Consider the following 51,904-nt stretch of genomic DNA (forward strand, 5'->3'; position numbering starts at 1 on the left):
CGAGATCCCCAATGTGCTCGCGTACCCAATCAGGGTTGTAATAGGTGTCTAGGTAGCGCTCGCCGCTGTCACATAGCAAGGTGACAATAGAGCCTTTTTCGCCGTTGGCGCGCATTTCATTTGCTAACATCAAGACGCCGTACAGATTGGTACCGGTGGACGCGCCGGCTTTGCGGCCAAGTTGGCTTTCTAGCCAGTGAATGGTGGCGATACTGTGAGTGTCCGGCACTGTGGTCATTCTATCAATCACGCCGGGAATAAAGCTGGGCTCGACACGTGGCCGTCCAATCCCTTCAATGCGACTGCTTTTATCGGTGGTCAGTGAGCTGTCGCCGGTGAGGTAGTAATCGTGAAACACCGAATGTTCAGCATCGGCCACCATCAGCTGAGTCGGTTGGCAGCGATAGCGAATGTAGCGGCCAATGGTCGCTGAGGTGCCACCGGTGCCCGGGCTCATCACAATCCAGCGAGGGATCGGAAAGCGCTCGTACTGCATTTGATCAAATATGCGGTTGGCGATGTTGTTATTGCTACGCCAGTCGGTCGCTCGCTCGGCATAGGTAAACTGGTCCATGTAATGGCCATTGAGCTCCTTAGCAAGGCGACGAGACTCGGCATAGATCTGATCTGACCGCTCGACAAAGTGCGCTTCACCGCCATAAAAACGGATTTGCTCAATCTTCTTACATGCAGTGTTTTTAGGCACTACGGCAATAAAACGTAAGCCAAGCAGACGGGCAAAATACGCTTCGGAAATGGCAGTACTGCCAGATGAGCTTTCAATGATGGTGGTGTGCTCATCAATCCAACCATTACACAAGCCGTACAAAAACAAAGAACGCGCCAAGCGGTGCTTCAAGCTACCGGTTGGATGGGTGCTTTCGTCTTTCAGATAGATATCAATGTCTGTAAAGCTGGGGAGATCGAGCTTAATTAAATGGGTATCTGCAGAGCGTTTAAAGTCGGCTTCAATGAGGCGAATCGCGTTACCGACCCAAGTATGGCAAGGATGTGGGGTTGTCATCATGCGTCTCCGAATACGTAATTAGCACCAGTTTACGTAAAGAGCGGGATAAAAACCTTGCTATTTTTGCTCTATAATGCCACCTAAATAGAAAAATAAACTCCCATATAATACTTAATGGAAAAAAATTTTATGACTATCACTTTAGATGAGATAGATCGCACTTTACTCGCGGCGCTGCAGGAAGATGCTAACTGGTCTGTGGCTGCGTTGGCCGAACGGGTGAATTTAACTACGACTCCCTGTTGGAAGCGGCTGAAACGGCTGGAATCACAAGGGGTGATCCGTGGGCGGGTGGCATTGCTTGACCCCGAAACCGTTGGCCTCGCATTTACCGCTTTCGTTTACATCAAAACCAATGACCACAGTGAGCAGTGGTACAAGACCTTTACCGAAGTGGTGACCGAGTTCCCTGAGGTGATGGAATTCTACCGCATGGCGGGGGAATATGATTATATGATGAAGGTACAGGTAGCTGATATGACTCGATTTGATCATTTTTATAAAAAACTGGTCAATTCTGTGCCAAGTCTGAATAATGTGACATCAACATTCGCCATGGAAGCGCTTAAGTATACCACCGCCTTACCGATCCGATAGGTCGTGCTGATGATAAAAGGCGGGGATAAAAAGGAGACCTCATGAAGGTGTTTTGGCAGTTAGGCTGGTTTTTTAAACGTGAATGGCGTCGTTATGTCGGCGCTATGATTATTTTGGTATTTGTCTCTGTCTTTGAGCTCATTCCACCGATGGCCGTGGGCCATGTGGTCGATGGCGTGGTTGCTGGAGAGATTTCTACTGAGCTACTGATGTGGCTACTTGCGGGTATGCTGGCCATTTGGGTGGTGGTATATGTGCTGCGCATTGTGTGGCGAGTCTGGCTGTTTGGTGCTGCGGCTGAGCTTGGCACTGTGCTGCGCAACCGGCTTTATGATCATTTTACTCGCCAATCACCGCATTTTTTCCGTCGCTATCCGAGTGGCGATATCATGGCGCGTTCTACCAATGATGTGAAAGCGGTGGTGATGACGGCCGGTGAAGGGGTTCTGACCGCTGGGGATTCTATTATCACAGGCGTCGCCGTGCTCATTGTGATGGTGAGCCAAATTAGCTGGCAGCTCACACTCTTAGCCCTGTTACCGATGCCGGTAATGGCAGTACTGGTTAATCGCTTTGGTCGCCGTTTGCACCATACCTTTACTGAATCGCAAGCGGCGTTTTCTGAGCTGTCAGAGGTGAGTCAGTCCTCACTGTCGGCGGTGCGTATGGTACGTGCATTCGGCTTAGAGCAGCACCAGATGAATCAGTTTAATCAAGTTGCCGATCGTACCGGGGAGAAAAACCTCGCGGTGGCACGGGTTGATGCGCTGTTTTCGCCGGTGATCCAAGGCACCATTGGCGCTTCGTTTTTCCTAACCGTGTCTGGCGGCGGCTACTTGGTCGCTAACGGTGAGATTTCGCTTGGGGATCTTACCGCATTTACCTTGTATCAAGGTTTGATGATTTGGCCGATGCTCGCAGTGGCGTGGCTATTTAATATTATTGAGCGTGGGCGCGCCGCTTGGACGCGGATAGATGCGTTGCTGCAAGAGCAGCCGGACATTGTTGGTGGTGACACGCCGCTGCCTGACACCATGCAGCCGTTAGCACTGGCCATTGAGCAGTTTAAGTGGCAACCGGATGACAGTTTTGCCCTCAAATATATCCATGTGGCGCTTCCGCCTGGGGCCATGCTGGGGATTGCCGGTCCAGTCGGCAGTGGTAAATCAACCTTATTGCAATTGCTACTTCATCTGACCCAGCTTGAAAAAGGCGATATTCGCTATGGTGATGTGTCGATAGCGGAGGCTGATTTGTCGTCATGGCGACAACGTTTTGCGGTAGTGACGCAAACGCCGTTTTTGTTTTCGCGCTCGATTGCGGAAAACATCGCTCTTGGTCGTCCGGATGCGACCCAAGTGGAAATCGAACAGGCGGCGAAACTTGCCTGTATTGATGAAGACATCCGTCAGCTGCCGCACGGGTATGAAACCGCAGTCGGTGAAAAAGGGATCACCTTATCTGGTGGTCAAAAGCAGCGGATTTCGATTGCCCGCGCTTTGTTGGTGGAAGCGGAGTGCTTGATTTTGGATGATGCCTTGTCAGCCGTTGACGGTGACACCGAGCACCGTATTTTGCAGAACCTGCAACAGCATCAGCACACCCGTACCACGATTGTGATAGCCCACCGCTTATCGGCACTCGAAAACGCCGATGAAATTGTGGTACTCAGCCACGGGCAAATCCGAGAGCGTGGCCAGCATCGCCAATTGATTCAACAGCCAGGATGGTATCAAGAAATGCACCAATATCAGCAGCTGGAAGCGGCATTGGAAGCCGATGAGGAGCCGCGTCATGACTAAGCGAGAGATCTTATTTCGATTGCTAAGCTACATGCGCCGCGACAGGCGTCAATTTGTGATTGCCACGGTTTTCTTGCTGGTGGCGGCTGTGGCCGAAGTAACAGGTCCTTATTTGGTGCAAATCTTTCTCGATAATTATGTCGCCAAAGATCATTATCCGGCGGTGATCATGTGGGCACTGGCGGTGGGTTATATCGTATCGACCATTGTCTCCGCGGGCTTTCAGTATCAGTACGAGCTGCGTTTTAACACCATGGCGGTGGCCATCATTCAACGTATTCGTAAAGCGGTGTTCGCCAACGTGATTAAACAGCCTCTGTCAGCCTTTGATTATGTGCCAATGGGGCGGATTGTATCGCGCTTGACCAATGACACCGAGTCGTTAAAAGAGCTGTATGTGTCGGTGCTTTCTACCTTTTTACGTAACATCGCACTGATTGGTGTGATGCTGGTGGCGATGCTAATGCTCAGTGTGCAACTGACAATGGTGGTGTTGGTGCTACTGCCGTGTGTGGTGCTGGTGATGGCGCGCTATCAAAAACGTTCAGCGCCTGCGTATCGTCGGGCACGAGATCGGCTCGCAGACATCAACGGGGTGATGAACGAATCTGTGCTCGGCATGAATTTGATTCAGCTAATGCAGCAAGAGCGGGCGTTCTCCTCGCGATTCAGTGATATGACTGCGGATCACCTAGATGCCATGGTGACTATTCAACGCCTGAACGGGATCTATCTTCGCCCTTTGATTGATTTATTGGCAGGGGCCGCGTTGCTGTCTTTGGTGGCTATCTTCGGTTTTAGCGGCACAGCAGTAATTGGGGTCGGGGTGCTGTACGCCTTTTTAAGCTATTTGGGGCGGATCACCGAGCCATTGATTGAAATGATGCAGCAACTGTCACTACTTCAGCAGGCTATCTCGGCCGGTGAGCGGCTTTTCGAAATGATGGATACGCCGCCTGAGCAATATGGCCATGACACCACGCCGATCCCTGATGGAGCCATTGCACTGCAGAATGTATCGTTTTCCTACGACGGTGAAACACCGGTGTTGTCAGACGTGAATGTAGACGTCCCGGCCGGCGGCTTTCTGGCGTTGGTGGGACATACGGGCAGCGGTAAATCAACTTTGGCGTCGTTACTGATGGGATTTTATCGCGCAGGTGAGGGGACGCTGACGCTGGGTGGATTACCGATCGAAAGCTTGAGTCATCAAAGCTTGCGTGAGGGCGTTGCCATGGTGCAACAAGACCCGCACATGCTGACGGGGAGTTTGCGAGAAAACATCGCGTTGGGGCAGACGCTGGACGATGAAAAAATCTGGCATGCGCTCGAACAAGTGGCGCTGGCAGATTACGTGAAAGGGTTGCCAGCGGGGCTGGATACCTTACTTGGCGAGGGCGGGATGACCTTTTCTGCCGGTCAGCGCCAGCTGTTGGCTCTGGCGCGCGTGTTAGTGCGTCAGCCTAAAATTCTGATCCTTGATGAAGCCACCGCCAATATTGACTCCGGCACCGAAGAGCTTGTGCAACAGGCGCTGAATCGGTTACGCCAACAGATGACGGTGGTGGTGATTGCGCACCGCTTATCGACCATTGCCGAGGCCGATAACATCCTCGTCTTGCATCGTGGCCGTGTGATTGAGCAAGGGCGTCATCAAAGCCTGCTGCGTCAGCAAGGCCGCTACTGGCAGATGTATCAACTCCAGCAAGCCAGCGCGCATTTAGCCGCATTAGAGGAAGAAGCGCAGGTGTAGCGGCTCAGTCATGAGTGAAGCAATCAAAAAGGGGCGCAATGCCCCTTTTTTGTGCTGCTCAGACTCGCTCGGGTTAGAGACGTTGATGGTTAGGAGATCTTACGCATCAAACCCTCTTGGGTCGCTGAAGCAACAAGATCGCCTTGCTGATTAAAAAGTTCGCCGCGTACAAAGCCACGCGCGCCACTGGCGGAGGGGCTTTCAATCGCAAACAGTAGCCACTCATCCATTCTAAACGGGCGGTGGAACCACATGGAGTGATCAATGGTGGCCACTTTCATGCCCGGCGTAAGTAGCGTCACTGCATGAGGCTGCAACGCCGTGACCAAAAAGCCCCAATCGGCGGCATAGCCGAGTAAATACTGATGGACATGAAAATCGTCGCCGACTTCACCATTGGCGCGGATCCACAGATATTGCTTAGCCGGCGCGGAATGGGGTTTAAGTGGGTTGATCACTGTGGCAGGCCGCACTTCAATCGGCTTGTCACCCCCAAAGGCTTTGACCACATTAGGGGGAAGCTTGTGAGCGATATCATTGACAAGTGACTGCTCAGAGCGCAAGGTCTCGGGCGCTGGCACGTCTGTCGGCATGGTGTTTTGATGCTCAAAGCTTTCTTCCTCTTCTTGATAAGAGGCGGTGAGATAAAAAATCGGTTTGCCGTACTGCACGGCTTTTATTCGCCGTGTGCTGAAACTTTTTCCGTCTCTGAGTATCTCAACATCATAGATGATCGGCTGCTCAGGATCGCCTGGGCGCAGAAAATAGCTATGGAATGAATGCAAAAAGCGATCAGGGTCAACCGAGGTTTTGGAGGCCGATAAGGCCTGTCCAATCACTTGCCCACCATACACTTGGGGGAGTCCAAGGTTCTCACTTTGACCGCGGTACAGGCCAGTGTCTAGTCGCTCAAGCTCTAGCAGCTGTAAGAGTTCTTTCAGTGGTTGGCTCATAAGTCCTTGATTCATGCTATGCTTCCATTGTTATTGTTCAAGCTATCATAACCTTAGCGTTTTTGCCGCATTTGAACGTGCTTCAGTGAGGATTCTTTAATGAAGAAACTAACGTTTCTATTGTTCGCCTTATTCACTGCTTTGGTGTTTACTGCTTGTTCTGGAAATAGCCAACCTAATGATTTAGCAAATGTTTCTGGTAGCTTGGTGTATCGAGAACGCCTTGCGTTGCCCGAAAATGCCAGTGTGACAGTGCGCTTGGTAGAGATTAAAAACATCGATGCGCCAGGCAAAGTGATCAGTCGACAGTCTTTCGTGACGGAGGGGCAACAAGCGCCTCTGCATTTTTCCCTCAACTATGATCCGAGCCAAATTACGACGACGCACGATTATGTGATCACCGCCCAGATCGATGTGAGTGATCGGCCTCTGTTTATTACCAATACGGTCAATAAAGTGATCACGGATACGAATCATACCTATGATCCAACGCTAACACTGGTGCGTGCGGGGCATTGATCGCTACACTGGTGAGAGATATCCGCACAAGGAGTGTGCATGCGAATCTCACTGTTTCTCTGGCCCGTGTTGGTGCTGACGGTTATCGCTGTCGCGGGGATTAGCGCCACGTTTTCCCTGAATAGTCTAGCGATTGGCGCGTCTGCTTTATTCTTTTTCTATCCAGATAAATTCGCGAGTTGGTGCTTAGCGCTAGCGATGGCGATTTTTGCCTTTACCTTGCCACATCTCCCTGCGCTGTTAGCCGCGAGCACGCTATTGCTTTTGCCGGCTTTGTCTCTCTGGTTCAATCCCGACCGACATCCACACGTCAAGCTATTACTCGGTGCGGTGATGGTTGCCATGTTCGCGGGGATGATGGCTTTGCAATCTGAAGCTAAATTGGGTGGCTCACCGAGTACTCTCGCGCTGCAAACGCTAGCACTCGTGGGGTTATGGCTTGCGATCAGATATTGGCCAGGTTACCAGCCTCCCCATCGCGGGGCCTGGCTGTTACTGCCTGTATTAGTGGCGGTGAGTGGCTGGCCTGCTGCGTTATGGAGTGCGACAACGGTGATGATTATTTGGTTGTTACAGTGGGTGGGATTCACACCACAATTTGCTCGCTCACGTCACCTTGCCTTGCATCTTATCCCGAGTATTCCGTTTTTGGTGATTACGTGGATTACTCCTGGACAACTCACGCTGTCGCTATTGGTCGCGTGGGCCACCATGCTTGCGGCGATTTGGGTTGGTGAGTATTTGCTATTGGAAGAGCCGGACGATCAGTAGGAAAATTGCCTAGAAGATAAACAGTTAACGAATGAGGTCATGAATCCTCCTTGCATTGCATCCAGCCTTGCCACATAATGCCCCGCAGTTAAGCAAGCTTAACGACATATCGATGGAGGCCTCCTTGGTTCTCCCGCAACACTATCTTGTGTACTGGGTCAGGTCCGGAAGGAAGCAGCCCGCGCTTGGGACGTGTGTGCCGGGATGTAGCTGGGGAGGTCTCCGCCCTTTCTGCTCTTCTCTTTCTCACACCATAAGTTTGCACAGTTACAATTACTTGCAATAAAACGACATGCGATAAAATCCCATCTAGCGTTGAAATCTAAAGCTTAGAGAACAGTGCCGGTCTTACCGTTGAATTCTCAATGGAGCTCGATACCGGCTTTCACCTCAAATCTTGCAAGGAAGTTGTGGGTTTCGAGGTTTAGCCAGAAGGTTTTGCTACCAAATTGAAGGTAAAACTTTCCTTATACGCCAGGTGTTCGAGTTAGCTATAAAGACGGACGTGAGGCATTTCTGAAGATAAAGCCTGCCAGTAGAATTGACGGGATGAGTTTCGTCGGCAGTTTGTCGGCAAGATGGCTGTAGCGAAGTTTTAGGCATTTCCCCTTTAACTGGTAACCAATAACCAGATCAGAGTTAATTCAGTCCCATATAATCTAAAACTGTTGCACAGTTATACATGTACTGCTGGCATACATGCTACAAGCACAGTTGTTCAAATTGGTGCAGCTGGATTAGTCGCCATCAACGACCTATCACAGCGGATTCATGTGTCTAAAAGCCAACGTGCTGGCGTTAACTTCACGTAGGCAATTGGCAGAATTGAAGGGCAAGGACAGGCTTACCCTCAATAAGTTTTTAGTTTGAGCAAAGTGCTACGGCATCAAGGTTAATACTACAGGTATTTGGTCTTGGTGATTTCCAGTAGATCTTGTCAAATTCAGCGTTGCAGCCAGCGTCCTCCATAAGTGCCACGTCACCGTCACATATCAGCATGACTGCATTGCCTCCTTGAAACTCTTGTAGTAATCGATAGTTAGTCACTTTCGCTTCTTGGGCGAGCACCTCGAGCTCTGGCAGCTGATTGGGATTAGTCAAGGTGGCATTTGAGATAATCTCTTCTTGGCTGAGTCCTTCGGTATTTCCCCACTTAAGCTCACCGTCAATAGCTTGGGATACATCTTTAAGAATAGATGCCATGTCATACATCACTTCATCCGAGTATTTGGCTTGCGTAGAGCAAGACGCTATAGCCATAAGCATTGCAAGAGCAGTGATTAATCGCATTGATTCCCCCAAGCTGTCAGCTGGCCGTTTTCACAGCGACCTGTATCTAAATTCCAATTTTTGAAGAAGTCTGTTTCGGCGTTTTCAAACACAGCGGCTGCGGCTTGCTCCCAAAATAACTTGACTGTGTCGATGGCCTTATCAAAGACTTCGTCATAGTGTTTAGCTCCATCGGGCGTTTCGAGGCTTTCGATAAAAGTTGTATCGACTTCATCGGGAAGAGGGTAGGTTAAGCCCTGTTGTGAAGCAACATGCCGAGCCCAAGGAAACAAGCGATGGGACTCTTCGGCGTTATCTACAACTGTTTGGAATCCTTTATGCCAAGCGTTGATGTTTGGCTGACATTCATTGGCGTAGCCAGGGTAGGCAGCATTAAGCGCCATGAGCCAGATGTCGTTGATAATCGGATCAATGGAACTGTCGTCGTTGATATCTACGCAGCTTCCTATGTTTTCTTTTACACGGTCAGCCATGCCAATATTGCCCAGCTTCAATCGAGAATACCAGATAAAGGCATCCTGATTCATTTCACAAATACGGTGGGCTTTAGCGTTTTCAGCATAAGGACCAACTTTCATCTCAACGACGGGATGAATGGTTATATCAGCAGCGACGTGTGCTACAAAGCCACATAACCATGCAAAGGCTTTTTCGCGATGTTCGCTATTGACTAATTTCACTTGCTGAATGAGAGCATTTATCAACTTGCCGACATTGTTGTAATGCATTTCGTCAGCCCATTTTTTTTGGTCTGAATCCATGAGATCCAGGTAAGGGTAATCGGGGCTGACGCAACCGAGCTCCAAATACCTTTTGTTTTGAGCTAAAGCTTTTTTGGCTTCTAGAGGCATTTTTAGAGACATCAAAGCGTTGCTCGCAGAAGCCACGTTAACGGAGGTAATATGAGCAAAAGCGCCTGGCATAATCTTCTCCCTTCATATTGAGTGGTTGAGTTTACTATGTAATGCGCTTGTTGTTTTTGACTTAAATCTTATAAGAGACAAAGATTTAAAGACTACAAATTGTATTCACCTTTGTATTAATCAAGATGTTGTTTAGCTGGTGGCTCGTTGTTCTGTCTTTACTATGGAGGGTATGGCGTCATATATCTCCTAACCCATTGATCTCATGTTCAGCTTTGAACCGTTATCGTGTCGGCAACATCTTCTTTTCTTCTTCTTATGTTTCGCCGTGTGCCCCTTTTTAATCTATTCATGCGATACGTCGTTTCATTGGTGAACGGTGATGTTGACACTCGGATGACACAGCCCCTGACCGCTTAGCTATGATTTAATCATTGGCGCTGGTAGCGTAAGTGTGATGGTCCATAAGGGTGGCAAAGTGGTGTTTCGAGCGTTAGCAGCGTTATTGTTGGCTTTACTCAGCAGCCAAACGGTGGCCAGTGAGCTGCACACGCAACTGAAAGGATTTTATGATAAGGCCTGGCAAACGGGCACCTTGATGGTTGCACAGCCGGCACTAAATGCCTATCCGCAGTCTTTATTGGTTAGCCAGTCGCAGTATCCTGATTTCGAGGATGTTGATTGGCAGGACTTAAACGCGCTACACCAAGTGGTGCAAACGTGCCAGCCGACCCCCAGTATCGTGTCCCCCTTTTTGTTAGCCGCCCAGCGCTTTGAATTGGCTTTGTGCCGTGATGAGCCTTTATCCATTGAGTGGTTTGAGCAAAATCCGCTGCTCCATCCTGCCGGTGGAAGTTATGCAGAGCGCTATGTGTCAGCACGTGGTATCGCCACGCCGTCACCTGAACTGATACAACGTTTTACCTTAGCCAATGAAAAACATCCCCTACATGCCGCACTGAATGCTCTCAGTCAGGCTGGCCGCGACGCGTTACTTAGTGGTTACCGTGCGTATTTAGATGGCGGGCGCCTGTGGCTTAACGGCGAAGAAGGGTGGAAGGCGCTGTCTCATGAACAATGGGCACCAATTGCTGAACAATATCGTTTGAGTTTATCGACGGATACCACGGGATGTGATTACCGTTATGGCAATATTTGTAATCAACTCCACCCGGCCTATCGTGGCGTGATGATTGCGGTGTTGGTAGCGGTTTTTTGTGCGCTGATAGTTGGTTTAGCTCGTAGCCTATACGATCGATACCAGCAGCGCCGTGAGCGTCAGTTTATCCTGCAGTTACTGACCCATGAGCTTAGAACGCCGATTGCAAGTTTAGGCATGACGGTGGAAATGTTGCGCAGCCAGTTCGACTTGCTTGAGCCCAGCACGCAAGATGTGCTTTGGCGATTACTGGCGGATCATCAACGCCTAAGTCAGCTGACAGAGACCAGTAAGGGCTATTTAAGTACCGATAAACGAGAGCAATTTAAGTTACAAACTGCGTCCTTATCGGAGTGGCTAGATAATATTTGCGATTGCCTAGAGGTTGACTACACCCTTGAGCAAGATAAAACACTGACGTTGCCTTTCTACTGGTTATCCATATGCTTGAAAAACCTGATTCAAAATGCACATCATCATGGCGGTGATCAAATTTGGATTCGTGTATGCGTGGACAAGCGCGTGCGTGTTTGTGTGTATGATAACGGTGTTTTTCCATCCTGGTGGCAAAGGCTGTGGCGGCGATATAAGTCGTCACCGTCAGAAAGAAACATGGGGATTGGATTGTTTTTAGTGGCGCGTCTAATGCGTCAAATGGGAGGGAAGCTAGTGATCAAGCGCCACCCAACCTGCTGTATTCTGGAGTTGCCGCAATGAGCCACCTATTGTTGATTGAAGATGACACCTTATTAGGGGAAGGCTTACGCCAGTTTTTGGTACAGCAAGGGTTTGAATGCACCTGGCTGGCCGAGAGTAATAAGGTGGATAAGCATTGGTTTCATGCCGATTTGGTGATTTTAGATCGCCAGCTCGCCGATGGCGATAGTTTAGCGCATCTGCCTCATTGGCTGTCTTTAAAAGCAGTGCCAGTGATCGTATTGACAGCCAAAATTGAGGTTGAGCAACGGGTTGAGGGCTTAATGGCCGGCGCCAAAGATTATGTGGTTAAACCCTTTTCACATCAGGAGCTCTTGGCGCGCATCTATGCCCAGTTGCGGCCCTTAGGAGAAAGCCAACTCGTATACGGGCAGATCACGGTTGAACCTGGATCCCGCAATGTGTATTGGCAAGACCAAGACGTGACGCTCAAGCCTAAAGAGTTTGATTTATTGCTATTGCTGTTACAAAACCAAGGGCGGGTTTTTCATCGCGAAGAGCTGCTCAATAAAATATGGGGATATCAGGCATTTCCTACCACGCGCACGGTTGACAACCATGTGTTGCGGCTACGACAAAAGTTACCCGGTTTAGCGATAGAGACGCATCGCGGTGTCGGGTATCGGTTGGTGGTGCTATGAACGGGTTTGGCTACCACTTACTGGTGATAGCATGCATGGTCTGCAGCTTCAGCGTCCGTGCTGAGCAAGCTTGGTTCCCAAAAACACCGATGCAGGAAACCTATCAGGCCCTCCTCGCAGAGAGGCCTAAAGTGGCGTGGCAAGAGCTTATTTTTGCGCTATCTCAGCAGCAGATACCGACTGAGCATTGGGCGAAGATCAAGTACGCGATCATCAATCAAACGGATTGTGGCCAACAGTTAACTGAGCCCAACGGTAAAGGGATCCCTCAAGGGTTGACCATTGCCTTTGTACGACGGGCAGGCGCGTCAAGTCTTGGCTATGAAATCAAACTTTCTGCCGAGCAGGTCGAGCGTGATACCTTGCTAACCCTCACTGATCCTACCGGGCAAACGGTGCTCAATGAGATCTTGAACGCGAAAAGTGGGTATCAAGAAATTGAATCAGGGCAACTATTTACCCAAATTATTCCTGGTATTTATGAGTTAAAAATGGGTGGTCAGCATTATAGTTTGGTGGTGTATGGGCTGCCACGCCGCCCTTGGGTAAAACTGATAGGTCATCCTGATCAACAGCTCGCAATCGATTTGCCCTATACGCCTTTGAGTTGTTCGCCAGCCGCTGCACACTGGTTGTGGCTTGATGACGCCTATCGCTGGGTCGAACAAACGCCGATTTATTTGTCCGGCCGCGCAGACAACTCCCACGCGCCAACCAAGATAAAATTGCCCTCTTCATCGCTTGTTAATGCGGAGCATTTAAGCGTCACTGTCAGTCACTTTGAGTATCAAGGCGCAATAAAAGTCAACTATGTTGAGCGATTGSCGTTGCCGCTGCCCAATGCTGCCATCCGCACAGAGGCTGTTAATAGCGAATAAAGAGACATCGAGGTGACAAATGAGGGAGGACGTTAGCATTTAATAGCGCGCTGACATCAACTGGAGACAGCGCGTGAATCTATCATCTTTTTATTTTTCTTGTGTTGCATGTGGCCTGACGCTATTCAGCCTAACTGCCTACGCAGCGCCTCTCACTTTGACCCATCAAGATACACACGTCACCATTAACCCTAGCGATCTGAGGATGCACTGGGACAGTCTGCCCATTAATGACGCTAATTTGGCAGTGGGTCAGAAGCCCCAGCAGGTGGTGAATATACGTCACCCAGCGCCAAATCAAGTTAACTGGCGCTGGATGCCTGCCAATATCGAGGTATCTGCCACCTTGGATAACGCGTTGACGTTGTCTATGTCGTTGGATGACAACGCTAAAGTGACACGCCAACGCCCCGTTTCAGTGAATTGGTTTAATTTACCGGTCGAGGACACCCAAGCCTTATTATTGCCGTTTAGCGAAGGAATGCGAATACCCACGGATCATCCGCAATGGGTTGACTATCTGCAGGCAAGCCGAGATGGTGCGAATACCACGCAAGATCTAAAAATGCCGTTTTGGACGGCTCAGATAGGTCGTCAATATGTCAGTTACCATCTAGTCACCGCCACCAATAACCGACTGAGTTTTGCTCGCAAACATGACAAACTCGCGACGGGCGCGGTTCATACCTTTACGCCGTTAAATCGCCATGACCCCTTTGTGGTAAGGATTAAACCGGGTCAGCATCCATTGGATGGGGCTAAATGGTATCGCCAGTGGCGGCAAGAGCAGCATCAAGCAACCTCGTTGGCGAAAAAAGTGCAACAAAACCCTGAAACGGCCAAGCTAATTGGCGCGACCCATGTGTATTTATTTGGTCAAGGACCGCTTGCGCGTGATGATGTGAAGGATTGGTGGGGACTGAAACATTGGGCGCTGAATACGTCACTATTGCCGCTTGATGATGAGACCAAAGCGGCGCTCCGAGAGCTTTCCGGTGACCAAGGCTGGTTTAGCAAATATCATAAAAACACTTTGGTGAATGGCATTAATCGTGCGTTGGCAGAGATCTTTTCGGCGACCGCTCCCACCGAAAAAGACAATACCATCAAACAGCAGTATCAGGCCGCGCAGCAACGTAAAAAGTGGTTAGCTTCGAGGGCAGGACAGTACCTTAAACCGGCAGACCAGTGGGGGCAGGGGCTTTCCACTGAGATGCTCGACAGTTTACACAAAGCGGGTATCCGTCAATTGTGGTTAGGCTTGGACAATTGGATGCCGGCATTTTATCAGCCGCATGTCGTCGAAAAAGCCAAGCAAGCGGGCTATTTAATTGGCCCCTATGACTCCTACAATACCGCGATCCCACGTGGCGTGAACGATAGCTGGCTGACTGCACAATTACCGGATGTGATGCGCACATCGTGTGCGATTGAACAGCGCAATGGCAAATTGAAAAAAGGGTTTCGCGGCAACGGCTTCTATCTCAATCCTGCCTGTGATGTTGATTATGTCGCTCAGCGTATCGCCGATATCATTAAATATGGACATTTCAATAGCTTGTTTATTGATGTGGATGCGACTGCGATGGCGCGAGAAGATTATCGCCGTGATACTCGCGAAGTCGATATGCTGGCGGCGTTCAATCAACGGATGAAATCGATCGTAGATCGTCAGGCTGTCGTGTTGGGCTCGGAAGATGGCAACAGTTTGACCACGCAGGGCATCGCTTTTGCTCATGGCCTAGAAACGATTGGTTTTGGATGGACAGATAAAGACATGAAGTCTAATCGTGCATCTCCCTATTATCTCGGTCCTTGGTATCCGGATAACAAGCCCGCTTTTTTCTTTCAGCCGGCGAAAGTGAAGCCGCTGTACCAAGCATTGTTATTTGCGCCCCAATTTCGTATCCCGCTTTATCAAGCGGTGTTCCATGATGAGGTGATCAATAGCCACCACTGGCATAGCGATAGCCTAAAGTTTACCAATGTTCGTGCTGAGAGAGATTTAATAGCCATGCTTTATAATGTGCCCGCCATGGTGCATTTAAGTCGTGATGAAGCAACGTCGCCATCGCAACCTCGGATTCGTGCGATTAAACATTACCAACAGGGCTTTATGCCAATTCATCAAGCCCTTTGGGACAAAGCCTTGGTGGACTTTCGTTGGTTGGATGAACGCGGACGCGTGCAGCAGACCCAATTTAGCGATGGGTCGACGCTAACCGCCAACTTTACCGACCAACCAGTCGGTATGTCGGGCATCACTGTGCCCGCAAAAGGCTTGGTGGCGCAATTGAGTGATGGAACGCAAGTGGTTTGGTCTGTGTCTGAGCAGGATTAAGGTTCGCTAATAGGATATAAGAAAGCGCGTTCACGTTCTGTACGATTAGGCAATAAACCGCAAGGAATGCGTATTAATCAATGAGCCTGATTCGAGCATCATTTGGGTCATAAAGCGAGGTCTAATCACTTCGCTTTAATGCTCCCGCTGGCAGGGAGCCCTCAACTAGTTAAATAGATGGAGCGATCGAAATGATACTCGAAGAGACTTATTCACTAACGAATGGTATTGCGATTCCGAAGCTGGCTCTTGGAACCTGGATGATTGAAGGTGAATCCGCAACAAATGCTGTAACTTCGGCCATTGAACTTGGCTATCGGCACATTGATACGGCTCAGGATTACGGTAACGAAGCGGAAGTAGCCGATGGTGTGCGCGCCAGTTCCGTTGAGCGTGAGCAGATTTTCGTCACCAGCAAGCTGGCCGCCCGTCACAAGACCTATGAAGATGCCGCTGCTGCGATTGACGAATCCCTCGAAAAAATGGGGTTAGACTATCTGGACCTGATGATCATCCACAGCCCGCAACCCTGGGATCACTTCGGAACTGAAGACCGATTTGCTAAAGGCAACCAGGAAGCCTGGCGCGCCCTGGAAGACGCCTACAATGCCGGAAAACTGAAAGCCATCGGGCTGTCCAACTTCCAGGAAGCAGACATTGATAACATCGTCCAGCATAGCCGTGTCGCGCCGATGGTTCATCAGGTCCTGGCGCACGTGACCAATGTGCCGACGGCGTTGATCGAGTATTCACGTAATAAAGGCATGCTGGTAGAAGCTTATTCTCCGGTAGGGCATGGTGAGCTTTTCAAAAACGAGGCGATTATCAAAATGGCGGAGAGATATCAGGTGTCTGTGCCACAGCTGTGCATTCGTTATGACCTGCAACTCGGCCTTCTGCCGCTGCCTAAAACGGCGAAGCCGGCTCACATGGCCAACAATGCCGATGTGGATTTCGTCATTTCAGAGGCGGACATGCAGTCGTTGAGCGCCTTGGAGCCCATTCGGGATTACGGCAACGCAAGTCAGTTTCCGGTATTCCAGCAAGTTGATGGGTAAATCCCGGGATCGAAAAAAGCCCCTCTATCGTTGGAGGGGCTTTTTCGTTGTTACTCGACCTTTGCCAGTGCTTTTTCGTAGTCTTCGTTGCTTACCTTTTCTTTCCAGATCACGTTTTCACCATCTTTACTGGCGGTCACAACGAAGTGCTTCATGGGCGCGTCCGGTGTTGTGCCATGCCAGTGATCGAGATCGGGTGGGCACCACACTGCTTCGCCCTCATGAAACTTGATGACATGACCATCCCGCGTGCCAGTCAGTGCGGTGCCTTGGGTCACCACCATGTGCTGACCGGCAGGGTGTTCATGCCACGCCGTACGAGCGCCTGGTGAGAAAGTGACGTAGGCACCGCTATAGTGGGCACTCTCGTTGCTTGGAAAAACAATGTCTACCTGAACCTCTCCGGTGAAAAGATCGCTCGGCCCGGCAAAGGATTTCTGCGTGTCCTCGGAGTAATGGGTCTGACTGTGGGATTCTTCGGCTGTTGCACTTGAGCCGACGGTCATACCCACCAGGGTTGCCGCTACGCTTTGAAACAGGGATTTTTTGAACATAGTTATGTCTCCATATCAGTATTTGATCGGTTTGGATGCCACATATTGATTAGAACACCTGATCCCTGGCCTTTTTTATCCACATCCTGTTCGTTTATTGCTCATTTCTCTTTGTTTCGCCTAAATGAGGTGATCAACTATTATTCGATAGTATTTAATGCGCGCCATTGTTTACGGACCACGGTTCAGAAAAAAGCTTCAGGTACGTTGTCAAGCTGATGAAAACGAAAGTAGTAAAGCTTTTTTGGGAATGAATGGCGTGTCGAAATTGTTGATTTGCTCGGGGGCGTTGCATCTTCAATACCCGAAGTTTGGCCAATAGGGGAAAGTCGTTCAGTCTGTTAACACCGAGGATTGGAACCCGTGTAAACCTGGACGGTGCGCAATCAGAGCGATTTAGCAACTGGTGGGAATAGGCAATATCGTGGTTGTGCGGTAACAAATTCTGTAAGCCATTAGCCGGCTAGGCGGAGATAACCCAATACTCTCGATTTATTGCCTGATTCTACGGGCAAGGCGGGGTAGACGTGAACTGCTGCGGTAAATGAGCTTAAATGGTTACAGACCACCCAAATGACGATCTGGTCACTCATCAAGTTGGAACAGAGATTACTTAAGGGGCATAGGATCATGTCTGATACCGACAAATCTGAGAGCTACCGGCCCGAATTAGCCTGGGATCGCGGGGCGAAAGGTCTGGCCTCCAGAATCGAGATGCTGACTGGGGACGCGAATCGTCTGGATACGGACATCCAGGGGCTCTGTCTTCATCGCTGGCCGCACCCCACTGACCCTACCAGCTACATGTTGGCGCCCAGTATTTGCCTGATTGGCCTGGGCCGTAAACAGGTGGTGGTCGGGGAAGACACATTCCTCTACGACGCCAGTCAGTTCTTGATTACCTCTATTGATCTGCCAGTAGTCTCCAAAATCATCGAAGCCTCCAAAGAGAAGCCGTATCTGGGGCTCACCATGGAGATGGATTTTCAGATGCTGTCGCAGCTGATCATGGATAACCCGGCCCACATCGCGCGCGAGCAAACTGATAAGTCCCTGGGCATTGCGGTCAATAATGTCGATGCGCCGTTGCTTGACGCCTTCAATCGGTTGCTGGACCTTGTGGACGAGCCGGAGGACAGTGCCGTACTGGCACCACTCATTCAACGCGAAATTCTCTACCGGCTGCTGAAAGGAGATCAGGGCGCACGCCTTCTAAATATGGCGGCCTCTGGCCAGAACGGTTATCGGATTTCCAAAACCATTGAGTGGCTGAAGAAACATTATCGGGAGTCCATAAAAGTGGAGGAGATGGCTGGCCGGGCGGGGTTGAGCGTCTCCGCCTTTCATCACCATTTCCGTGCAATGACCGCGATGACACCTCTTCAGTACCAGAAGCGCATGCGACTCAGCGAAGCGCGTCGATTGATGCTGACCGAGCATGTGGATGCCTCACGGGCCGCTTTTCAGGTGGGGTACGAGAGCCCATCACAATTCAGTCGTGAATACAGCCGGATGTTTGGAGCTCCGCCGATGCAGGACATTCGCAATTTAGTACAGCAGTCTGCCTGACCGGTTCGTGCTGAATCTTGAAGAACTTTGTATGAAACCTTTTCGGTTGAAGAAAACCCCACTTTCTCTGCTACTTATTTTGCTTACCCTGGCGGGGGAGGTTTTATCTGTGTCGGCCGAGCCGCAATCCCGTTTAACTGAGGAGAAATCCATGCGGAATCAAACAGACATCATTCTGAACATAGACGGTTCGATCGTCCAAGTGCGACTGGCAGACTCGGTTGCCACACGGGATTTTCTGGCGCAGCTGCCACTGACACTGGAGTTTGAGGATTATCACGGTATTGAAAAGGTCAGTGACTTGCCAAGCCGCCTTTCAACGGATGATGCGCCAGCTGGCTTTGACCCGCAGGTGGGAAGCTTCACCTACTATGCCCCCTGGGGAAACCTTGCAATCTTTTACCAGGATTTCGGCTACGCAAATTCGCTGGTCAACCTTGGAACGGTCGTCAGTGGGATGAAGCATTTAAAGAGATCCGAACGGTTCACAGCCACCATCTCTCTGGCTCCGTAGCCGTTTTCGCCTCTCGCTGGAGAAAAGTCACATTACCTACCAACCCATCATTGGAAGACTTTGCTATGAGAAAGCTTGCACATACCGTTGTACCATTGGCTCTTTGCTTTTCCGGGGTCGCGTTCGGGCAGGGCCCCGCCTCAGGTCCGGAGCTCAGTCTGCCGGGAAGCGCGCCATCCTTGGAGCAGATTCGATCGGTCTCGCCTGCCTTGGCGTCCTACACGGAGAACCTAGTTCTGGAAGAGGTCTGGAACCGTCCGGGGCTGTCTGCCCGTGACCGAAGTGTTGTTACGTTGGCTGCGCTGATCTCCCGCAATCAGCAGGTCGAGCTGCCTTACCACGTCAACCTGGCGCTGGATAACGGGGTTGAGCCCTCCGAAATTTCAGAGCTTATTACCCATCTGGCGTTTTATTCCGGGTGGGCGAACGCCATTTCTGCCGTTGCTGTTACTGCGAACGTCTTCGAAGCCAGAGGTGTAAAGGCCTCTGAGTTGCCTGCGGTATCGCCGGAGCTTTTGCCGCTGGATAAAGAAGCTGAGGTGAAACGCCAAACCTTCGTGCAGGACACCTTTGGCGAGGTGTCGCAGGGTGTGGTGGACTATACCGAAAGTGCGCTCTTCCTGGATCTCTGGCTCAGGCCAGGATTAAAGCCTAGGGATCGAAGCCTCGTGACCGTCAGTGCACTCATCTCTACCGGCAAAGTCGAACAGGTTCCGTTCCATCTGAACAAGGCAATGACCAATGGGCTGAGTGAGGAGCAAGCCTCAGAAGTACTTACGCATCTCGCGTTCTATGCTGGTTGGCCGAACGTTTTCTCGGCGATGCCGGTAGTGAAAAAGGTATTCGCGGATAGAGATTAACTCACGAACAAAACCCGATCAGGCGACCTCGAAGGATAGCCTTCGAGGTCGCAGGGAGATTAGTTGAGGTAAGCGTTGAGCATCCACATCAGTTTTTCTTGTTCACGGATGTAATCGCTCATCAGTGCAGATGTTCCTTCATCGCCGGCATCACCAGCAAGGTTCATGATATCGCGTTGTAGGCCAATCAGAACGCTAAAGCCTTCGACCAGCGCACGTACGCCAGCTTGACCATTCGCTTCGGGTGCGTGCTCTTTAATTTCACTGACCTTCAGGTACTCGCTGAAGCGATGCTCGGCGGTGCCACCGATGGTGAGAATGCGCTCAGCCACTTCATCAATCTTGGTTTGAAGATCGGTATAAATCTCTTCAAATTTGGTATGCAACTCGAAAAAGTCGTTGCCTTTGATGTTCCAGTGAAAACCACGCACATTGGTGTATAGCACTTGGTAGTTCGCCAATAGCGTATCCAAACGCGCGCCTAGGTCGGCGGCTTTGCTGCTGTCTAGTCCAATCAATGCTGCTTGCTTACTCATTTAATGCCTCCTTAGTGGCAAATCAATGTGTTCGACCCTTCGCTTATCGCGAGTGCCAAGCACTGGAAACGGTTCGTTCCAAACGATGTAAATAGAGTAACTACCCGATATAAAAAAAGAAAATGGAGTTAACCTATATACGCGATAGGTGATATCTATGATGTGATCTAGGTATCGTCATGAACAATAAAGTGGTCAGGCAGTCGCTCGAGGCCAGCAATTAGCGCCTGTAAACATTGCGTGTCAATGGCAGTCCCTGTCTCCTCTTTCATGATCGAGAGGGCTTTGTTCATCGGAATAGGGCCACGATAGGGGCGCTCTGCAGTGATCGCATCGAAAATATCCGCGGTGGTGATAATGCGAGTGAGCAAAGAAATGTCATCGCTTTTGATACCTTCAGGGTACCCAGTACCATCGAGCTTTTCGTGATGGGCGCTGGCGAACTTGGCGAGGTGATCGAATTGGTGGATTTTCGATAAGATGGTTTTGCTCAGTGCTGCATGGCGTTTAACGTGCTCCCATTCGTCGTCATCCAGTTTTCCCGGTTTATCGAGCACATCATTGCTCACGCCGAGCTTGCCAATATCGTGCAGTAACGCGCCACGCTTTAGCCATTTTTTATCCTGTTCACTGATGCCAAGTTCATCAGCAATTAAGCTGGCGTAAACGGCCACGCGCTCGCTGTGTCCGGAGGTGAAAGGGCTTTTGGCATCAACAATGCGTCCGAAAGCCGCCGCAATGTCATCCAGATAGTCATCATCGACCCAGATACATGTGTCTGCCGGCGTCATCGACAGTACGTCTTCTTTTAATGCGGGGCTGTCCAGCTGCTGCCAAAACTGCGGATCGCGCGCTATCTGTAAAAAGGTGTCGACGAGCGTCGGATCAAACCAAGTACCGCGGCGGTTTTTTAGCTCGCTGAGTGCGGCGTCGACACCGGACTCGGTTCGGAACACATCAATGACCTGTGTCATCAATGCGATGCGCGAAAACAAAGGGATCTGTTCGGCTTTTAACTGGTCAGGACGCCCTCCGCCATCATAGTGTTCATCCAGCGCATAGATGGCTTCAGCAACGGTTTCATTAAAACGCAAATCGCGTGCGACATCGGCTCCGCGGGTACATCGTGTTTCAATCAGCTCTTGCGCATACATGTCACCGTTGCGGATGATATCAAGTGTCGTCGAGAGCTTTTGCATGAAGCCGCGTTTGACGCCGGTATTTTTAAGTACAAAGTTGAGTACGCTGGACAAGCTACCATCGACAACTTTGTAGCTTTGTTTAAAGGCCAAGTCGTTGGTGAGGTAAAGCTCACAGATCCGTGCCGCATTGCTGCTGCAGCCCGCATCTTTTAGCAGCAACGTATAGAAAAGATCATGACGTTGTTGATCATCGAGCGCTAAGGCGTCAGCGAGTTTCATTCCTAACCACGTGCAGCGCATACAGTGCTCAGGAGGCTGCCCCTCCGTCATATCCAACGCGGTACTTAACGCCAAAATGAGCTCCGATAATTTCAACTGTGTGGCGCTGCTGGCTTGGGTGTGCATGTTATTCCTTATCCTTGATGCTCATCGCGACCGGATGGCAATGACCGACAGTTAGTGTGTCAGGCGACGAACGGTAGCAGAGACCTCTTCTGCACCAGCATGAATATCGGTCATCACAGTATCGGCGGCGGTTACCTTTTCCTGTCCGAGCGTAGATTGTTCAGTGACTTTTGCCATCGCATCGCTTACCCCTTTGATCAGTTGTAGGTTTTCATCGACGACATCGGCAATTTCGGTGGTAGATTGGCTGGTACGTTGTGATAAACCGCGCACTTCATCTGCGACGACGGCAAAACCACGTCCTTGTTCGCCGGCGCGTGCGGCCTCAATCGCTGCGTTCAATGCTAGGAGGTTGGTTTGTTCCGCGATCTGCTTAATGGTGGTCACGATGTTTTCGATACTTTGTGCGTGCTCACTCAATTGATTGACTTGATTCGCGGCTTCGCCCGCTTGGTCGGTCACGCTTTGTGATAAGGTCACGGCCTCTTGCAGCAGTGCACTGCCTTTTTCACTATCGCTAAGGGTTTGTTCTGACGAAGCTTGAGCGAGTTCAGCCGCTTGATTGACCGCTTGGTTTCGTTTCACCGTATCGGTGATGGCGGTAGCGAACTTGATCACCTGACGCACGTTTCCCTCCACATCAAAAACGGGATTATAGGTGGCTTCCAACCACACCTCATTGCCATGTTTGTCTCGGAGCAGGTATTGCCCGGAGGTGAATTGTCCTCGAGCTAAATTCTCCCAAAAGTCAGGGTTTTCATCATAAAAGTCCTGATCACAGAAGAGGCGGTGATGCTGGCCTTTGATCTCGTGATCTTGGTAGCCTACCGCGGTGAGGAAGTTATCGTTGGCACGAATAATCGTGCCATCCGGTTCAAATTCAATCACAGCCAATGAGCGATTAATCGCCGCCAATATGGCTTCTTGTCGACGCGCATCCTGGTGCGGCTTGGTGACATCCGCGGCTAGCTTGCGAATACTGACTACCTTACCGCTGGCATCTTTAATGGGGACATAGGTCGCTTCCAGCCAAATCTCCGCGCCGGTCTGATGGCGGCGACGAAACACCCCTTTTTGTGACTTTCCTTGTGCGAGCGATTGCCAAAACTGCCGATAGCTTGATGCTTGGCTGGTTTCCTCGAAACAGACCGTGCGATGATGCTGTCCGATCACTTCATCGTAGGTGTAGCCGATGATATTTAGCAATTTGTCATTAACATCGGTAATAATGCCATCGGGTGTGAAGGTGATGGTCGCAATATGTGCTTGGATAGCGTTGAGTTCTGCTTGGAGCGAGGCTTTTTCTGCTCGGCAGGTGTCCAGCTCTCGCTGCGTCTTTTTGAACATGACAGCAAACTTCCTTTTGTTCAGGTATTAATCATTGGTGCGCCATGTCGAATCGTTATAAGTTCGCGCACGCTGAGGAGTATAGCGCCTAGCGATGTCTCGCATGTGACATTGTCCCCAAATATATCGTGGTTTCCAGTATAAAAAACCATTTCTGTTGAGAGACTCGATGTTTATAAACCTCTCAATTGTGTATCTGTTTGTGTGTTTCCCCTTTCTTTTGCGTCTGTGAATACGTAATCTGTGTGACTTCGATCATGTTTAATCATAGCCGACTGTAACGTATCCATAACCTCTCCTTACGTTTGCTTACAACTTCGCTTTTCTATTTTCAATAATTTCTGAAATTTCCAAATTTTCATTGATCCCCCGCAAAGAAACTCCGTATTATTTCTCAAAGGCACTGCGAGGGAGATCAAGATGGAGCTGTCACAAGAACTACGTAATGTGGTGATGCACTTTGGTGAAATGGGAAGTCGTTGGGGCTTTAACCGTTCGGTGGGCGAAATGCTGGCACTGATTGTTTTGAGTGAGCATCCACTGAGCGCAGACGACATTGTGTCGGCACTCAACATTTCTCGTGGCAATGTCAGTATGGCAACCAAAGAGCTGCAAGGCTGGCACTTGATCCGTTCGCAGCGCACCCCTGGAGATAGAAAGGACTACTTTGTGCCGAATGGCACTATCTGGGAATTGGCGCAGCAAGTTCTCGCCGAAAGGAAGAAGCGAGAAGTCGACCCTACCTTATCTATGCTGCGCTCACACTTTATGCGGAGTGAAGACGACGCAGAGAGTCACTCGGTTAAACAGTTGCACGAAATCCACGATCTCCTAGAGCTGTTTAACCACTGGTTTGACGATGTGCAGCAAATGAAACCTGAACATCTAAAAAACTTGATGAAGCTGGGTAGCAGTGTCGGCAAGCTTCTTGAGCTGTCCGGCAAGCTGTTTCACAGCAAATCCAACGAAGAATCGGGTAGTTAACCTCCTGAGGGTAATGTCATGTTAGATACATTAATGTTGTCGCGGATCCAGTTTGCGGCCAACATCAGTTTCCACATCCTGTTTCCCACCATCACGATAGCACTTGGGTGGATGCTGGTGTTTTTCAAGTTCCGGCACAACCGTACCGGTGAGCAAATCTGGTTGGATACCTACTATTTCTGGGTAAAAGTGTTCGCGCTCACGTTTGCGCTAGGGGTGGTGTCTGGGATCACCATGAGTTTCCAGTTCGGCACCAATTGGCCTGGCTTTATGGAAAAGGTCGGTAATATTGCCGGTCCACTGTTGGGTTATGAGGTGATGACCGCCTTTTTCATGGAGGCGACCTTCCTTGGCATTATGCTGTTTGGTAAAAATCGTGTCCCGAACTGGGTGCACACATTAGCGACGCTGCTGGTGGCGATTGGTACCACTATTTCTGCGTTCTGGATTTTGGTACTGAACAGCTGGATGCATACGCCAACCGGTTTTGAAATTATCGATGGTGTGGTGCATCCAACCAGTTGGTTCGAGGTGATTTTTAATCCGTCCATGCCGTATCGTTTAAGCCATATGCTGCTGGCGTCTGGCCTGACGGCTTCTTTCTTGATCGCCGGTATTTCCGCCTACCAGAAGTTGAAGTCGCCTAAATCAGGTGTGGCAGATAAACCATTAAAAGTAGGGATCACGGCTGCTGCCATCCTTATTCCCTTGCAAATTTTTGTCGGTGATATGCACGGTCTCAATACCCTTGAACATCAGCCGCAGAAAATTGCGGCCATGGAAGGGGTTTGGGAAACCGAGCAGGGTGCACCTTTGTTGCTGTTTGCGGTACCCAATGAAGAAACACGTTCCAACGACTTTGAAGTTGGGATCCCGAATCTGGCGAGCTTGATTCTGACTCACCAACTCGACGGCGAGATTAAAGGGCTGGAAAGCTTTGACTATCATCCGCCGGTGAAGCCGTTGTTCTTTGGTTTCCGCATTATGGTCGGAGTGGGCGTATTGATGCTGCTGGTAAGCTGGTTCACAGCGTATCGCGTGTGGCGTAACCAGCCGATGCCCAAGTGGCACTTAATCGGCCTGGTCGCTATGACGTTTTCCGGTTGGGTGGCCACGCTTTCAGGTTGGTATGTGACGGAAATCGGTCGTCAGCCCTGGCTGGTGCAAGGGGTGCTTAAAACCGCCGATGCGGTCACTCCAGTCGCGAGCTCGCACGTGGGGATTACCTTAACCATTTACCTGACGCTCTACGCGGTGCTAATGGTGGCGTATATCCGCACCTTATTCTTTTTGGCGAAAAAACGCCTGCCTGAATATCAATCAGACAATCACGCTCAGCCTGAGAAAGAGGTGAACGTATGAGCATAACTCCTTATCTGCCTGAAATTTATCTGCTGCTGTTTGGCTTTTCGGTCTTCATGTATGCCGTGCTTGATGGCTACGACCTTGGCGTCGGTATGCTGTTACCAAGCTGCAATCAGGCGCAGCGTGACCGTATGATTGCGTCAATTGGTCCCTTTTGGGATGCCAACGAAACCTGGCTGGTGTTGGCGGTGGGATTGTTGCTGATTGCTTTCCCAGCGGCCCACAGCATGATTTTGACTGAACTGTACCTGCCAACGTCTGTGATGCTAGCAGGGCTGATCTTGCGTGGTGTCTCTTTTGATTTTCGTGCCAAGGTGAAGCCAGAGCGTAAAGATCTCTGGGACCGTTGTTTTAAAGCCGGGTCTTTTATCGCGTCAATGACGCAAGGCTACATGATTGGTCGCTATGTGTTGGCGTTTGATGACAGCACAGGCTCATATTTGTTTGCGCTATTAAGCGGCCTCTGTGTTACCGCAGCGTACATCTATATCGGCGGTACCTGGCTGGTGATGAAAACCGAGGGGGATTTGCAAAAACGTGCGGCTAAATGGTCACGTCGTGGCGGTTGGCTGGCAGCTCTGGGGGTGTTAGCGATCAGTATTGTCAATCCTCTGGTCAGTGAGACAGTCGCAGCGCGTTGGTTTGGCTTCCCTGAAATTTTATTACTCGCACCCGTCCCGTTGGTTTGTCTTGCCATCATGCTGCTTGTTGATCGCTACCTACGCCACGTACCGGTCGAAAACGATGTGGGATACCAGTTCCCTTTCATTGGTGCAATTTTCCTATTCGCATTGAGTTTCTTTGGTCTCGCGTATAGCTTTTTCCCCGATATTATTCCTGGGGTGATGACAGCAAAAGAAGCGGCCAGTGCGCCGGGTACCTTATTGATTGTGGGCTATGGTGCCATGTTTGTCTTGCCCATGATCTTCTTGTATACCCTGTTTGTTTATCGYGTCTTCTCGGGGAAAGCGACAGAGCTTAACTACGAGTAGGGCGACGTTAACATCATCGATGAGGCGCTCAGGCTTTTTGACAGGCCTGAGCGCTTTTTTATGCCCTCCTGTGGCTGGCCTTAAACGCGCTTCTATTAAGCGATGTCAAGGTTGCCTGTTATCGCTTCATGCATCACGCTGCGACGTCATAAAACTTGTCACCCTAAACATTTAGGGGATTAACCATTACATCTCATTTATTTGTCGTCTGTTTAGTACGACGCTTTCCTCTCTTTATCTTATTGTGACGATCCGTGCCTAACTGCCACTTGTGGCTAATTAGTAGCGATATTCCTCTAATGTGCCGCATTTTGCTGTTATCTTTTTATTGTTATGTGGGCGGCACGTCTCGGTCGTCGAGACAATGAAGCGTTTTTCTTCTTTATGCCCCTTATTAAAGCCAGCTTTCAGGGTTTGGTGAGGCGGTTTTTTGCACGAATTGCTCACAAATAGTGCTATCAGCACAAAATATTAGGTCTGGAATCAGTCAGGGTAAAATTGACCTAAATCATTGTTTTATCTTTATCTAGCTGTTTTTTGGTAGGGGTTGGTGTAGCAAATTGGTTAAAAATAATGTTTGAGATCTAAAGATTAGCGTGTAAGATTATCTTTAACTAATCGTTCAATTAAAAACGAATGGGAGACGAAATGCCTAAGGTAGGGATGCCGGAAGTACGAAAACCGCAACTTGTTAAAGCCACCATGACGGTGATTGGTCGAGTGGGGCTCCATGCGGCAAGTATTTCTCTGATTAGTAAGGAAGCCGGCGTATCGACAGGCATTATCAACCACTACTTCGGTGGTAAGCATGGCTTGCTGGAAGAAACGATGCGCGTGGTATTGCGCGAACTTTCAGCCACTGTGATCGGCGCATTGAAAGAAATCCCGCGTCATCACCACCAGGCGCGTATTAACGCGATTATTAATGCTAACTTTGAAGGTTTTCAGGCCAAATCTGATGTGGTTAAAACCTGGTTGGCGTTCTGGTCTTATGCCATGCATGACAACGAGTTACATCGTTTACAACGCGTGAACGAGAAGCGCTTGCTGTCACATTTGCGCATTGAACTTCGCGCACTATTGCCAGAAGAGCAGGCTGCGATGGTGGCTCAGGGGATTGCCGCATTGATTGATGGTATCTGGTTGCGTGGTGCATTGAACCCTAAAGGTATTGATGCCAACAACGCGCGCACCATCATCAATGACTACTTAGATAAGCAACTGACCTTTTATGGTCGTCCTCAGAGCTAAGCCTCAACAGAGCCTTACATGCACACTCGAACAGAAAAGAATTCAGGATTAATCATGGATGCGAAAACGCTTTTTATTAACGGTCAGCTAACCACTGCAACAAGCGGTGAGCAGTTTGCAACGGTTAACCCAGCAACGGGTGAGACGTTGGCGCAAATTGGCCAAGCCTCGGTAGACGATGTACAAGCTGCGGTGGATGCCGCTAAGCAAGGTTTTGCGGTGTGGTCACGTATGACTGCTATGGAGCGTAGCCGTATTTTATTAAAAGCGGTTGCGTTATTACGTGAGCGCAATGATGAGCTGGCCAAACTTGAAGTACTCGATACCGGTAAACCGATGCAAGAAGCGGTAGAGGTTGACGTGGTGACGGGCGCGGATGCGATTGAGTACTTTGCTAACTTGGTACCATCAATGCAAGGTGAGCAGCAACCGCTTTCTGACAACCAATTCTTCTACACCCGCCGTGAGCCACTGGGTGTGTGTGCAGGCATTGGTGCATGGAACTATCCGATTCAAATTGCCATGTGGAAGTCAGCACCTGCCTTAGCCGCGGGTAATGCCATGGTTTTCAAACCCTCGGAAGAAACCCCGCTGACCGCACTGAAACTGGCAGAGATCTTTGCAGAAGCGGGTATGCCTGCCGGTGTCTTTAATGTGGTGCAGGGTGATTATCGTGTGGGTCAAATGCTGACGGCACATCCTGAGATTGCCAAAGTATCGTTTACCGGTGAAGTGGGCACGGGCAAAACCGTTATGGGTGACGCCGCGAAGACCCTGAAATCAGTCACGATGGAACTAGGCGGTAAATCGCCATGTATCGTGTTTGATGATGCCGACCTGGACAATGCGGTATCCGCAGCAATGGTGGCAAACTTCTACACCCAGGGTGAAGTGTGTACGCACGGTACACGTGTGTTTGTTCATGACAGCATCTATGACCGCTTTATTGAACAGCTTAAACATCGTACTGAAAAGCTTGTTATCGGTGACCCAACCGACATGAACACGCAAATTGGTGCGCTGATCTCAACCGATCACCTTGAGAAAGTGATGACGGCTATCGAGACCGCAAAACAAAGCGGCGCGACCTTGCTCTCTGGGGGATATCGCGTGACTGAGAATGGTCTCGACAAGGGGAACTTTGTTGCCCCAACCATCTTTACTGACTGTGATGACAGCATGGCTCATGTTCGTGACGAGATCTTTGGCCCTGTGATGTCAGTGCTGCGTTTCTCTGACGAGGAAGAAGTGGTAGCACGTGCCAACAATACTCACTATGGCCTAGCGGCTGGTGTCTTCACCCAAAACCTATCGCGTGCACATCGCATTATTCATCAACTCGAAGCGGGTATTTGCTGGGTCAACACCTGGGGCGATTCGCCGGCTGAAATGCCTGTCGGTGGCTATAAGCATTCAGGGGTAGGGCGTGAAAATGGTGTCGAAACCCTCACGCATTATACCCAAACCAAGAGTGTGTTGATCGAGCTTGGCGACTTCGCCAGCCCTTACGCCTAATTTCTAACGGAGCGACCAATATGTCACAACGCTACGATTATATTATCGTCGGCGCGGGTTCGGCCGGCTGTGCATTGGCTGATCGGCTGACCGAGTCAGGCCAACATCAAGTGTTATTGCTGGAAGCCGGTGGTACCGATAAGAGCATTTTTATTCAGATGCCAACGGCGCTATCGATCCCGATGAATACCAAACGCTACGCGTGGCAGTTTGAATCTTTGCCTGAGCCAGGCCTTGATGGCCGCCAACTGCATTGTCCACGTGGCAAAGTGCTGGGTGGAAGCTCATCGATTAATGGCATGGTGTATGTCCGCGGTCACGCTTGTGACTTTGAAGAGTGGGTTGAGCACGGTGCTAACGGTTGGGATTACGCGAGCTGTTTGCCGTACTTTAAGCGCGCAGAAACCTGGTCTGGCGGTGCCGATACTTACCGTGGCGGTCAGGGGCCTGTGGGCACATGTAACGGTAACGACATGAAACTCAACCCGCTGTATCAAGCCTTTATTGATGCGGGTGTCGAAGCAGGCTATCCCGAAACCAACGATTACAACGGTTATCAGCAAGAGGGCTTTGGCCCTATGCACATGACCGTCGATAAGGGCGTGCGTGCCTCAACGTCGAACGCTTATCTGCGCCGCGCACTGAAGCGCAGCAACCTGACCTTGAAAAAAGGTGTGGTCACCCGCCGCATCTTGTTGGAAGGCAAGCGCGCGGTAGGCGTGGAATTTGAAAAAGGCGGCAACATCGAGCATGTGATGGCCGACAAAGAAGTCATTTCGAGTGCGGGTTCAGTGGGATCGCCACAGCTGCTGCAGTTATCAGGGATTGGTTCACGTGATGTGCTCGAGAAAGCTGGCGTAGATGTTAAGCATGAACTGCCGGGTGTGGGTGAAAACCTGCAAGATCACCTCGAAGTCTACTTCCAGTTCCACTGCAAACAGCCTATTACGCTTAATAGCAAGCTGGGCCTTATCAGCAAAGGCATGATTGGCACTGAGTGGATCTTAACCCGTAAGGGGCTGGGTGCCACTAACCACTTTGAGTCATGCGCTTTTATTCGCTCTCGTGAAGGATTGAAGTGGCCGAACGTTCAGTATCACTTCTTGCCTGCAGCGATGCGCTATGACGGCAAAGCCGCGTTTGATGGCCATGGTTTTCAGGTACACGTCGGCCCGAACAAACCAGAGAGCCGCGGCCACGTTCGGATCAAATCAGCCGATCCGCACGATAAGCCGTCAATCTTATTTAACTACATTACCACCGAGCAAGATCGCCAAGACTGGCGTGACACCATCCGTTTGACCCGTGAAATCATGGCGCAAAACGCGATGGATACCTTCCGCGGCGATGAAATTCAGCCGGGCAATGATGTTCAGTCTGATGAAGCGATTGACCGTTGGGTGAAAGACAACGTGGAAAGCGCGTATCACCCCTCGTGTACTTGCAAAATGGGCGCCGACGATGACGCATTGGCTGTGCTTGATGAGCAGTGCCGTGTGCGTGGAATTCAAGGGTTGCGGGTGGTGGACTCGTCTGTCTTCCCAACCATCCCTAACGGCAACCTGAATGCCCCAACCATCATGGTAGCGGAGCGCGCCGCTGACATGATCCTTGAAAAGCCACTCTTGCCTGCCGAGCAGGTGCCAGTATGGATTGCGGCTGAGTGGCAGCACAAGCAACGCAATCAAAACGCGCAGAGTGATGATGCCACCGCCGGTGAGCACACACTAGAAACTAATCAGTAAGCATTACAAGGAAACTAAGATGTCAATGAATAAACGTAAAACCAGCAAAACTCTGATGACCGCAGTCGGCTTGAGCTCAATGGTCGCTTTTAGCGCCGCCGCTAATCAGTGTGAGACAGTCCGCTTTTCGGATATCGGTTGGACAGACGTGACCTCAACGACTGCCATCACTACTGAAGTGCTGAAAGGCATGGGTTACGAGACACAAACCGATCTATTGTCTTTGCCGGTAACCTTCTCATCACTTGCGTCGGGCGACATCGACGTATTCCTCGGTAACTGGATGCCTACGCAAACAGGCGATATCAAAAAGTATCTTGACGAAGGCTCGATCGACAGCGTTCGCGCCAACCTGACAGGTGCCAAATACACCCTCGCCGTGCCTAAGTATGTTTACGATGCGGGTGTTACTAGCGTCGCAGATATCGCGAAATACGCTGACAAGTTCGACTCACGCATTTATGGCATTGAGCCAGGTAACGACGGAAACCGCCAGATCCAGAAAATGATCGATACCGATGATTTCAACCTGGGTGACTTCCGTCTTATCGAATCCAGTGAAGCTGGCATGGTGTCTCAGGTGTCTCGTGCCGTTCGTCGTGACAAGTGGGTTGCCTTCCTCGGTTGGGCCCCGCACCCAATGAACAGCAACTTTGATATGAAATACCTATCTGGTGCGGACGAGTACTTTGGTCCTAACTATGGCGGTGCCACGGTTCATACCAACGTGCGTAGCGGCTATGTCGAACAGTGTGCGAACGTCGGTCAAATGCTTGAGCAACTTGAGTTCAGCCTCAAGATGGAAAACGAAATGATGGGCAAAATCCTTAATGACGGAGAGAAGCCTCAGGCCGCGGCACGCGAGTGGTTGCGTAATAACCCAAGTGTGCTGAACAAGTGGCTGGACGGCGTGACCACCGTTGATGGTGAGAACGCGGTTGAAGCGGTCACTGAGTACCTGAAAAAGACTGAAGCGTAAATAAAAAAAGTGTAGAAGGAGAGGGCGGTGTTAACGCCGCCCCTAAGGTTTTATTGTGAATATTATTACAGATAACAAGATCCCACTCGGTCAATGGATGGAAAATGGTGTTGACTGGCTAACCATGAACGCCGCCGGCTTTTTTGATGCGATCTCAATTGGCTTAGATACGACCATCACACTATTAGTCGACATTTTTAAATGGATGCCAGCGGCAGGGCCGATCATTATGACAGCCGCCTTAGCATGGTACCTGCAGCGTCGAATTTCCATCGTGATCTTTGTTGTGAGTGCGCTCTTGTTGATCCTCAACCTGGGCTACTGGCAAGAGATGCTGGAAACCTTTGTTCTGGTATTTGCCGCGACAACGATTTCCGTATTAATTGGCATACCGCTTGGGATAATGGCCGCGCATCGGCCCTTGGTGTACACCATTATGCGGCCCTTATTGGACTTGATGCAGACGGTACCGCCGTTTGTGTACTTGATCCCAACCTTGGTGCTGTTCGGCTTGGGGATTGTCCCGGGTCTGATTTCAACTATCATTTTTGCTATTGCGGCGCCGATTCGTTTGACGTATCTCGGCATTACCCGTGTACCGGAAGAGTTGGTAGAGGCAGGACGCGCATTTGGTGCTAACCGTATGAAACTACTGTTTAAAGTGGAGCTTCCTGCGGCACTGCCTAGCATTATGACGGGTGTGACTCAGTGCATTATGTTGTCACTGTCGATGGTGGTGATCGCGGCGCTAGTAGGTGCTGACGGCCTCGGTAAACCAGTGGTTCGTGCACTGAATACCGTCAACATTTCTCAGGGTTTTGAAGCGGGTCTGGCGATTGTATTGGTAGCCATCATTCTTGACCGCCTGTGTAAAGCACCAAATCAAGGCAACGAATAAGGGGGATACCATGGACGCAATCGCAATTAAAAATTTAGACGTGGTGTTTGGCGACAATGTTAAGCCAGCACTGGATCTGCTTGATGACGGATTAAGCCGCTCAGAGATTATCGAGAAGACCGGTCAAGTCGTGGGCGTGGACAATGTCTCACTCAATGTGAAAGAAGGTGAAATCTGTGTCTTGATGGGTTTATCAGGCTCAGGTAAATCGAGCCTACTGCGCGCCGTGAATGGATTGAACCCCATCAGCCGCGGTAGTCTTGAAGTCCGTGATGGCAACAGAATGGTCGACATGGCAACAGTTGACTCGCAAACGCTTCGCCACCTTCGTACTAACCGTGCATCTATGGTGTTTCAAAAGTTTGCACTTATGCCTTGGATGACAGTGGTTGATAACGTCGCCTTTGGCCTAGAAATGAAAGGTATCAGCAAGAAAGAGCGTCGTCGACAAGCGCTGGAAAAGCTAGAAATGGTCGGGTTGGACGACTGGGCTTATCAATACCCGCATGAGCTGTCTGGTGGTATGCAGCAGCGCGTTGGCTTGGCCCGTGCGTTCGCGATGGACAGTGATATTCTACTGATGGATGAACCTTTCTCGGCACTGGATCCACTGATCCGTGCGCAGCTACAAGATGAGTTGCTAGAGTTGCAGAAAAAGCTCAACAAAACGATTTTGTTTGTGAGCCATGATTTGGACGAAGCCCTGAAAATTGGTAATAACATTGCCATTATGGAATCAGGCCAGCTTATTCAACATGGTAAGCCTGAAGACATTGTGCTGCGTCCTGAGACGGATTACGTGCGTGACTTTGTTGCTCATACTAATCCATTGAACGTGTTGAAAGGGCGTTCGATGATGAAGTCTGTTGACGACTTACCTCATGTCGACAACCGTTGGAAAGTGTGTGAGCAGCGTGATATTTGGGTCACCGCAGAGCAGGGCGGTCGCTTGTCAGCCGCTGCAGGCTCACAGCCCCTACGAGTCGTTGAATGGGAAAAAGACGTTCAAGATCTGTCACAAGTTGGAGACGACACCATTGTGGTTGCCTCGCCTGACATCGAAATGCGTGATGCGATTGAAATTCGCTATCACACTGTTAAGCCGGTGTTACTCATCGAAGAAGGGAAACTGGTTGGTACCTTATCTGACCATGACTTCTACCACGCGCTGTTAGGTAAGTTTCAACAAAAGTGCACTGATAAAGCGGCGTGACATTCGGTGTATGATTTGTCTATAGACAAATAAATAAAACAGCCTGCTCTTGGAGCAGGCTGTTTTTTACGTATCTATGTATGTACCGAGGCTTGGTGCCTCACTCATATCGCCTCACGAGCGACCTTGTTGAGCGAGATGGACAAAGTACTAGGGCATTATCACGGTATCAATCACATGGATTACGCCGTTGGAGGTCATGATATCGGGCTTGACGACGGTAGCGTTATCGATTTTGACATCCCCGTACGATGTTTTGATCATTACGTCACTGCCTTGCACTGTGGTCGCGGAAGACATTCCCATCACTTGCTCTGCCGTTACTTTTCCAGGGACGACGTGGTAGGTCAGGATCTCGGTGAGTTTGTCTTTGTTTTCTGGCTTGAGTAGGGTGTCCACCGTGCCGTCAGGTAACTTATCGAAAGCCGCGTTCGTGGGGGCAAAGACGGTAAACGGGCCCTCTCCTTTCAATGTATCAACAAGGTCCGCGGCTTTAACGGCTGCCACCAATGTTGAAAAGTCGTCATTTTTCATTGCTGTATCAACAATGTCATGCTCACCTTTGTGGTGGGCAGCGACGGCGTTTCCCATCCCAACCAGCAATGTCGCAGTGATGGCTAATTTCGTGATCGTGCGTGTTAACATCATTGTTCTCCCTTTTGCGTTCGTTTCCCCAGCCAATAAGTTGCCTTATTACAACCCTTGGTGACGACTTGGGAAGTATCAACTTGTTGCAAGGGTGAAAACGAGGACGGAAGCGAAGTCGATCACTGGTAAGGAGAATATTCCCCATCTTCCTCTTTTCTACGCCTAATAACCGCCGCCGTCTTGTGAAATTTTTCGAACGAGTCATTCATATTATTGTGATTGTCGTCACGGTCTGTCAGGCGTAATCTCATTCTCGTTCCACGGCAATAGCGCAATGACAATGTCGAACCGTGATTGCGCCTTGATGAGTCTCTGGAGACAGATTTTTAGAAATGGAGACATTGAGGTGACAAATCACCGGCACAATTTGCGTTTAATAGCTGTCAACCCATTACGAAAGAGGAAACAAACCATGAAAAAACTTGCTGCAATCTTTGCCCTAACGCTCGCTTCAACGTCTGTCATGGCTGGTGGTCTGAACCTCGATGTAGACCCTGCAGAAGGGGGCGCTTGGGTAACGGTCACTGAACAAGGCCAAGCGGTAAAAGGCGCTAAAGTCGCCAATGAGTCGGGTCTTGATGCGAAGGTAACGGATGAGTCTGGTCGTGTATTTATCCATGCTCAGAACCAAAACAGCCGCTCAATCAACTTTGTGGCTAGCACCGATCAAGGTGAGCGTGTAGAGCAAGCCGCATTCATCAAAGGCGACCACAGCTAAAAGACGCGCGATTGAGTTCAAGCCGCCGTTAACAATGGCGGTGCCGATAAAAAGAGAGCATGTTTGCTCTCTTTTTTTGTCACTGTTTAGGTTGGCAGTAGCCAATTTTTTAATTGATGTAGAGAGTCAACTTGGTGTGTCGGCGCAATATCTTCAGGGACTGGGGTATTATCGACATTTAGCCAACACGTATCGATGCCGGCTTGCATGCCACCGAGAACGTCAGAATGTGGGTTATCACCCACCATCAAGATTTTCTCTTTAGGCGGATGCCCCATTTTTTCAAACGCATGTTCAAAGATACGTGGGTCAGGCTTAGCGACACCGACCTGCTCAGAAATGACTAACGTAGAGATCGCCGCCTTCAATCCTGTTTTTTCTAAACGAATATCTTGTAAAGCTGTAAACCCGTTGGTGATGATACCAATATGAGCATGCGGGGAAATGGCGTTGATGAGTTCCCGAGCCCCTGGTAATGGTTCACAGATGTCTGCCATGGCATCTAAAAACCCTTGGTTTAAGGAAGATGGGGCGACGTTTAAGCGCTTTCCCCAGTCCGTAAAGCGTTCGGTCTGTAGAGTCTGGGCATCAATTTCCCCATTTTGATACTGTACCCACAGTGGTTTATTGCGTGCGGAGTATTCGGCAAACGCCTGCTGGTCAAAATCGACATCGTAATGCGAGAACAGACGTTGTAAGCCGGAGAACGCATCAAAGTGAAACAAGGTCTCGTCGGCATCGAATAAAACCCATGGGTATCGCATGTTATTACATCTCTTTACGTGAAGTTAACTAAGTGTAACAGAGTGCCAGTGCGGTTTTCGAGTCCATTTTTGTTTACTCACCGTCCATGGTGAGAAACAGAGTGAGTAGTCGCGAGCGAATACGCTAGGGGAATGACAAGGAAAGGTAGAGACCTGCCAGGGTCGCACTCATCAGGTTGGCGAGTGTCGCCGCGAGAATGGCTCGCATACCGAGTGTCGCAATATCGCCCCGGCGTTCGGGTACGATGCCGCCTAGGCCTCCCATCAGCATGGCAATGGAGGTCAAGTTGGCAAAACCACACAGCGCAAACGTCACGATAGCTTGACTGTGGGCGGATAATTGGCCTTTTAAGTTCATAAAATCGGCAAAAGCAACAAACTCGTTCACCGCGATTTTTTTACCGATCAAGGTGCCTGCGGTCATGGCTTCATGCCAAGGAATGCCAATTAACCAAGCCACCGGCGCGAACAGGTAGCCAAACAGCCATTCAAGGCTTAGCTGAGGCAGGTTCAAAAGAGGACCAAGCTTACCTAACCCACCATTGATGAGCGCAATCATACTGATCACGGCCAATAAACTGGCACCCACTGCCATGGCGATTTGTAAGCCACTTAAGGCGCCTTGCGTGCCGGCATCAATCAGGTTCACTGGTTTGTCCTGTGTGTCTTGCACTGATTGATGTTGCGTCGGGGTCATCGGTGTTTCGGTTTGTGGCACGATGATCTTGGCCATCATGAGTCCTGCCGGTGCCGACATAAACGCCGCCGCAATAAGGTACTTCATTTCCACACCGAGCCCTGCATAGCCTACCATGGTGCCGCCAGCCACTGAGGCGAGCCCGCCCACCATGACAGCAAACAGCTCTGAGCGTGTCATGGCAGCAAGAAAAGGCCGAACAACCAGCGGCGCTTCAACAGAGCCAACAAAAATATTGGCGGTGGCAGACATTGATTCTGTACGCGACGTGCCGAGTACACGTCGTAGTAGTCCACCAATCAGGCTAATGACCCATGTCATGACCCCAATGTGGTACAGCACAGCGATCAGTGCAGAGAAAAAAACGATGGTGGGCAATACATTAAAGGCGAATATAAAACCGAGTTTGAATTTAGCGAGATCGCCAAAGAGGAACTCTGCGCCTATGTCACCAAAGCTGATGATCGCAGAGACGGTGTCAGACGCGTTGGCCAAAATACGCTGGCCAAGGGGAACCGAGATGATAAAGCCAGCAAAGACGATTTGTATGAGGAATGCACCGCCAACGGTGCGCCAGTTAATCGCGGATCGATTTTCAGAAAAACCCATCGCGATAAGAAAGAGGACGCTAATCCCCAACAGGCCAATGCCAAACTGCATGATGTTGCTCCGCAAACGTTAAACTTGAGATGGAAAACGATTGCGGCGGTATTGTACGTGGTTTTTCTTATGTGACAAGTGTCACTTTGTGTGTTTTGTGTTTGCATTTTGTTTCATCAATGGCGTCTTTGATATGAGCAAGCGAGTTGCCCAAGCGTGATGACTTTCACGATCGTTATGTTTGCTTAGCAATGGTGGAAAATACGACTATGATTTTAAAAGGGTGTTAGGCGTTCTAAAACGCTATTAACCAAATTGTTTATTGTTCTGAAATAAAGAGTTCAAATAACCGGGAAAGCCAGTAAAATCGGGGCATGGAGGGAAGTTATTGTTGGGTGGTTGGTTAGAAAGTAAACATTTGGTTAGGGGCCTAATTAAATTTTTTCTCAGATGTGGTAATGTAGTTGATTGTGTGGTGACAGCTGGTCTTTTATTGCTGGTAAAGATGGCTTGAACAGCAATGAATAATGGGCGCACCACCAACACTCACAGGCTTCCGAATAAACGGACTAAGGAGTTAACTCGTGAGCGATAAAAGCCATGAAGATATGATGACACCAGACGGGAAGGTTAACCCGATCGATACTGATTATCAGGTCGGTCAGGATAACGTGGCACTGAAACTCGGCCCGTTTGGTTTTGATATTCACAACCGAGTATTTATGGTCTCAGGGCTGGCTATTTTGGCCTTCATTTTTGTCACCCTGGCCTTTCAAAACCAAATTGGTCCTGTTTTTGAGGATCTACGTGGATGGCTAACTTCAAACCTAGACTGGTTCTTCCTTTCAGCAGGAAACATTTTTGTTATTGCCTGTCTAGTGCTGATTGCGTCTCCACTGGGTAAAGTGAGACTCGGTGGTACCGAAGCTAAGCCCGATTACAGCTACGGCGGCTGGTTTGCGATGCTTTTCGCAGCCGGTATGGGTATTGGTCTGATGTTCTACGGGGTTTCAGAGCCACTGACGCATTTCCAAACGGCGTTAGGCGGGACATCCGTGGGCGCTGATGGTCTTCGCACTGACTGGGCGCCTTTGGGTGCGGCAGCCGGTGATACAGAGGCGGCGCGCCGCTTGGGTATGTCTGCCACGATTTTCCACTGGGGCTTGCACCCATGGGCGATTTACGCGGTATTGGCGTTAGGCCTGGCACTGTTTGCGTACAACAAAGGCTTGCCTTTGACCATGCGTTCTGTGTTCTACCCACTGTTCGGTGAACGTGTTTGGGGCTGGACGGGCCACGTGATTGACATTTTGGCAATCATCGCGACCTTGTTTGGTCTTGCAACATCGCTTGGCTTGGGTGCCTCACAGGCATCAGCGGGCCTTCACTATCTGTTTGATACACCGCTAGGTGATACCACAGAAGTGTTGCTGGTAATGGGCATCACAGGCGCCGCCATTCTTTCGGTTGTGGCTGGTGTTGATAAAGGGGTCAAGCGCCTATCTGAAATCAACATGATGCTTGCGCTATTGCTGCTCATCTTTGTGATTGCAGTGGGTCCAACCATCGCTATCCTGACCGGTTTCTTTGGTAACTTGGGCGCGTATTTACAAAACTTGCCTGCGCTGTCAATGCCATTTGGCCGTGAAGATGCCAACTTTACTCAAGGTTGGACATCCTTCTACTGGGCATGGTGGATTTCTTGGTCCCCATTCGTCGGTATGTTTATTGCGCGCGTATCGCGTGGCCGTACCGTGCGTGAATTCATCACTTGTGTGTTGATCATCCCATCAGCAGCCTGTGTATTGTGGATGACTGCCTTTGGTGGCACCGCAATTGGTCAGTTCGTCAATGAAGGCTACACAGCCGTTGTGGACGCAGAGCTGTCACTGAAACTGTTTGCGATGTTAGATGATCTGCCACTAGCAGCGATCACCTCGTTTATCGGCATAATCTTGGTCATGGTGTTCTTTATCACCTCGTCTGACTCAGGTTCATTGGTTATCGACACCATTTCTGCCGGTGGTAAAGTGAATGTTCCTGTACCACAGCGTGTGTTCTGGGCCTCTTTCGAGGGCTTGGTGGCCGTTGCGCTGATCCTTGGCGGTGGCTTGGTCGCCCTACAAGCAATGGCGGTCTCGACAGGCTTCCCATTTACCATTGTCTTGTTGGTTGCCACAGTGTCGTTGTTTAAAGGTTTGGCGTCGGAGCCTCGTGCCTCGTAAGCCAAACACTTAACGTCACGTTAAGGTTTTATAAGCAGCCCCAAGTGGGCTGCTTTTTTTATTGGTTACGTTTTTTCCTGCCTATTGTTCGTTTTTCTTCCCTGATTGCGCCAAAAGCGAGCACCTTTATCCAATCGTTATAACTGTTAAAGAATGAGTTCAAAGGATCTGCTTCGTTGTAAATAAGCTGTGCTGGCAAGGCATGTGTGTAACAACCTTGATGACAAAGTAACCAAGCGGTTAGGGGCCTAATTAAAGCGCGTGCGCTCTATGGTATTCTTGTTGACCGTGTTGTCATTGCCACCCTTTTTGGTGTTTTTATCACGCTTAAATACCAAGCAACCTTCGGCAGTGTTCGGCAGCACATAAGGCTTGTGAATCGACGAACTAAGGAGTTAACGCGTGAGCGATAAAAGCCATGAAGATATGATGACGCCAGACGGAAAAGTTAATCCGATCGACACTGATTACCAGGTTGGTCAGGATAACGTCGCCCTAAAAGTGGGCCCGTTTGGTTTTGATATTCACAACCGAGTATTTATGGTCTCAGGACTGGCGATTATGGCCTTTGTCTTTGTGACCTTGGCCTTTCAAGACAAAATGGGGCCGGTTTTTAGCGATTTACGTGCCTGGTTAACCTCGAATCTTGATTGGTTCTTCCTTTCAGCCGGTAACGTTTTCGTTATTGCTTGCTTAATATTGATTGTCTCGCCGTTAGGAAAAGTGCGGCTGGGTGGCACAGAAGCCAAGCCGGACTTTGGCTATGGAGGCTGGTTCGCGATGCTGTTCGCTGCAGGTATGGGTATCGGCTTAATGTTTTATGGTGTGTCAGAGCCGCTGACGCATTTTCAAACCGCGCTCGATGGCACGGCGACGAACGCCAATGGCATCCGGACTGACTGGTCGCCTTTAGGGGGCGCAGAGGGGGATACTGAAGCGGCACGTCGTTTAGGTATGTCAGCGACCATTTTCCATTGGGGGCTCCACCCTTGGGCCATCTATGCGGTGCTTGCGCTTGGTCTTGCACTGTTTGCTTACAATAAAGGGTTGCCGCTGACTATTCGCTCGGTGTTCTATCCCTTGTTTGGTGAGCGCGTTTGGGGCTGGACCGGTCATGTGATTGATATCTTAGCTATTGTGGCGACGCTCTTTGGCCTTGCCACCTCGCTCGGTATTGGTGCCTCACAAGCGTCCGGTGGTTTACATTACTTGTTCGATACGCCGTTAGGCGCAACGACCGAGATCATCTTGGTGGTGGTGATCACCGCAATGGCGATCTTCTCGGTTGTCGCTGGTGTTGACAAAGGTGTGAAGCGCTTATCCGAGATTAACCTCATCCTTGCGTTCTTATTGCTGCTGTTTGTGATTGCGGTTGGCCCGACGCTCGCGATTTTAACTGGCTTCTTCGGTAATCTCGGCGCCTATTTAGAAAACTTGCCAGCATTGGCGATGCCATTTGGTCGTGAAGATGCCAACTTTACTCAAGGTTGGACTTCTTTCTATTGGGCATGGTGGATTTCTTGGTCGCCATTCGTCGGTATGTTTATCGCGCGGGTTTCGCGTGGCCGAACGGTGCGTGAGTTCATTACCTGTGTGTTGTTGATCCCGTCAGCGGCGAGTGTCCTTTGGATGACGTCGTTTGGTGGGACTGCGATTGACCAGTTTGTTAACGAGGGGTACACCGCCGTTGTCGATGCTGAGCTTTCTTTGACGCTGTTTGCAATGCTTGAAGGCTTACCGCTTGCTGAGATCACCTCGTTTATCGGTATTATTTTGGTGATCGTGTTCTTCGTCACGTCGTCAGATTCGGGTTCTTTAGTGCTTGATACCATCTCTGCGGGTGGAAAGATGGACGTGCCTGTCTCACAACGAGTCTTTTGGGCATCGTTCGAGGGCTTGGTTGCGGTAGCACTCATTCTCGGCGGTGGCCTAGTGGCGTTGCAAGCGATGGCTGTCTCGACAGGTTTCCCATTCGCGGTGGTGCTGCTGGTTGCGACTGTTTCTTTGTTTAAAGGCTTGGCCTCTGAGCCACGCGCGAAATAAAGATGTGTGCTAACTGTTTGATTGTTAGCTAAGATAGGAAAGGCAGACCTTCGGGACTGCCTTTTTTGTTATCAGGCGACCACGTTTGCTGTGGCGCCTGCGAAGGAAGCCCGAAAGGGGTGCACCCCAACAATAAAATCCAGGTTTAGGTGACATTATGGAAGCTGAACAGATTGAAATCGCGACATTTCTAGCGCAGTACGCGCCGTTTGACGCGATGCCGGAAGAGGTGGTCGCTGAGGTGGCAACCAGCATTGAAATCAGTTACTACCGCGCGGGCACCGATATTTTTGCCTATGGTGATGAAATTCACGATTTAGCCATTTTGCGTAGCGGCGCCGTAGAGCTATTTCGCCGTAATGGCACCTTATACAACCGTATTTCAGAGGGCGATATCTTTGGTCAGATGGGGCTTTTGATGAATAACCGCGTCCGGATGCCCGCCAAAGCGATCGAAGACACTCTGGTCTATTTCATCCCCGAAGCGATGTTCAACCGTTTGTTTGACGACTTTGAGCACTTTGCTGATTTCGTTGAGGTGGAAGATCGAACCCGGTTACGTCAAGCGGTATCGAGTCATAATGAAGCCAACGACTTGACCACCTCCAAAGTCAAAAAACTGATTATCCGTGACCCGGTAATGATTTCGAGTACGGATTCGGTTCAGCATGCTGCACAGGTCATGTCCCAGGAAACCGTGTCTTCTATCTTAGTGATGGGCGATGAGCCAGATCCTGACACCGGGATAGAACCTGTACTGGGGATCATCACTGACCGTGACTTACGTAATCGCGTCTTAGCGGAAGGCTTGCCTTATGAGACGCCGGTGCAAGAAATCATGTCACCACAGCTGATCACGCTTGACCACAATGCATATATCTTTGAGGCAATGCTGACCATCTTGCGCTCAAACCTTCATCATGTGCCTGTAATTCAACACGGTAAGCCGATTGGTGTGGTCGCACTGTCTGATATCGCGCGCTATGAGTCGCAAAACAGTTTGTTCTTGGTGGCGAGTATCTTCCGCCAACAATCTGTGGATGATTTGGTGATCCTGTCTAAACAGGTGAAGGATTGCTTTGTCCGTATGGTCAACGAAGACGCGAACTCGCACATGATAGGCTCCGCGTTGTCGGTGATTGGCCGTAGTTTCAAACAGCGCTTGCTTGAGCTTGCTGAGGAAGAGCTCGGTGAGCCGCCAGTGCCGTATTGCTTTTTGGCCATGGGGTCAATGGCACGTGACGAGCAGTTAATTGTTACTGACCAAGATAACGCCATTATTTTGGACGATAGTTATGATCACAGTCAGCACAATGCGTATTTTGAAGCCTTGTCTAAACGTGTCTCTGATGGATTGAATGCGTGTGGGTATACGTATTGCACCGGCAATATTATGGCGACTAACCCTGAGTGGCGAAAAACGCTGAAAGAGTGGGAGCAATGCTTTGCTGATTGGATTGATAATCCCAGTCCGCGATCGCTACTTGATAGCAATATCTTTTTTGACCTTGATGGCGTCCATGGTCGCACCAACTGGGCAGAGCAACTTAAAGCCTTTATTGGTCGTCGTGCGCGCCGCAACAACCGCTTCTTGGCGGCGATGGCACGCAATGCGCTCAATCGCACACCGCCACTGGGCTTTTTCAAAGACTTTGTCATGGAGCAAGACGGGCGTCATAACAATTCCATTAACTTAAAACGTCGTGGCACGGCACCTTTGGCCGATCTGATTCGGGTACATTCATTGGCGATCGATTCACGCTCGCAAAACTCCTTTGAGCGTTTGGACGATATTATCGAGTCGGGGATCTTGCCTAAAGGTCGAGGCCCAGACTTACGCGATGCAATGGAATTTATCTCTATGGTGCGCATTCGTCATCAAGCGTTAGACATCGAAGCGGGTCGCGAGCCGGACAACAACATCGAGCCAGAGAACCTATCTGACTTTGAACGTCGAAACTTAAAAGATGCATTTCAGATCTTAAGTAACGCGCAGAAGTTCTTGAAATTCCGCTATCAGCCGAATCGGTCTTAAGGGGAGGGTATGCTTCATTTCGATTTGAGAAAAAAAGAGGATGCCGACCACGTGGATTGGCGTGCCATGCTGGAAACCAAACGTGAGACGGTCCAGCATGAGACGTTGCAAGCGTTTTATCAGCAAGGCTGGGTATCGCCTGATACGCCTGTCTCCCAGGTGTCTTTTGTGGCGTTAGACTTTGAAACCACAGGGCTTGATAGCCAGCAAGATGCGATTGTCAGTATTGGTTTGGTGCCCTTTACCCTGAATCGCATTCGTTGTCAGCATGCGCAACACTGGATTGTTAACCCTAACCGGCCGTTGGCAGAGTCGTCGATTGTCATTCATGGGATCACCCACTCAGATATCGTGAATGCCCCTGACTTTTCGCATGTGATTGAACCTTTACTGAGCGCGCTGGCCGGCTCAGTAGTCGTGGTTCATTATCGCCGTATTGAGCGGGAGTTTCTGGACCGTGCGATCAAACAGCGCCTAGGCGAGGGGATCATTTTCCCAATGGTCGATACCATGGAATTAGAAGCGCGCAAACATAGAAACGGTAAACGCAGCTTTATGGATTGGATTGCCCGTCGCCCGCCCGAGTCGATTCGTTTAGCCGATAGTCGTCATCGTTATCACTTACCCTTTTACCAGAGCCACCATGCGCTGACGGATGCGATGGCAACGGCTGAACTACTGCAAGCGCAAATTGCCCATGACTTTTCACCGGACACGCCCATCAGTGAACTATGGCGCTAGCCGCGGGAGCGAGCCTCACTTCTAAAACGGATGATCTCGGGGCGAGAGAACGAATGAACCCTTCTCTGGTGGTTTTCGTAATGACTGATAAGGCGTATAATCGACGTGCTACAAGTCAGTGACGGAAGTGAGAGGAAAAATGACATTGATCCATGCGGTTGAAGGGTTAGCGTTCGGTTTCGGTGTGCTATTGCTGTCATCGTCCATTGGCTTTGCGTATTGGGGGATCACTTTAAAGCCTGAAGAGGCTGAGGACATGACCGCACGTAAGATTGAGTTGGGGTTTTATGCGGGCGCGTGTCTTGTTTTCGCCCTACTCATTGGCTATTGGTTGAGCGTGTAGCCTTAGATACTTTGGTATAACGGCGCCAGCGCAAGTCTAAGACTTAAAAGTGAGTGTAAAAAACCACCGATTGCTCGGTGGTTTTTTCGTATAACCCGTAGGGGATTACCAAACGTCTTTATCGATTTGCTTATCCAGTTTCGGGAACTTGGTGCGATCAAAGGTTGGGTTTTTGCCCGCACGGCGCTGGTCTTCATAGTCTTTCATCAGCGCGAAGGCGACACCCGACAAGAGCGCAATCGCCACCAAGTTGATCACGGCCATCATGCCCATCGACAAGTCAGCAAAGCTCCAGATTAACGGTAAGTCGGTAATCGATCCCACCAACACCATAGCTAGCACAGCAATACGGTAGAGTAGAATCGCGTTTTTCGAGCGGAAAATATACTCGATGTTTGACTCACCATAAGAATAGTTGGCAATGATAGAGGTGAAAGCGAATAAGAGGATTGCGATAGCAATAAACGCCGCACCCCAGTCACCCACTTGGCTAACCAATGCTTCTTGGGTAAGCGCAATACCCGTTAGGCCGCTATTTGGCTCAAGCATACCGGAGATTAAGATGATCGATGCTGTCGCGGTACAGATAACGATGGTGTCGACAAAAACACCCAGCATCTGAACATAGCCTTGCGCCGCTGGGTGATTCGGCTTGGTGGTTGCGGTAGCGGCCGCATTCGGTGCTGAACCCATACCTGCTTCGTTTGAGAACAAACCGCGCTTGATACCGTGCATCATCGCTTGCGCGATCGCATAACCCATAGCACCACCCGCCGCTTGTTCAAGCCCGAGYGCGCTTTTAACAATGGTGGAGATCACAGCAGGTAGCTGCTCGATATTCATGCCAACCACGACAAGCGCAACCAGCAAATACGCCAGTGCCATAAACGGCACGATCAGCTCCGCCACACGCGCAACCGAACGCATACCGCCAAAAATCACGGGTGCGGTCACTACGGCAAGGCCGATGCCAACCGCTAAGGCATCAAAGCCAAACGCGGTATTCATTGCTGCAGCAATCGAGTTGGACTGGACACCGTTAAACGCCAGACCAAAGGCGATAATCAGACAAATAGCGAACGCAATACCTAACCAGCGCTGACCTAAGCCTTTCTCAATGTAGTAAGCCGGGCCACCGCGAAAGGTCTTATCGTTGTGGTTAACTTTGTACGCCTGCGCCAAGGTGGACTCGACGAAACTGGTTGCCATGCCGACCAATGCCGTCAGCCACATCCAGAAGATAGCACCAGGGCCACCCAGATAGAGTGCGACGGCCACACCGGCCATGTTTCCGGTACCGACGCGCGCTGCCAGACTGGTACTAAAGGCTTGGAAAGAAGAGATACCACCTGACGCGCCATCGCGGCTGTTGGCCATGAGTTTGAACATGTGGCCAAAGTTACGGAATTGAATAAAGCCAGATCGTACGGTGAAGTACAAACCTAAGCCAATCAAAAGATAAATGAGTACGCTGCCCCAAAGGAGGCCGTTACCTGTATCGACTATGGACACAAATAGATTTTTAAGTTGTTCCATCATTAAACTCTGTTTTGTCTGTTGGGAGACGCCTAACTCGATAAGCACGTGAACTCAGGTTCATCGTGAAAGAGCGAGGGTCGACAACCACTGTCCATGTGAGATCTCTGCCGTCCATGCAGGTGAGCAACGAAACGCGCGATAGCACCAAAACATCTGGCTTGCTATGACGCGCGATGTTGGATCTGCAACAGCATTTTGAATCCATGCTCGGCTGTTGCCAGAGTGCGCCGTTACCAGTGATAGCGATGTCTTAGCACATCAATACACTGGGTGGAGCACGCCGGATAATACCGACATTTGTGAGACAAAACACTAGATGATTATTGTTCTGTTGGTTTTTTGAGCGGCTCTGGGTGTTAATAACAGCACTAAAAACTGTAACAAGAATGTAATGCGTTGCACGCTAATTACTTGATGTTAAAGCAGTCATCTCGACGCCTTTCGCATATTATTCCGTATTTTTTGACTAAATAACGTTTTCTTGCGCGCTGAACGAAATGTGATCAATGCCTCATATTGCCGCCGATTCATCGTACCGACTGTCGAACGAATTTGCCCGAACCGGTAGATAAAGGTGACTTAATCACTGGATGACGCCGCTTTTTTGGTCAGCAAATCATGCTTAACGATATCGATCGCGGAGAGCGCTGTGTCGGTTTCGATCGCATGGCTTTCAAGCAAGTAAATAAGATCGACGGCGAGTTTAACGTCGTCGGGGGCCTCTTCGAGTACTTTTGACGAGGAAGAATGTGAGTCAGTCATGATGCCTCCAGGCTGGCGGAAAAGTCGGGAAAGTGGGTGAGCGCGGCTTGTATCAGTTGTTCGTGCAACGGGATTAGCTGCTCATGGGTGTCATGATAGCCTCCTCCTATGACCGCAGCGACAGGTATCTGGTGGGCGGCACACCGTGATAACACGCCTGTGTCGCGTTGAAAAATACCCTCAGCGGTAAGTGACAAATACCCCAACGCATCGTCTTTATGCACGTCGACACCCGCATCATAGATCACCATGTCGGGGCGGTGCTGAGCCAGTGCAAGGTCGAGTAAAGGCAAAAAGGCATCGAGATAGTCGTTATCTTGGGTGCCAATCGGGAGGGGTAAATCAAGCGTTGATGATGGCTTTCGCGAGGGGAAATTTTTCTCACAGTGGACGGAAAAGGTCACAATATCTGGATGTGAGGAGGCTAACGCGGCGGTGCCGTCACCGTGGTGAACATCGCAATCGACGATCATCACTGTCTCTATGCCCGGCTGCGTGAGGGCATGACGCGCAGCAATCATTAAGTCGTTAAATAAACAAAAGCCACTGCCAAAGTCATAATGGGCGTGATGGTAGCCGCCGGTAAGGTGAATAGCCAGACCCGTGCGCAATGCCTGATCCACCGTTAAGGTGGTGCCACCCAGTGAGGTTAAACTGCGCTTTATTAGCGACTTACTCCAAGGAAACCCAATACGGCGCATTTTTACCAAAGGCAAGTTGCCCTCGAGTAATTGACTCACATAGGCGGGGTCATGAATCGCGTCAATGATCTCTCTATGCGCGGCGGTGGGCTGGTAAAACTCAACCGGCAATGCAAGCGCTTGTAATCGTTCGAACAGCAGCCGGTACTTTTGCAGTGGATAACGGTGACCCTCGGGAAGCGGGAAATCAGAGTAAATGGGATGGTATATCAGTGGTAGCACATTCGCTCCTTACGTTATCGCTTTTCCCGGTAAGTAATGGTGGTTTCAATGCGCTCTCGGGCTTTGGTGCACCGCGCTAGACGCTGCTCGAGCGCGAGAACTTGCTTTTGATGCTGTTGCCGTACAGCCGGACTGGAGGCCATCTCAACACTGGCGTTGGCATCACGGAGTTTGTCGGCGAGACGCCGCTCCCAGTCTTGATGCTTGGCCAAGTCTTGATAGAGCTCACCGATAGATTGGCGTCTTGGACCACGACGTGCTTGTTCTTGCTTACGTAAAGGTTGAGTGGCAAGTTCACGTTGGAGTGCGGTGATTTGTGCTAACAAGGTTTCGCAAATATGGGTGGCTCGCGCATCCGTTAGTACCCCTTGTTGATGATCGCGGCGCATCACGGCTAACAGGCCTTGTGCTTCATTAACACAGGGCGTTAATAACTTACCTTTGCAGTGAAAAAGTGGCGTGGCAAATAGCGGTGCCTTGGCTTCTCCTCGGCGACGATCAACCTCTGCCGCTTGAACAGCAAGTTGGTCTAAATGTTGAGCCATTGCATCGATTTGCGCTTTCATGGTGTCGTTCTCTTTTATTGAGGGCTAAAACCACGCATCAACGGCAAGTTTGCCCGCTAAAATAACCACGGCGGTAATAAAAATCGGACGTATAAAGCGGCTGCCAAATCGGATTGCTGAGTGCGCGCCAATAAAGGCGCCCAGCATAAGACACGCGCCCATGGTTAAGCCCAGCGCCCAGCTCACATGGCCCAATAGCGCGAACGCCACCAGTGAGGTGAAGTTACTGGTAAAGTTCATCGCCTTTGCCAATCCAGAGGATAGCAAGATATTCATCCGATAGAGCGACATGGTCGACACGGTCCAAAACGCACCGGTTCCTGGACCTGCCACCCCGTCGTAAAAGCCAAGAGATAAACCCTGACTCCATTGTTTTATTGGCAATTTTGGGCAACGTGTGGGTAGTTGGTTGTTATCCCCCTTTGGGTGTGGGTGCCAGATGGTATACACCGCGGCCACCAATACCACGATCGGTATCGCTTTTTCGAGCCACTCGGTACTCAAAACGTCCACCAGCAGGGTGCCGGCTGTGGCGCCAATTAAGGTGCCCCAAAATGCATGTTGCCAAAACAAGGGAGAAAATAGGCGCTTTTTATAGTAGGTGAAGGCAGCGGTGCTCGACGCAAAGGTCGCGGCCAGCTTATTGGTGCCTAACGCAACATGCGGCGGCAGGCCAAGTGATAATAGGGCAGGGACAGTGAGCATGCCGCCACCGCCAGCTACCGCATCAATAAATCCAGCGACAAACGCGGTCAGCCCCAGAATAACTAAAGTAGAGAGGTCAATCAGTTCCAGCATGTTAACTCGTCAGTTTAAGGTTCGATCACGCGTGTAAAGGGAGGTAGCGAGTCGAGTAAGGATTGGCCATATCTACGGGTGATAATGCGCCGGTCAAGAAGCACTACTTTACCAGAGTCCTCTTCTTTGCGCAGTAGCCGCCCCACTGATTGCACCAGCTTTTTACTTGCTTCTGGCACCGCGATTTGTAAAAACGGGTTGCCACCACAGCGCTCGATATATTCAGCGTGCGCTTCTTCAACCGGCGAGGTTGGCACCGCAAAGGGGATCTTAGTAATAATGAGGTTGGTCAATAAGTTACCCGGTAAATCTAAGCCTTCGGAAAAGCTGCCAGTGCCAAAAATGATGCTGGTTTTATCATCATTAACGGCTTGTTGATGCGCTTTGAGTAACGCGGTACGCGACTGGCTACCTTGGCAAAGCAATTGCCAGCCCCGTTGCTTGCAAGTGCTTTCAATTGCTTGTGTCACTTGTTTCATTTGCCAGTAGGAGGCARAGAGCACCAAAGAGGCACGTTCACCTTCTAGGTGTTCAAGTATTTTCTCGTTTAATGCATCTGTAAAGGCACTGGCTTGGGGCTCACAAGGCATCGTCGGGATCACCAAGCGCGCTTTATTGGCGTAATCAAACGGTGAGGGCAAGGCTAGATAACGCGAGCCATCGGTTTCGCTCAAGCCCACTTGACGGCAGAAATAACTGAACCGGTTGAGTGCACGTAAGGTCGCGGAAAAGAGGCCAACCCCGGCTGCACGGGACCAGAGCATTTGGTCTAAACGCCAACCCACTTCCAAGGGGGAGACATGGATCCAAAGGTCGCCTTCGCGCTCGCGACACGCTTGCACCCAACGTGCCAAGGGTGCGCCTTTATCCGAATTAGGTTGAGCCATCAAGGTCCACACCTTTTCTAGGTTTTCTAACCGTTGCAGGAAAAAAGCCGTTTCCGCGAGCGCCGGATCAGCCAGTTTTGCCGAAATGTCATTTTCTTTCAGACGCTCATTGATCAAATCATGAATTTTCCCCAATGCTTGATGGGCTTYTTTACTCGCGGTTTTGAGTTGTGCACTGGGCGAGATAAGCGCATCGGGGAGCTCGCCATCGGCAAAGCGGTAGCAACCATCATCGTTGAGCGGCAATTGACTGAGCTGTTGCTTCACGTCGCGTAAGCCTGGGATTAAGGTTTGAATCGCGTCTAGCAAGCTATCCACAAACCGATGTGCACGCTTAATATCCGCGGTATTCCCCAACTTGGTCGTCGCTTGATTGAGCTTTTCTAACCAGCTGATCACACCCAACAGGCTGGCACTGGCGGCAGAAAAGTCACGCGCGACAGTGGGCAAGTGGTGCGCCTCGTCAATCATATACAGGCATTGTTCTGGCTCGGGCAAGATCACCCCGCCGCCGAGCTCTAAATCGGCCAGCAGTAGGCTATGGTTCACCACCACCACATCCGCTTTATCCATCGCTTCACGTGCTTTAGCAAACGGGCAACCACGGTGGGCGGGCAAACCAGCGTGACAAGTGTGCTTATCAGAGGCGATAGCCTGCCAAAGATGATCAGCAATGGGCTTTGGCCAACTGTCTCTGTCACCATCCCACTTGCCCCGACTCAGTGCAGCGTAGAGATCGTTGAGTAACAATTGTTCGCTGCGCTTGGGTTTTTGGGTAAATAGCGCGCCTTGAATGCTCTCGGTATCTGCCACTGCACTTAGCTTATGTGCACAGCAATAGCGTTGGCGCCCCTTGGCCAAGATAAAATCGAACGGTTTAGGGCAGATGCGATGAAAAAACGGGATGTCTTTATTGGCAAGCTGTTCTTGCAACGCCACCGTCGCGGTGGAAATGACCACTTTTTTATTGTTGTTGAGTGCAAATGGGATCGCGCCCATCAAATACGCCATTGATTTGCCCACCCCAGTGCCGGCCTCGGCCACCAGTAGCCGACGCTTGGGGTCATAATCACCCGCCAAGGTTTTGGCCAGCTCTGCCACTAAATAGTTTTGAGCTTTGCGCGGGATAAAGTGGGGAAGTTGGTCTTGTAGCGTTTGGTAGCACGCGCGAATGTCTGATTTTACGGCAGGGCTGAGCATCAACAGGTCCGAGTTGCAAAGGTTGGCGGCCAGTATAACACGAGGCAAAAACGTGAAAACGATCGCGAAATGTAAGTTTTCCTTACAGATATGAGATCTTGGTCACGAATTTAATTTGAACCATTCGCTGCTATCTTGCTGATCTGCCGTTTGATTAACAAAAAGCCGTATTTAAGC

General features: G+C 50.2%; 45 protein-coding genes and 1 other RNA gene (1 of these 46 running past the window's edge). 29 read left to right on the forward strand and 17 right to left on the reverse strand.

The annotated features are described in order from the left end of the window. Positions 1 to 1,027, reverse strand: the 5' portion of a protein-coding gene (locus BZG73_RS02925) for a PLP-dependent cysteine synthase family protein (protein ID WP_077667533.1). 38 nt of this gene lie to the left of the window's left edge; the window shows 1,027 of its 1,065 coding nt (coding positions 1-1,027); its start codon is at positions 1,025 to 1,027; its stop codon lies off the left edge, out of view. A 129-nt stretch (positions 1,028 to 1,156) separates the two neighbouring features. On the opposite strand from BZG73_RS02925, the gene BZG73_RS02930 reads away from it, so the two are divergent. From BZG73_RS02930 to BZG73_RS02940, 3 genes are read left to right on the forward strand one after another with little or no spacing between them, the layout of a single operon-like run. Further along, on the forward strand, positions 1,157 to 1,624 hold the full coding sequence (locus tag BZG73_RS02930; RefSeq protein ID WP_077667534.1) for an Lrp/AsnC family transcriptional regulator: 468 nt from the start codon (positions 1,157 to 1,159) through the stop codon (positions 1,622 to 1,624). 41 nt (positions 1,625 to 1,665) lie between these two features. Further along, on the forward strand, positions 1,666 to 3,426 hold the full coding sequence (locus BZG73_RS02935; RefSeq protein WP_077667535.1) for an ABC transporter transmembrane domain-containing protein: 1,761 nt from the start codon (positions 1,666 to 1,668) through the stop codon (positions 3,424 to 3,426). Then, a complete protein-coding gene (locus tag BZG73_RS02940) occupies positions 3,419 to 5,179 on the forward strand; it encodes an ABC transporter transmembrane domain-containing protein (RefSeq protein WP_077578532.1) in 1,761 nt (586 codons plus the stop codon). Before BZG73_RS02935 ends, BZG73_RS02940 begins: the two co-directional genes overlap by 8 nt. An 89-nt stretch (positions 5,180 to 5,268) precedes the next feature. Here BZG73_RS02940 and tesB read toward each other — a convergent pair whose 3' ends face one another. Further along, positions 5,269 to 6,132 carry an acyl-CoA thioesterase II gene (tesB, locus tag BZG73_RS02945; protein ID WP_077667555.1) on the reverse strand — a complete coding sequence of 288 codons (864 nt, stop codon included), beginning with the start codon at positions 6,130 to 6,132 and terminating at the stop codon, positions 5,269 to 5,271. Between the two features lie 99 nt (positions 6,133 to 6,231). Here tesB and BZG73_RS02950 point away from each other — a divergent pair, with 99 nt between their 5' ends. From BZG73_RS02950 to ffs, 3 genes are all read left to right on the forward strand, one after another. Continuing rightward, positions 6,232 to 6,651 (forward strand): YbaY family lipoprotein, encoded by a 420-nt coding sequence (locus BZG73_RS02950; protein WP_046073620.1) that lies wholly within the window; start codon positions 6,232 to 6,234, stop codon positions 6,649 to 6,651. 39 nt (positions 6,652 to 6,690) lie between these two features. Beyond that, on the forward strand, positions 6,691 to 7,422 hold the full coding sequence (locus BZG73_RS02955) for a VP0952 family biofilm-associated protein (RefSeq protein WP_077578531.1): 732 nt from the start codon (positions 6,691 to 6,693) through the stop codon (positions 7,420 to 7,422). A 122-nt stretch (positions 7,423 to 7,544) separates the two neighbouring features. Then, an RNA gene (ffs, locus tag BZG73_RS02960) (signal recognition particle sRNA small type) lies at positions 7,545 to 7,641 on the forward strand. Positions 7,642 to 8,283: 642 nt separating this feature from the next. Here the strand turns inward: ffs and BZG73_RS02965 are convergent. Beyond that, positions 8,284 to 8,682: a hypothetical protein gene (locus BZG73_RS02965; RefSeq protein ID WP_235606009.1), complete on the reverse strand. Its 399-nt coding sequence runs from the start codon at positions 8,680 to 8,682 to the stop codon at positions 8,284 to 8,286. A 20-nt stretch (positions 8,683 to 8,702) separates the two neighbouring features. Next, positions 8,703 to 9,635, reverse strand: a complete 933-nt coding sequence (locus BZG73_RS02970) for a zinc dependent phospholipase C family protein (protein WP_077667537.1) — start codon at positions 9,633 to 9,635, stop codon at positions 8,703 to 8,705. Between the two features lie 397 nt (positions 9,636 to 10,032). Here BZG73_RS02970 and BZG73_RS02975 point away from each other — a divergent pair, with 397 nt between their 5' ends. The 5 genes from BZG73_RS02975 to BZG73_RS02995 all read left to right on the forward strand — a co-directional run bounded on the left by BZG73_RS02975 (position 10,033) and on the right by BZG73_RS02995 (position 16,369). Continuing rightward, on the forward strand, positions 10,033 to 11,451 hold the full coding sequence (locus BZG73_RS02975; protein ID WP_077667538.1) for an ATP-binding protein: 1,419 nt from the start codon (positions 10,033 to 10,035) through the stop codon (positions 11,449 to 11,451). Continuing rightward, positions 11,448 to 12,092 carry a response regulator transcription factor gene (locus BZG73_RS02980; RefSeq protein WP_077667539.1) on the forward strand — a complete coding sequence of 215 codons (645 nt, stop codon included), beginning with the start codon at positions 11,448 to 11,450 and terminating at the stop codon, positions 12,090 to 12,092. Before BZG73_RS02975 ends, BZG73_RS02980 begins: the two co-directional genes overlap by 4 nt. Next, positions 12,089 to 12,970, forward strand: a complete 882-nt coding sequence (locus BZG73_RS02985) for a DUF2861 family protein (RefSeq protein WP_077667540.1) — start codon at positions 12,089 to 12,091, stop codon at positions 12,968 to 12,970. The genes BZG73_RS02980 and BZG73_RS02985 overlap by 4 nt, the downstream gene beginning before the upstream one ends. Positions 12,971 to 13,175: 205 nt before the next feature. Beyond that, positions 13,176 to 15,311, forward strand: coding sequence for a glycoside hydrolase (locus BZG73_RS02990; RefSeq protein ID WP_077667541.1), 2,136 nt, complete (start codon positions 13,176 to 13,178; stop codon positions 15,309 to 15,311). Positions 15,312 to 15,502: 191 nt separating this feature from the next. Further along, positions 15,503 to 16,369 (forward strand): aldo/keto reductase, encoded by an 867-nt coding sequence (locus BZG73_RS02995; protein ID WP_046073615.1) that lies wholly within the window; start codon positions 15,503 to 15,505, stop codon positions 16,367 to 16,369. 50 nt (positions 16,370 to 16,419) lie between these two features. Here the strand turns inward: BZG73_RS02995 and BZG73_RS03000 are convergent, their stop codons facing one another. Beyond that, a complete protein-coding gene (locus BZG73_RS03000; protein ID WP_077578526.1) occupies positions 16,420 to 16,923 on the reverse strand; it encodes a (R)-mandelonitrile lyase in 504 nt (167 codons plus the stop codon). Positions 16,924 to 17,553: 630 nt separating this feature from the next. Between BZG73_RS03000 and BZG73_RS03005 the strand changes: the two genes are divergently transcribed. From BZG73_RS03005 to BZG73_RS03015, 3 genes are all read left to right on the forward strand, one after another. After that, the gene (locus BZG73_RS03005) at positions 17,554 to 18,492 is read left to right on the forward strand and encodes an AraC family transcriptional regulator (protein WP_077667556.1); all 939 of its coding nucleotides are present in this window, start codon (positions 17,554 to 17,556) and stop codon (positions 18,490 to 18,492) included. 31 nt (positions 18,493 to 18,523) lie between these two features. After that, on the forward strand, positions 18,524 to 19,006 hold the full coding sequence (locus tag BZG73_RS03010) for a cyclophilin-like fold protein (RefSeq protein WP_158010024.1): 483 nt from the start codon (positions 18,524 to 18,526) through the stop codon (positions 19,004 to 19,006). A 65-nt stretch (positions 19,007 to 19,071) separates the two neighbouring features. After that, positions 19,072 to 19,866: a carboxymuconolactone decarboxylase family protein gene (locus BZG73_RS03015; RefSeq protein WP_077667542.1), complete on the forward strand. Its 795-nt coding sequence runs from the start codon at positions 19,072 to 19,074 to the stop codon at positions 19,864 to 19,866. Positions 19,867 to 19,925: 59 nt separating this feature from the next. Here BZG73_RS03015 and BZG73_RS03020 read toward each other — a convergent pair whose 3' ends face one another. From BZG73_RS03020 to BZG73_RS16240, 3 genes are all read right to left on the reverse strand, one after another. Then, positions 19,926 to 20,402: a Dps family protein gene (locus tag BZG73_RS03020; RefSeq protein ID WP_046073613.1), complete on the reverse strand. Its 477-nt coding sequence runs from the start codon at positions 20,400 to 20,402 to the stop codon at positions 19,926 to 19,928. Between the two features lie 167 nt (positions 20,403 to 20,569). Beyond that, complete coding sequence (locus BZG73_RS03025) at positions 20,570 to 21,949, reverse strand: HD-GYP domain-containing protein (RefSeq protein WP_077578523.1); 1,380 nt, start codon at positions 21,947 to 21,949, stop codon at positions 20,570 to 20,572. Positions 21,950 to 22,000: 51 nt separating this feature from the next. Continuing rightward, positions 22,001 to 23,296, reverse strand: a complete 1,296-nt coding sequence (locus tag BZG73_RS16240) for a methyl-accepting chemotaxis protein (protein ID WP_077667543.1) — start codon at positions 23,294 to 23,296, stop codon at positions 22,001 to 22,003. 420 nt (positions 23,297 to 23,716) lie between these two features. On the opposite strand from BZG73_RS16240, the gene BZG73_RS03035 reads away from it, so the two are divergent. The 9 genes from BZG73_RS03035 to choV all read left to right on the forward strand — a co-directional run bounded on the left by BZG73_RS03035 (position 23,717) and on the right by choV (position 34,238). Continuing rightward, positions 23,717 to 24,280 (forward strand): GbsR/MarR family transcriptional regulator, encoded by a 564-nt coding sequence (locus BZG73_RS03035; RefSeq protein WP_046073610.1) that lies wholly within the window; start codon positions 23,717 to 23,719, stop codon positions 24,278 to 24,280. Between the two features lie 18 nt (positions 24,281 to 24,298). Then, positions 24,299 to 25,642: a cytochrome ubiquinol oxidase subunit I gene (locus BZG73_RS03040; protein WP_046073609.1), complete on the forward strand. Its 1,344-nt coding sequence runs from the start codon at positions 24,299 to 24,301 to the stop codon at positions 25,640 to 25,642. Beyond that, positions 25,639 to 26,637 (forward strand): cytochrome d ubiquinol oxidase subunit II, encoded by a 999-nt coding sequence (cydB, locus tag BZG73_RS03045; protein WP_046073608.1) that lies wholly within the window; start codon positions 25,639 to 25,641, stop codon positions 26,635 to 26,637. The genes BZG73_RS03040 and cydB overlap by 4 nt, the downstream gene beginning before the upstream one ends. Positions 26,638 to 27,285: 648 nt before the next feature. Further along, positions 27,286 to 27,888, forward strand: a complete 603-nt coding sequence (gene betI / locus BZG73_RS03050; RefSeq protein WP_077667544.1) for a transcriptional regulator BetI — start codon at positions 27,286 to 27,288, stop codon at positions 27,886 to 27,888. A 54-nt stretch (positions 27,889 to 27,942) separates the two neighbouring features. Continuing rightward, complete coding sequence (gene betB, locus BZG73_RS03055) at positions 27,943 to 29,403, forward strand: betaine-aldehyde dehydrogenase (protein ID WP_077667545.1); 1,461 nt, start codon at positions 27,943 to 27,945, stop codon at positions 29,401 to 29,403. 20 nt (positions 29,404 to 29,423) lie between these two features. Then, positions 29,424 to 31,148 carry a choline dehydrogenase gene (gene betA, locus BZG73_RS03060; protein ID WP_077665932.1) on the forward strand — a complete coding sequence of 575 codons (1,725 nt, stop codon included), beginning with the start codon at positions 29,424 to 29,426 and terminating at the stop codon, positions 31,146 to 31,148. Between the two features lie 19 nt (positions 31,149 to 31,167). Then, complete coding sequence (locus tag BZG73_RS03065) at positions 31,168 to 32,127, forward strand: choline ABC transporter substrate-binding protein (protein ID WP_046073604.1); 960 nt, start codon at positions 31,168 to 31,170, stop codon at positions 32,125 to 32,127. A 55-nt stretch (positions 32,128 to 32,182) separates the two neighbouring features. Further along, positions 32,183 to 33,025 carry a choline ABC transporter permease subunit gene (choW, locus tag BZG73_RS03070; RefSeq protein ID WP_046073603.1) on the forward strand — a complete coding sequence of 281 codons (843 nt, stop codon included), beginning with the start codon at positions 32,183 to 32,185 and terminating at the stop codon, positions 33,023 to 33,025. A 10-nt stretch (positions 33,026 to 33,035) separates the two neighbouring features. Then, complete coding sequence (choV, locus tag BZG73_RS03075; RefSeq protein WP_046073602.1) at positions 33,036 to 34,238, forward strand: choline ABC transporter ATP-binding protein; 1,203 nt, start codon at positions 33,036 to 33,038, stop codon at positions 34,236 to 34,238. 150 nt (positions 34,239 to 34,388) lie between these two features. On the opposite strand, the gene BZG73_RS03080 is transcribed toward choV, so the two are convergent. Beyond that, positions 34,389 to 34,883: a fasciclin domain-containing protein gene (locus BZG73_RS03080; RefSeq protein ID WP_077667546.1), complete on the reverse strand. Its 495-nt coding sequence runs from the start codon at positions 34,881 to 34,883 to the stop codon at positions 34,389 to 34,391. A gap of 415 nt (positions 34,884 to 35,298) precedes the next feature. Between BZG73_RS03080 and BZG73_RS03085 the strand changes: the two genes are divergently transcribed. Next, positions 35,299 to 35,604: a hypothetical protein gene (locus BZG73_RS03085; protein WP_046073600.1), complete on the forward strand. Its 306-nt coding sequence runs from the start codon at positions 35,299 to 35,301 to the stop codon at positions 35,602 to 35,604. Positions 35,605 to 35,690: 86 nt separating this feature from the next. Here BZG73_RS03085 and yjjG read toward each other — a convergent pair whose 3' ends face one another. Then, the gene (gene yjjG / locus BZG73_RS03090; RefSeq protein WP_046073599.1) at positions 35,691 to 36,368 is read right to left on the reverse strand and encodes a pyrimidine 5'-nucleotidase; all 678 of its coding nucleotides are present in this window, start codon (positions 36,366 to 36,368) and stop codon (positions 35,691 to 35,693) included. 124 nt (positions 36,369 to 36,492) lie between these two features. After that, positions 36,493 to 37,725, reverse strand: a complete 1,233-nt coding sequence (locus tag BZG73_RS03095) for a NupC/NupG family nucleoside CNT transporter (protein WP_077665929.1) — start codon at positions 37,723 to 37,725, stop codon at positions 36,493 to 36,495. 548 nt (positions 37,726 to 38,273) lie between these two features. Here BZG73_RS03095 and BZG73_RS03100 point away from each other — a divergent pair. From BZG73_RS03100 to BZG73_RS03120, 5 genes are all read left to right on the forward strand, one after another. After that, positions 38,274 to 39,890, forward strand: a complete 1,617-nt coding sequence (locus BZG73_RS03100; RefSeq protein WP_201247882.1) for a BCCT family transporter — start codon at positions 38,274 to 38,276, stop codon at positions 39,888 to 39,890. A 426-nt stretch (positions 39,891 to 40,316) separates the two neighbouring features. Then, the gene (locus BZG73_RS03105) at positions 40,317 to 41,933 is read left to right on the forward strand and encodes a BCCT family transporter (protein ID WP_201247883.1); all 1,617 of its coding nucleotides are present in this window, start codon (positions 40,317 to 40,319) and stop codon (positions 41,931 to 41,933) included. Positions 41,934 to 42,090: 157 nt separating this feature from the next. Then, on the forward strand, positions 42,091 to 43,968 hold the full coding sequence (locus BZG73_RS03110; RefSeq protein ID WP_077667549.1) for a DUF294 nucleotidyltransferase-like domain-containing protein: 1,878 nt from the start codon (positions 42,091 to 42,093) through the stop codon (positions 43,966 to 43,968). A gap of 9 nt (positions 43,969 to 43,977) precedes the next feature. Beyond that, complete coding sequence (locus BZG73_RS03115) at positions 43,978 to 44,709, forward strand: 3'-5' exonuclease (RefSeq protein ID WP_077578513.1); 732 nt, start codon at positions 43,978 to 43,980, stop codon at positions 44,707 to 44,709. 139 nt (positions 44,710 to 44,848) lie between these two features. Then, positions 44,849 to 45,052, forward strand: a complete 204-nt coding sequence (locus BZG73_RS03120) for a hypothetical protein (RefSeq protein ID WP_077667550.1) — start codon at positions 44,849 to 44,851, stop codon at positions 45,050 to 45,052. 105 nt (positions 45,053 to 45,157) lie between these two features. Here the strand turns inward: BZG73_RS03120 and BZG73_RS03125 are convergent, their stop codons facing one another. The 6 genes from BZG73_RS03125 to dinG form a co-directional block, all read right to left on the reverse strand. Next, positions 45,158 to 46,588 (reverse strand): alanine/glycine:cation symporter family protein, encoded by a 1,431-nt coding sequence (locus BZG73_RS03125; RefSeq protein ID WP_077578512.1) that lies wholly within the window; start codon positions 46,586 to 46,588, stop codon positions 45,158 to 45,160. A 582-nt stretch (positions 46,589 to 47,170) separates the two neighbouring features. Then, a complete protein-coding gene (locus BZG73_RS03130; RefSeq protein WP_077578511.1) occupies positions 47,171 to 47,353 on the reverse strand; it encodes a DUF2496 domain-containing protein in 183 nt (60 codons plus the stop codon). Next, positions 47,350 to 48,276, reverse strand: a complete 927-nt coding sequence (locus BZG73_RS03135; RefSeq protein WP_077578510.1) for a histone deacetylase family protein — start codon at positions 48,274 to 48,276, stop codon at positions 47,350 to 47,352. The genes BZG73_RS03130 and BZG73_RS03135 overlap by 4 nt, the downstream gene beginning before the upstream one ends. Positions 48,277 to 48,290: 14 nt before the next feature. After that, entirely contained in the window at positions 48,291 to 48,842 is a 552-nt protein-coding gene (locus tag BZG73_RS03140) for a primosomal replication protein (RefSeq protein WP_046073589.1), read from the reverse strand. Between the two features lie 24 nt (positions 48,843 to 48,866). After that, positions 48,867 to 49,640, reverse strand: a complete 774-nt coding sequence (locus tag BZG73_RS03145; RefSeq protein ID WP_077667551.1) for a sulfite exporter TauE/SafE family protein — start codon at positions 49,638 to 49,640, stop codon at positions 48,867 to 48,869. Between the two features lie 14 nt (positions 49,641 to 49,654). Continuing rightward, the gene (dinG, locus tag BZG73_RS03150; RefSeq protein ID WP_077667557.1) at positions 49,655 to 51,727 is read right to left on the reverse strand and encodes an ATP-dependent DNA helicase DinG; all 2,073 of its coding nucleotides are present in this window, start codon (positions 51,725 to 51,727) and stop codon (positions 49,655 to 49,657) included. Positions 51,728 to 51,904: the final 177 nt, after the last annotated feature.

Source organism: Salinivibrio siamensis (assembly GCF_001996005.1).
GTDB classification, from domain to species: domain Bacteria; phylum Pseudomonadota; class Gammaproteobacteria; order Enterobacterales; family Vibrionaceae; genus Salinivibrio; species Salinivibrio siamensis.

Excerpts from the sequence above, each read along its gene's own strand:
- BZG73_RS02930 (WP_077667534.1), top strand. The coding sequence starts at position 1,157 with ATGACTATCACTTTAGATGAGATAGATCGCACTTTACTCGCGGCGCTG.
- BZG73_RS02935 (WP_077667535.1), top strand. The coding sequence starts at position 1,666 with ATGAAGGTGTTTTGGCAGTTAGGCTGGTTTTTTAAACGTGAATGGCGT.
- BZG73_RS02940 (WP_077578532.1), top strand. The coding sequence starts at position 3,419 with ATGACTAAGCGAGAGATCTTATTTCGATTGCTAAGCTACATGCGCCGC.
- tesB (WP_077667555.1), bottom strand. The coding sequence starts at position 6,132 with ATGAGCCAACCACTGAAAGAACTCTTACAGCTGCTAGAGCTTGAGCGA.
- BZG73_RS02950 (WP_046073620.1), top strand. The coding sequence starts at position 6,232 with ATGAAGAAACTAACGTTTCTATTGTTCGCCTTATTCACTGCTTTGGTG.
- BZG73_RS02955 (WP_077578531.1), top strand. The coding sequence starts at position 6,691 with ATGCGAATCTCACTGTTTCTCTGGCCCGTGTTGGTGCTGACGGTTATC.
- BZG73_RS02965 (WP_235606009.1), bottom strand. The coding sequence starts at position 8,682 with ATGGCTATAGCGTCTTGCTCTACGCAAGCCAAATACTCGGATGAAGTG.
- BZG73_RS02970 (WP_077667537.1), bottom strand. The coding sequence starts at position 9,635 with ATGCCAGGCGCTTTTGCTCATATTACCTCCGTTAACGTGGCTTCTGCG.
- BZG73_RS02975 (WP_077667538.1), top strand. The coding sequence starts at position 10,033 with ATGGTCCATAAGGGTGGCAAAGTGGTGTTTCGAGCGTTAGCAGCGTTA.
- BZG73_RS02980 (WP_077667539.1), top strand. The coding sequence starts at position 11,448 with ATGAGCCACCTATTGTTGATTGAAGATGACACCTTATTAGGGGAAGGC.
- BZG73_RS02990 (WP_077667541.1), top strand. The coding sequence starts at position 13,176 with ATGCACTGGGACAGTCTGCCCATTAATGACGCTAATTTGGCAGTGGGT.
- BZG73_RS02995 (WP_046073615.1), top strand. The coding sequence starts at position 15,503 with ATGATACTCGAAGAGACTTATTCACTAACGAATGGTATTGCGATTCCG.
- BZG73_RS03000 (WP_077578526.1), bottom strand. The coding sequence starts at position 16,923 with ATGTTCAAAAAATCCCTGTTTCAAAGCGTAGCGGCAACCCTGGTGGGT.
- BZG73_RS03005 (WP_077667556.1), top strand. The coding sequence starts at position 17,554 with ATGTCTGATACCGACAAATCTGAGAGCTACCGGCCCGAATTAGCCTGG.
- BZG73_RS03010 (WP_158010024.1), top strand. The coding sequence starts at position 18,524 with ATGAAACCTTTTCGGTTGAAGAAAACCCCACTTTCTCTGCTACTTATT.
- BZG73_RS03015 (WP_077667542.1), top strand. The coding sequence starts at position 19,072 with ATGAGAAAGCTTGCACATACCGTTGTACCATTGGCTCTTTGCTTTTCC.
- BZG73_RS03020 (WP_046073613.1), bottom strand. The coding sequence starts at position 20,402 with ATGAGTAAGCAAGCAGCATTGATTGGACTAGACAGCAGCAAAGCCGCC.
- BZG73_RS03025 (WP_077578523.1), bottom strand. The coding sequence starts at position 21,949 with ATGCACACCCAAGCCAGCAGCGCCACACAGTTGAAATTATCGGAGCTC.
- BZG73_RS16240 (WP_077667543.1), bottom strand. The coding sequence starts at position 23,296 with ATGTTCAAAAAGACGCAGCGAGAGCTGGACACCTGCCGAGCAGAAAAA.
- BZG73_RS03035 (WP_046073610.1), top strand. The coding sequence starts at position 23,717 with ATGGAGCTGTCACAAGAACTACGTAATGTGGTGATGCACTTTGGTGAA.
- BZG73_RS03040 (WP_046073609.1), top strand. The coding sequence starts at position 24,299 with ATGTTAGATACATTAATGTTGTCGCGGATCCAGTTTGCGGCCAACATC.
- betI (WP_077667544.1), top strand. The coding sequence starts at position 27,286 with ATGCCTAAGGTAGGGATGCCGGAAGTACGAAAACCGCAACTTGTTAAA.
- betB (WP_077667545.1), top strand. The coding sequence starts at position 27,943 with ATGGATGCGAAAACGCTTTTTATTAACGGTCAGCTAACCACTGCAACA.
- betA (WP_077665932.1), top strand. The coding sequence starts at position 29,424 with ATGTCACAACGCTACGATTATATTATCGTCGGCGCGGGTTCGGCCGGC.
- BZG73_RS03065 (WP_046073604.1), top strand. The coding sequence starts at position 31,168 with ATGTCAATGAATAAACGTAAAACCAGCAAAACTCTGATGACCGCAGTC.
- choV (WP_046073602.1), top strand. The coding sequence starts at position 33,036 with ATGGACGCAATCGCAATTAAAAATTTAGACGTGGTGTTTGGCGACAAT.
- BZG73_RS03080 (WP_077667546.1), bottom strand. The coding sequence starts at position 34,883 with ATGTTAACACGCACGATCACGAAATTAGCCATCACTGCGACATTGCTG.
- BZG73_RS03085 (WP_046073600.1), top strand. The coding sequence starts at position 35,299 with ATGAAAAAACTTGCTGCAATCTTTGCCCTAACGCTCGCTTCAACGTCT.
- yjjG (WP_046073599.1), bottom strand. The coding sequence starts at position 36,368 with ATGCGATACCCATGGGTTTTATTCGATGCCGACGAGACCTTGTTTCAC.
- BZG73_RS03095 (WP_077665929.1), bottom strand. The coding sequence starts at position 37,725 with ATGCAGTTTGGCATTGGCCTGTTGGGGATTAGCGTCCTCTTTCTTATC.
- BZG73_RS03100 (WP_201247882.1), top strand. The coding sequence starts at position 38,274 with ATGATGACACCAGACGGGAAGGTTAACCCGATCGATACTGATTATCAG.
- BZG73_RS03105 (WP_201247883.1), top strand. The coding sequence starts at position 40,317 with ATGATGACGCCAGACGGAAAAGTTAATCCGATCGACACTGATTACCAG.
- BZG73_RS03110 (WP_077667549.1), top strand. The coding sequence starts at position 42,091 with ATGGAAGCTGAACAGATTGAAATCGCGACATTTCTAGCGCAGTACGCG.
- BZG73_RS03115 (WP_077578513.1), top strand. The coding sequence starts at position 43,978 with ATGCTTCATTTCGATTTGAGAAAAAAAGAGGATGCCGACCACGTGGAT.
- BZG73_RS03120 (WP_077667550.1), top strand. The coding sequence starts at position 44,849 with ATGACATTGATCCATGCGGTTGAAGGGTTAGCGTTCGGTTTCGGTGTG.
- BZG73_RS03130 (WP_077578511.1), bottom strand. The coding sequence starts at position 47,353 with ATGACTGACTCACATTCTTCCTCGTCAAAAGTACTCGAAGAGGCCCCC.
- BZG73_RS03140 (WP_046073589.1), bottom strand. The coding sequence starts at position 48,842 with ATGAAAGCGCAAATCGATGCAATGGCTCAACATTTAGACCAACTTGCT.
- BZG73_RS03145 (WP_077667551.1), bottom strand. The coding sequence starts at position 49,640 with ATGCTGGAACTGATTGACCTCTCTACTTTAGTTATTCTGGGGCTGACC.